The sequence below is a fragment of the Bacillus sp. 16GRE42 genome (genome assembly GCF_019837435.1).
In the GTDB taxonomy this organism is placed as follows: domain Bacteria; phylum Bacillota; class Bacilli; order Bacillales; family Bacillaceae_G; genus Bacillus_A; species Bacillus_A wiedmannii.
In genome coordinates, this window is sequence record NZ_JADAXF010000002.1 from 57,672 (window position 1) to 115,342 (window position 57,671).

The window sequence follows — 57,671 nt, forward strand, 5'->3', positions numbered from 1 at the left end:
AAAAATTAATCATATCGTTATCGGTGGATGTAAAACAGAACATTGCATCGACACCGCAGTTAGAACAGCTACTGTACAAGGATTTGATGTTACATTAATTAAAAACGGTCATTCCACAACTGATTCTAACGTATTATCTGCAGAGCAAATTATTGGTCATCATAATAAAACTCTACATGGACATTATAACGTTGATCATTTTTCAATGGTTAGAGATGTCGAGGAAGACCTTTTTCAACCAACTCACGACCAATATCGTAATTAATAAAAAGAATCCTTCATTCAGAAGGATTCTTTTTCATCCGAAAATTTGCGCTGCAATACTATAGAGCCCATTATTCCGTTTTAATAATTGTTCACTATTTCTCATCATAATTGGTGGTGTATTAACCTTTTGAAAGCCAACAGCCTCTAATTGATTTATAAAATCTTTTTTACCCTCTGGTACATCAATTCTTACTTTACCATGATGTTCTCTTGCTAAATAATGTACAATTCTCATTGCCATCGCATCATTTTCAGCAACGACCGGACCTATTATTTTATTTTCTAGTGTTTGTATACTTAAACCGTAACCTAATACATTTTGTTTGTTGTCCTTTACAACGATGCATTGTTCACTTTGTATAATTCTTTTCTTTAAAAATACTTTTCTATTTGTTCCAAACGCATATTCATCTATTTTTATTATTTCTTCTAAATCAACCTCTTCATAATCCATCATACATTCTTCATTTTCTACACATTTATGATTCACATTGTATGAGTTGCATATGTATTTAGAAACATAGCTCACTGACTTGAACCCTAACTTTTCGTATAAAGGCTTTCCCTCATCCGTAGCAATAAGCATTATTGGAGTTTGAGCTGATACAGTCATAATGCATGAATTCGTTATCGCCTTTCCGATCCCACCTCCCTTATAAATCGGATGTACAATCACCATTCCGATAGACGCTAATTTCTCCCCATATAATATAATTGCCGCGCTAGCAATAAGTTCCTTCCTCCCATTCCACACACCGTATACAATACCTGAGTCAAAAATAGTCTCAATTTCTTCTCTGTTATAATCCCAGCCAATATAAGAAGATAATGCAACAATATCCTCTATATTTTCTTTTCTAAGACGATCCACTCTTATTTTCAATCCAATCATTCCCCATCCCCTTATCTAGACATTTAAATCATTATTATCAAATCAACTTGTACATGTTTCACTTTATCTGTCACACACATATCCTATTTTGACCAAGACTATATTGTAAATGAGGTGACAACATGCCCATTACGAATCGATTTTCTACCACCACTAACGGCGCACTCGCAATTACAGGTAATACACTCGGGTTAAGTAAAATTAGTAATCAAAACCGTGCTGGTACAATCGGGGCAATTGGTGCATTCGTAACTACGAATACTGCTTTACAAGTAACGACTTTTCCTGCTGGTACAACATTAAACTATACACAAAATAGTTCTACCGCTATTTTGAATATCCCTGCTGGTAGTACTATTCTTTACGCAGAACTCGTTTGGGGTGGAAACTATTTATCTCGTGATCAAAACATTACGAGTGTATTAGGAAACCCCGTTTCTTTTACAACACCTGTGTCAACATACTCAATTACCCCTTCGGCTGTTACAGCTTCAAATCAAACATTCGTTTCTGGATCTGTCACATTTGGATTTTACACACGATCAGCGGATGTAACGTCACTCGTTCAAGCTGCTGGATCTGGATCTTATACAACAGGTTCTGTTCCTGGACTTGTAGATCCTTTAGACGCTTCTAATGGAGCCATTAATTCTGCAGGATGGACGCTTATTGTCGCTTATCAAAACGGTTCCTTACCCGCAAGAAATTTAACAATTTACGTAGCTGGTAACCGCGTTTCTGTAGAAACCGGTAGTGCAGATGTATCTGTCTCAGGGTTTTTAACACCTGCCGGGGGACCTGTAAGCGGGAGATTATTTTTAAGTTCTACTGAAGGGGATGCTGATTTAACTGGGGATCAAGCTTTATTTGGACCAAATTTCAGTTCATTAAATGCATTATCTGGGCCAAATAATGCTGTTAATAATTTCTTCGGTTCTCAAATTAATAATGCTGCAGGGAACTTAGATACAACTGGGACATTTGGAACGCGAAACCAGAGTGCCTCTACAAGTACAAATATCTCCGCTGGAAGACAAGGATGGGACATTACTTCCATTGATATTTCTCCTTATTTAACAAATTCCCAAGTATCTGCCTCAATTCGTTTAACTACTAACGGGGATGCATATATGTTAAATACAGTCGGTTTACAAATCAATATAAACTCACCTAATATACAAGCAACTAAAAGCGTGAATAAAAGTGTCGCTACAATTGGAGATATTCTAACCTATACAGTTACTGTTCCTAACACCGGGCTTCTTCCTGCAAATAACGTTACTTTTACAGATGTTCTCCCTAACGGTACTTCCTTTATACCTGGAAGCGTAACGATAGATAACGTACCACAAACAAACGCAAATCCGGTCGCCGGTATATCTCTGGGGACAATTAATAATGGCTCTTCTCGTACAGTAGCTTTCCAAGCGACTGTCGTTTCTCTTCCAAGTCAAAATCCTATCTCTAACACTGCGAATATTACATTTCAATATACACCGATTGCCGGAGGAACGACTTTTAACGGTCTTGCAACAAGCAACTCTGCAGGAACACAAATTAATCTCGCAGATATTAATGGAACAAAATCAGTTAACAAAATCTTTACTGACATTGGTGAAACGTTAACTTACAGTATTGCCTTAGCTAATATAGGAAATATCGCTGCAACGAACGTTATATATACGGATCCAATTCCTAGTGGGACTACTTTCATTCCAGGAAGTGTAACTGTTAACGGAGTTATTCAAGCTGGAGCGAATCCCGCTAATGGTATATCCATTGGAACCATTGCTGCAAATTCTACTACTACTATTTCATTTCAAGTATTCGTTCCTTCTATCCCCCAAACAAATCCAATATTAAATAGTGGTACAACAACATATCAATACATTCCTGTGCCAAATCAGCCTGCAGTAAGCGGGACTGATACGACGAATATCGTATCTACTCAAGTGAATAACGCTACTGTAACTATGGCAAAAGCAGTAGATAAAAATTTTGCAGATATTGGTGATACGCTAACGTACACTGTTTCCTTTACAGGTACAGGTAATACGAATGCGAACAATGTTATTTTTACAGATGTCATTCCTACTGGAACAACTTTTGTTCTCAACAGTTTAACAATAGATGGCACAACACAAGTTGGAGCAAATCCCGCTACTGGTGTGAATATAGGATCTATTCCAACCGGTACAACAAAAAATGTTTCATTTCAAGTAGTAGTAAACACAATACCCGTGTCAAATACCGTATCTAATGGATCCAGCGCTTCTTATCAATATACCGTCAATCCTAGCCAATCACCCACTACAAAAAACATTTCTTCTAATCTCGTTTCCACTCAAATTAACAATGCGAATTTAACATTAACAAAATCAACAAATAAACAATTTGCTACAATTGGCGAAACAATCAGTTATACAATTCTTATTACAAACAGTGGAAATACAGCTGCTACGAACGTGCAACTAACAGATCCACTTCCAAATGGAACGATATTAACTCCTGGTACTGTAACACTAAATGGAGTTTTGCAAAATGTAGATTCTCTCATTGCCTTACCTATCGGCACAATTCCTGGCGGAGCTACTGTTACCCTCTCTTTCCAAGTAACAGTCATCAATATTACCGCCCAAAACCCTATCATTAATAATGCTTTCGCGTCTTATCTATATACTGTAAATCCGAGTCTGCCACCAACTTCAAAAACAGCAAATTCTAATTCTGTTACATCAGCAATTAGACTCGCAAATCTTCATGCTTTAAAATCTGTAGATAAAACATTTGCGGAAGTTGGAGATGTATTAACTTATACCTTTGCTCTTACAAACGATGGAAATGTTGCGGCTAACAATGTAGTACTATCCGATTCAATTGCGAATGGTACTGCCTTTGTACCAAACAGCGTTACGATTAACAATGTTGCTCAACCAGGCGTTACACCAGCTAGCATCAATATTGGTAGCATCAATGCGAATACTACAATTACAGCTTCATTCCAAGTATTAATAACTAGCATCCCAAATCCAAACCCTATTTCAAATAGTGCCTCTATTTCCTATAACTTTATCGTGGATCCAAACGCTTCACCTGTAAGTAAGAACACTACTTCAACCACTACATTTACTCAAGTAAACGATGCAAATGTCATTTCAGTAAAAACAGTGGACCGAGCGTTCGCTACTGTTGGGGATATATTAACTTATACTATTCTTTTAACGAATGCAGGAAGTGTTACTGCTGATAGTCCAACTTTCGTAGATACAAATCCAGATGGAACTACCTTTATTCCAAACACCTTCCTTATTAATGGTGTATTACAAAATAACGCAGATCCGAACATAGGTGTTCCGTTACCTTCCATTTCTGCTAACGGTGAAATTACCGTTTCTTATCAAGTAACTGTCACAGCTTTACCTACACAAAACCCAACAATAAATTCATCTAGTACACAGTATAGTTTTATTCTAAATCCGGGAGATCCACCAACTATAGAAACATCTTTAAGTAATACTGTAAGTACACAAATTAATGTAGCAAATGTAATTATTTTCAAGGATGTAGATTTAACTATCGCCGATGTTGGGCAACCAATCACATATACAATTGCCTTGGCGAACCCTGGGAATACTCCAGCAAATAGTGTAGTTGTTACCGATATACTCCCTCCTGGTACGACTCTCGTACCAAATAGTATTTTTATAGGCGGTGCTTTACAGCTAGGTGCGGATCCAAGTGCTGGCCTTCAAGTTGGGACAATTCCCGCAGGTGGAATTACAACCATTGTTTTTCAAATTAGTGCAAATAGTTTACCTTCACCAAATCCAGTTCAAAACAGCGCTGCACTTCAATATAGCTTTATCGCAGATCCAAATTTACCTGCTGTTGTTAGAAACGCTACTAGCAATATCGTAACGACACAAATTAACACCGCTAATATTGTTGCTACGAAACTAACAAGTACAAACTTTGCTGATGTTGGCGATGTCATTACGTATGCTACGATTTTAACGAATAACGGTAATATCCCTGCTTCTAATGTAACATTTACAGATATCATTCCAGCCGGTACCATCTTCCTTCCTAATACTGTAACGATTAATGGTGTCCCTATAGCCAATGCAAATCCTGCTAACGGCATTCTTATTGGTACGATAGGAGCGAATTCATCACGTACTGTTGCATTCCAGGTTTTTGTACCAACTATCCCTAGTACAAATCCAATTACAAATCAATCAAGCACTACATTCCAATACACGTACGATCCATCCAAACCAACTGTCATGCAGATGGTGGCATCTAACACTGTACAGACAACTATTAATAACGCCTCGATTACCGCTACAAAATCTGCTGATAAACAGTTTGCGAACGTAAATGATATTATTACGTATACGACTACTTTAACGAATAATGGAAACACACTTGCATCAAGTATAATATTTACAGATGCCATTCCAAGCGGGACGTCTTTTATTCCTAATAGTGTAACAGTAAATGGGAATCTACTTCCTAATGTAAATCCAGCGAATGGAATAGCAATTGATCCAATAAATCCGAATGCAAATACGATAATTTCGTTCCAAGTGCAAGTAAATTCCATCCCGAATCCGAACCCAATCCCTAATCAAAGTAATACAGCATACCAATATGTCATAAATCCTAACTTACCTCCAACATCCGCCAATGCGTTAAGTAACGTAATAACAACTCAAATTAATAACGCTACAATCATCGCTACGAAATCAGTGAACACACCGACTGCTGCAATTGGAGATATCGTTACCTATACGATTGCAGTTACGAACACAGGAAATATCCCTGCTAGTGCTACAGTTTTAACAGATGGACTTGGACCAGGCGCATCCTTCATCCCAAATTCCGTTACAATAAATAACGTTTCCCAACCTGGATTAGACCCGTCATTAGGTATTCATTTAGACGATATTTCACCAGGAGGCACTACTTTCATTACATTCCAAGTGAAAATCCTCGCTATTCCACCTAGTGGAACTTTAACGAATAATGCTCTTGTAAACTACGAATATGCAGTGAATCCAACTGAAACACCAGCTGTTGGTAGTACCGTAACAAACACGACAGTTACACCGATTGTTGATGCTACTTTAGTAATAAATAAAAATGCTAGTACAACTTTTGCTACAATTGGAGATACAATTACATTCACTTCAGTTGTTACAAATACCGGAAATACTACTGCTAATAACGTTGTATTTACAGATACAATTCCCAACGGTACCGCTTTTGTCCCAAATAGCTTTAAAATAAATGGTGTAACCATCCCAAATGCAAATCCACAAAACGGTATTACTATTGGTAACTTGAATTCAAATGCATCGGTTACACTTAGTTTTCAAGTAAATATTACAACTCTTCCAAACCCTAATCCAATTCCTAACAAATCATCGCTTCAATATAGCTTTATTGTTGATATTAATGAGCCGCCTGTTTCACGAACAGTTCAATCCAATAAAACTTTTACACAAGTAAATACCGCTTCCGTTATCGCAACAAAAACTGCAAGCAGTGCATTTGCTGCTGTCGGAGATACAATTACGTATACAACTACTCTCACTAATAGCGGAAATACTACCGCAAACACACCTGTTTTTATCGATATATTACCACCTGAACTTTCATTCGTGCCTGATAGCGTACAAATTAATACGATCCCACAACTCGGCTTTAGACCAGATAGCGGGATTTCTTTAGACGCAATTCCAGTTGGAGGAACGACAACAATTAGTTTTCAAGCAATCGTCGGCTCAATACCAGCTACAAATCCAACGTTGAATCAATCCAGCACGACATATTCTATCATTGTGGATCCTACCCAGCCGCCAGTGACAGAAACAGCTACAAGTAATCCAACTTTAGTGCAAATTAACGAAGCAATCATCCAAGCAACGAAAAGTGTAGATCGTCTATTTTCTGACATCGCACCTGGAAATTCATTTTTAACGTATACGGTTTTATTAGAAAATATCGGGAACACGACTGCTACGAATATCATTTTTACAGATCCAATTCCAAACAATACAGTATTTATAGAAGATAGCGTTCGAGTAGGTGGAGTTTTATTACCTGGGGTAAATCCAGCAAACGGAATACCAATTGGGGATATTATTGCAGGAGATTTTACAAACGTCACCTTCCACGTGCAAGTAGTTAGTATTCCAAATCCAATTTTCACAATTGGACCTGGAGGTCCAAACTCACCGGTTGTAAACGGAGCTTCCATTGATTATCAATTTATGACAGGACCTAATTTACCACTTGTTTCACGAAGTACGACATCTAATTCTGTTTCAACACAAATAAATTCTGGAGAAGTTGCACTCATTAAATCTGTAGATAAAATGTTCGCAACAATCGGGGACTCACTTTCTTATACCATTTCTTTAAGCAACCCTGGAAATGTAGCATCACAAAATGTGATATTTACCGATATTTTACCTGAAGGCACAACATTTATTTCTGGAACTCTTATAAACGAATTAGGCACTCAACAAATTGGAAATCCAGCTAGTGGGATTCAGATTGGAAATATAAACCCTGGTAGTACGGTTGCTATTACGATAAACGTACTTGTTACAAACATTCCAAGTATAAATCCATTGTCTAATTTTAGTTCTGTACAATTTGCACATGTGGTCGATCCTAGTCAGCCTGCCGTAACACAAACGAATATATCTAATACAGTTTCAACAACCATTAATAGTGCAATATTAAATACAACAAAAACTGTTGATAAATCTATTATTTCCGTCGGTGATACACTTACGTATACGACTACTATTACGAATACAGGAAATACACCTGCTACAAATATAACTTTTACAAGTACCATTCCTCCTAGCACTACTTTCGTACCAAATTCGGTCACAATAAATGGCATCCAACAGCTTGGTGCACAGCCAGCACTTGGAGTAACTATACCAAATATCGCTCCAGGTGAAACAGTAACTGTTACTTTCCAAGTAAATGTTATTTCTGTTCCACCTTCAAGCTCGATTATGGGTAACGATACGATTTTATACTCTTATACTGTTGATCCAAACGGAACTCCTGCTACTACTTCTACTTCAACGAATATTGTTACAACCCCTGTATTAGATGCTATGATTACGATGATTAAATCAGTCGATCAAACACTTGTAACGCTAGGTGATACCATTACCTATACGACAACCTTAACGAATAGCGGTAATACAAATGCTACGAATATTACGTTCACTGACCTTATACCAGATGGTACAACGTTTATTACTGATAGCGTTACAATTGATGGCATCACACAAATTGGGCTTAATCCTAATACAGGCATAACAATTGGAGCAATTGCTCCTAACAGCTCAATAGCAATAGCATTTCAAGTTACCGCTACTTCTACTCCTGTTCAAAATCCTATTGCCAATTCCGCTAGTTCTTCTTACACATTTATCGCTGATCCTAATGCCCCTATTGTTTCAAGGAATGTTACTTCAAACACAGTGTTCACTACAATTAACACAGCTACCATTCTTTCATTAAAACAAGTTGATAAATCCTTTAGTCGTATTGGAGACACACTCACCTATACCGTCACTCTATCAAACAACGGAAATTCCGCCGCACAAAATGTTATATTCACTGATACAATGCCAAGCGGAACTACATTTATTACAAACTCTTTTTCTATTAATGGTATTCCCCAAAGCGGTGTGGACCCATCGAACGGTGTAAATATTGGGACTATAACAGCTGGGACTACAGTAACAGTTTCATTCCAAGTTACTGTAACGTCATTACCAACCGAAAACCCAATTGTAAATTTCTCATCAACATCGTATCAATTAGTCTCACCGCCTGATGCAGAAACTTCAATTAGCAATCCTGTTTCAACTCAAATTAAAGAAGCTATATTATCCATGACGAAAAATGAAAGTGTATCCTTTATAGACGTCGGGCAAACTGCTTTTTACACTACTTCTATTTCGAATATAGGAAATACAGATGCAGCCAACATTGTATTCACAGATGTATTACCGAGCGGACTCACATTTGTTCCTAACACATTAACTGTTGATGGTGTTTTACAACCTGACGCGAATCCGAATACAGGTGTATTACTTGCAGCACTTCCGCCTAATGAAATATATAGTATCGTCTTTCAAGTTATAGTGAACAGCATCCCACCTAATAATCCTGCACCAAATACAGCATCAACGACGTATGAGTTTACTGTTGACCCTGTTAACCCTCCCGTTTCAAGTACAGCTAATTCTAACACGACACTTCTTCAAATAAACAATGCAACTATTATTAGTACAAAAACAGCAAATCTTACTTTTGCGGATGTTGGTAATACAATAACATTTACACTTAGCCTTCCTAATACCGGGAATGTGGCTGCAACTGATGTTACCGTTATCGATATACTTGATAGTAATTTAAGTTTCGTTCCAAACAGTTTCACAGTTAATGGGCAAACCATTCCAACCGCTGATTTATCTACTGGTGTAAATATCGGTTCAATTAATGGTGGAAACACATCAATCGTCACATTCCAAGCCATCGTTTCAACCCTCCCAATCAACAATCCTATTTCTAATTCGGCTCTTACCACTTACCGTTATATTGTTGATCCAGATCAGCCGTTCATTTCAACTTCTAATCAATCTAATACAACGACAACACAAGTTAATAGCGCTATCCTTACTGCACAAAAAAATTCAAATGTGGAAACAGTAGATATTGGGCAAGATATTGTCTACTCCGTTACGATTACAAATAGCGGAAATGTTAGTGCGACGAATGTTATTTTTACCGACCTAATTCCAGACGGAACTTCCTTTGAACCGAATAGTTTTACACTTAACGGAACTACCATCCCAAATGCAGACCTAATTACAGGCGTTCCAATTGGTGATATTGCGCCAAACGAATCTGTCATTGTAACATTTCATATTAGTGCCGATGAAATTCCGCCTATAAATCCAATTACCAATCAAGCTAGTGTTAGTTTCCAACATATCGTCAATCCAGCTAATCCTCCTATTTCAAAAAACATTACTTCAAATAGTGTTACAACAACAATTGAAAGTGCCATTTTAACTACTACTAAAATCGGAGATAAAGCTTTTGCAACGATTGGTGATACGATTACGTATACAACTACGATTACGAATACAGGAAATATTCCTGCTAATAACGTTATTTTCTCAGACCCGATTCCATCGTGGACACAATTTGTTGCAGGATCAGTTATTGTTGATGGCACACCATTAGCATCTGCTTCTATCATTGACGGTATTGGCATAAATACAATCATTCCAAATCAAACTGTAACAATCATGTTCCAAGTTCAAATCACAAGCAACCCAACAACGTTCACACCTGAACTCCAAAACTTAGGATTTGTGAACTTCCAATATAACGTAGGAAATGCATTACAGGCTCAGCCTGGCAATGTGGAAACGAACGTCTTCGTTACTTCTATTAATTCAGCAATACTTTCAGCTGTAAAAACTGCTAATACTGCCTTTGCAAACATCGGCGACACGATCACTTATACAGTTTTAATTCAAAATAGCGGCAATACAAACGCTACGAATGTAAATTTCTCAGATCCGATTCCAGCAGGAACAACTTTTGTTGAAAATAGTTTTACTGTAAATGGAAGTACCATTCCAGGTGCAAATCCAAATAACGGAGTTACTATCGGAACCGTTAACGCGGGTAGTTCCTTAACTGTTACTTTCCAAGTCATAGTTACATCTACTCCACCTTCGAATCCAATTACAAACGTTGCATCTATTCAATACGAATTTATAGTTAATCCGGCCTCTCCCCCTGTTACAGGCACAATAACTTCTAATAGTGCTTCCACACAAATTAATAACGCGACTGTTACAACTGTTTTAGAAGCAAATCGTACAATCGTATCTATCGGAGATATCATTACGTATACAGCAACATTAACGAATACTGGAAACTTCCCTGCAAATTCTGTATTACTCATTAACGGAGTTCCTGAAGGGGCATTATTTGTTCCAAATAGTGTCACGCTTAACGGGATTTCACTTCCAGATGCAAGTCCAACTCTCGGTATTCCAGTTGGTATTATCGCACCAGGTGATTCTGCTACGATTACGTTCCAATTTCTTGCAAGTTCTATTCCACCGCAAGGAGCAATTATAAATCAAGCACTTACAAGTTACACTTATATTGTCGATCCAAGTCAACCTCCAGTTACAGCAACATCTTCATCTAATACGGTGAATACAGCTGTCGTTGATGCATCGCTATCTGTAATTAAAAATACAGATTCCCTCGTACAGTCTACTGACGGTACAATCACTTACACAGTAGTCGTTCAAAATAACGGGAATACAACTGCAAATACAGTTACTTTAACAGATTTGGTCCCAGAGGGAACTGCATTTATTCCGGATAGTGTGACCATTAATGGCGTTTCAGCTCCAGGTGCTGATCCAAACGTAGGAATCTCCTTAAACGCCATTGCACCTTCAGAAATCGTCACCGTCACATTCCAAGTTATCGTTCAATCCATTCCAAGCGCGAATCCAATTTCTAATATAGCCCGTATTGACTATACTTTTATCGCCGATCCAACTGCTCCTATCATCGCTCGAACCATTACGTCTAATCCAGCTTTCACACAAATTTCGGATGCGAATGTTCTTTCTTTAAAAGCTGTCAATGCACAACAAGCAACAACCGGTGACATTTTGACCTATACGATAACGCTAGAAAATACCGGAAATATTCCAGCTACTAATCTCATATTTTCAGATACGCTTCCAGAAGGGACTACATTCGTAGAAAATAGTTTTACACTTAACGGAACAGCTATACTTGGTGCAAATCCAAATGCAGGTGTTACTTTGCCTAACCTAGTAGCAAACGCTACTCACCTTATTTCGTTCCAAATTCTTATTAACGATTCATTCTCGCAACAATCGATTACAAATCAATCTAATACAACATATACAATTCAACCAGACCCAGGGCAACCGCCTATTACTGAAACATCTACAAGTAATATTGTCATTACAAATTTCGTGCAAGCACAATTGACAGTTACAAAAACGTCCAATCCAATCACTGTAGATATTGGCGGAACTATACTTTATATTTCTGAAGTGAAAAATACCGGAAATGTTGACGCAATAAATATTACTTTTACAGATTCTATTCCAGCTGGGACTACATTCGTTCCAGACAGTGTCACAATTAACGGTGTACTTCAGCCTGATGCAAATCCTGAAAACGGAATACCAATTGGAACGATTCCACCAAATAGTTCCAAAACGATACTATTTCAAGTACAAACAAATAATCCACCTACTGAAACCGAAATTGTAAATCAATCATCTGTAAATTACCAATATGTAAGTATTCCTACAGCTCCACCAGTGAATCGCTCTGCAAATTCTAATATTGTTACAACATCACTTCAAAATGCAAATATTATTTCTGTTAAACAGGCGGATGTTACTTTCGTATCCATCGGGCAACATATTACCTACACAAATACACTACAAAATATAGGAACTGTTCCAGCTAACAATACGGTGTTCATTGACAACATTCCAGAAGGTACTATATTCATTGAAGATAGCTTATCAATAAATAACGTGATTCAGCCTGGTGTGAACCCTGAAAATGGAGTAACCCTCGGCACGATACAACCAAATGAAACAGTCACTATTTCATTCCAAGTACAACTTACAAATATACCCGAGGGCAACACAGTCATTAACATTTCAGACACTTCGTATGAATACCAAATTGACCCTAGTTCTCCGATTATTCAGCGTAGATCATTATCAAATGCAGTAAATACTGAAGTGCGGACGGCAAATGTGAGTGCAATTAAATCCGCTAACAGATCTATTACACGCATAGGTCAAATCATCACATATACAGTCGCAGTTACAAACGCTGGTACAGTACCTATTACAAATACTCTCCTAATTGACGCAATTGCTGCTGGCACCACATTCGTTCCAAATAGCATTCTTGTAGATGGCATACCGAGACCTAACGAAAATCCAATTACCGGAATCACCCTTGATATTATCCTTCCAAACAATACAATTATCGTTACATTCCAAGTAAATGTAGTCTCTGCACCTTCTCAAAATAACATTAATAATATCGCCGTCATCCACTATGAGTATCAGCCAGACCCAAGCTTGCCACCAATTTCAGAAACGACATCTTCCAATACTACAAATATACAATTTATTGATGTGATTCTTATCGCTACAAAATCCGCTAATACAGTATTAGCTAATATTGATGAAACCATTGAATATACAGTACTCATTCAAAATAACGGATCCACTACAACTAACTCCATCTTTTTTACAGATACTATAGAGGATGGAACAGTATTTATTCCGGGAAGTGTAACAGTTAACAACACTGTACTTCCTGCAGCAGATCCAAATATCGGCTTTTCTATTCCTAATATCGCAGCAGATCAATCGACAACAATAACGTTCCAAGTTTCCGTTACGAATTTACCTGCTGTAAACCCAACACCTAATACTGCAAACATCGTCTACGATTTTATTTTCAACCCTGACTTTGCACCTATTCAAAAATCTACTACTTCCAATACTACTTTCGTCCAAATTAATGACGCTGATATCGTTTCACTGAAAACAGTTGATTTGACCTCTGTAGCAATTGGTGACATTTTAACTTATACAACAACTTTAACGAATACAGGAAATACGGATGCTACTTCTGTTGTATTTACAGACAATATCCCTGATGGAACAACCTTTATAAACGGTAGTGTGTTAGTAAATAATATCCCTCAGCTTAACGCGGATCCAAGTACTGGTATACTTGTAGGAACGATTGCTCCTAACACTTCTATCCCAGTCACGTTTTCCGTTACCGTGGTATCTCTTCCAGCTAGCAGTCGTATCCAAAACCAATCAACTTCTCGTTATACAATTAATGGCGAGGAACAAATATCAACTAGTAATATTACCTTCACTGAAGTTATTTCTGCTAATGTACTCGCTATAAAAACAACACCTATCCAATATGCTGACCTACAAACGATTATCCCTTACACCATTTCCATCACAAACAGTGGGAATATACAAGTAGAAAACATTATCGTTACAGATATCATCCCAGCAAATACGAGCTTTATAGAGAATAGTGTTATTGTGAATGGCACCGCTCGTCCAAATGACAATCCACTTAACGGGATACAACTTGATAACATTCCGTCTAATACGACAGCAACTATTCTATTCCAAGTACGGGTTACTTCAATTCCGCAAACAAATCCAATCTCTAACACGAGTACAATTGAATACCAATACACGTTACCAGATCGACCACCTATTACCGAAACTATTATTTCATCAGCTGCCGTAACAACAATTAATCATGCGACTTTGAATAGTAATAAAACTGTTGACCTAGCATTTGCAACAGTCGGTGACACGTTAACGTATACGATTACACTCAATCAAACTGGTAATGTTGCAGCAAATGATGTAGTCATTCAAGATATTATTCCTCAAGGTACTACGTTTATAGAAAATAGCGTCATTGTAAACGGAGAAACTCTTCCGGGAGTTAATCCAGTAAGTGGTATACCAATTGGTACCATAACTGTTGGCGGAAATGCTATCGCTTCATTCCAAGTGTCTGTGACTTCTATCCCAACACCAAATGAACTCAACAACAACGCAATTACTACCTTTAACTATATAGTCAACCCAAATAACGTACCTGTTACGAATGCAACTACAACCAATACCGTCACAACGACTGTCCAAAATGATAATGTCTTTGCTATTAAGTCTGTTGATGTAACGAATGCATTACCTGGTCAAACTTTAACGTATATAATTACGATTACAAATAGCGGTAATGTTACGATTGAAGACCTTCTTGCCATAGACACCGTACCAGTAGATACAGCCTTCGTTACGGGCAGCGTTACGATTAACGGAATCAATCAACCTAATGCAAATCCTGAAAATGGTATTACATTAGGAAATCTTGTTCCTAATGAAGCTGCTATCATTACTTTCCAAGTAACAATATCTTCTTCAACTCTTCAATCTGCAATCAATAACGATGCTTCTATTTCCTATACTGTTACCATTGATCCGAATGAACCGCCTATTACAATTACAAAGCAAACAAATACCGTTACAACAACAGTAGTTGATCCGATGGTTCGCATTGAAAAGACAGCTGATAAATCTATCGTAACAACAGGAGAGACCATAACTTTCACATTGGAAGTAATAAATCATTCACCAATTCCTACAATCAGTACTTCTGTCCTAGATATCATTCCAGCTGGTACAACATTTGTAGAAAACAGCGTAACAATTAACGGTACTCCGGTTCCAAATGTTCGTCCAGACACTGGTATTAATATCGGCGCTTTACCTGCAGATGGAGTATCAACGATAACATTTAAAGTTCTCGTCACTTCTATTCCTTCAAACAATACAATTGTCAATTCCGCAACAGTTACAGCAGCTTTCCAATTGACACCACAAGACCCGATTATTACTTTCATTGTTAATTCAAACATTGTACGCATACTAGTTCAATTTATAACTGCAACAGTAGTAAAAAACGCTTCCGTCAACTCAGCTTATTTAAACCAATATTTTGATTATACGGTGCGTATTACAAATACTTCTGATATTTCACTTTCAAATGTTTCATTACAAGATACCATTCCACTAGGTTTACAATTCATGAACGGCACTGTCTTTATTAACGGCGAACGCTCTCCACTAGCGAATCCGAATATCGGTTTCCTAGTCGCTACTAATTTGGAACCAAACGAAACAATTAGCGTGTTATTCACAGTACAAGTGATAAGTCCACCTGTTAATAATGAATTTAAAAACACGGCGGATATTTCGTTACAACTTCAAGTCTCACCTACCGACCCACCAATTACAGTAACCGTTACAAGCAACGAAAACACCGTCAACTTTATTCCAAAAAATCCTGATGAAACACTTCCAAATTTCAATTGTTTCTTTGACGGCGAACATTTTATACGCATTACCCCTCGAAATATACGAAATTACTTTTGGACTTGGATTTGGTGGCGTTAATTTAAACAAAAAGAGATTGTAGTTTGGTTGAACCCAAATTACAATCTCTTTTTTATTCCCTTTATCGTACTACCTAATAACTCGTCCAAGCATTTACAACCAATCATCATCTCAAGTTATTTTAGTCGTAATAAGCTGGCCAGCCTCATTAATCGTTACTTTCCATTTCGCTCCACTAGCAGTCTTCATAATGATACCTTTACTTGCTTCTATTTCAATATCTCCAAACATTCTTCCGCCAGTTGTCGCTAACCAAGCATTCCCATTTTCCATCGACGATCTTGCAAACATACGATTAATCCGAAAACGCTTTTGGTCTTGAGAATAACCACTCAATGTAATTCTTACTTTATATAGTTGACTCGCCTTCATATTCGATATAATTGTATCGCCTACATTTAATGGAACATCCGATGCAACAACCCAATTTCCAGTTGCACTTAATGCATATTCGATTTTAATTTTCTTCGGACTCTCTCCCCATCCAAAATACATGCCAAAACAATTCAACATTTTGATTGGATTTTTCGTAAAATCTAGCTCAATCACAACTGGATTACTATCTGGAACATCGATATAGTTTACACTTTGTTCATCTATTAAATTAAAGCAATTTGCGAGATTCCCCCCGTAAGGTAATTTCCCACTTACTTGCTTAACAGTATACTTCTGTGGAGCATTTACTAATATATCATCTTGGTTCCCTATTAAATGTGGTTTATTTAACGTAATCGGCAACTGAATCCGAAGAGATTCTTCATAGGTAGACTTACAAACATTGTATTGTCCTTTATCTACAATAGTTGTGGAAAGTAAATTCGAAAAAAGGTAGTTACGATGCGAATTAGAAGAAAATTCAATGACAATCTGTTCACTACTCATCCGGTACGTATCCCAAATCATACAATCAAATGTATTATAGGCACCCGTACAACGAATGACTTTTTTCGTTTGCTGTCTACATTGTACTTGAATATCATGAAACGTATTTCCTGAACTTTCATTTGGTAAATCACTGTTTCCATCAACTTCTATCCCATACTGACATCCATCAATAAATATAGATTGAAATACATTTGCGTTAATCCAGCAAGGTGTATTTATATCATCTATATATTCTGTCTTCAAATGTATTGCAGTTTGAAAGTTTTTAATTTGAATAAAGTTAACTTGAAAGAAACTAATATAATCCCATGCTTTTTGACAATAAAAGTGTATAGCCTTACCTTTATATGACGACGTTGCATTTACTATATTTATATTTGATATAAGAGAGTGATTAGGAACTTCTATTTGTTGTGAACCGGAAACATAAATAACAGTAGATTGAAACACTGGATTTATAACTTGAACTGTACCACCCGTAATAGATGCATTTTGTTGCAGTTCAAACGCATTAAAATCTCCATCAATTTGCAACGTAACAGTAGGATCTAGCTCTAACCTTACATTTGATTTAATAACAATCGGCTTTACAATTTTGTACGTATTTATCCCTGTAATTCTAACCGTCGAAATTCGGTTCGCTACACAATAATTTATAGCTTGCTGAATTGCTAATGAGCTATCATTCCCTGAATTCGGAACTGCTCCAAAACAATTAATATGAACGCTATTTTCTGGTACACAATCTTCTTGGGAAGAAATATATTCTGACAAAATAAATTCACTCCTCATATTACCTTTTTCATATAATATGTGAGTTTTCTCTTAAAAGTTTCTATAATAAAAAAAACAAACGACTTGCACGGTCATTTGTTTAATTCATATATACTTTTCGTTTCTTCTATCATTTTAGTTAATGAGAAATATCTCTCTGCTTTCTCTCGTGCTTTCAGTCTAATACCATTCACCTTTTTCTCATTTCCTTGTAGTTCCTCAAGCGCACTTGCAAATACCGATTCGCAATATTCAGATAACAAAACACCTGATTCCCCATCTATTACCGCTTCATTTATTCCACCAACATCTATTGAAACAATCGGTGTTCCTGTAGCCATTGCTTCAATTACTACCATTGGAAACACTTCACGAAAAGATAATAAAAGTAGGGCATCCATATTTCCTATAAACCTATGCGGCTCTGAAATATTCCCTAACATCTTTACACTTTGCTGCAATCCATACTTTTCTATTTCTTTCATAATAGATTCTTTCTCTGGTCCATCACCAGCAATATAAAACAAAAAGTCATCTCTTTTTTTCAACACATTTGCAATTTTTACAAATAACTGATGGTTTTTCTCCTTGGATAGTCTAGCTAATATCCCTATTTTATAAATAGATTCTTTCTTTTTCTGCTGGAATAAAAACTTTTCAATATCCACACCGTTATAAATTGTCTTTATTTTCTCTTCTGCTACATGCATTGAAATTAAATTATTCTTTTCAAACTCACTTACTGTAATAATATTATTCACATATTTATTTATAAAATAACGAAAAAAAGTTGGCATTTTCTTTTCTAATATCGTTACATTATGTTTCGTATATACGACTTTTATCTTTTTTTTCATGAACTTTTGAATTAAAAAGGAATATAATACCATTCGAAAACTATTTGCATGAATAAGTTCTATCTTTCGTTTACAAATTTCTTTTCGTAAGTAATGAATATTTCTCAAATGATTCCATCGACTAAGTAACATGAAATTTTCTTTTCTAGTAAGAGATTCATATAGTTCTCCATCACCTGCAGCTGTATAAACCGTAAATTTCTCATCACGCAAATTGCTTTCCAATTTACAAAAATAACTCTCGGCTCCTCCAGTTATCAATTTATCTGTCATCAACAGTATATTCATAATTGCGTCTTCCCAACTACATTGATTTTATTTTTTCTATAGGCATGAAAAGCATACTTACTAAAATAGTAAAAGATTTGCACTGCATTCAGTCGTTTTTGTTCCCTTAATAATTTCCAATATCGAAAAGCCGCTTTAATTTTATTTCTCGAAACAGAATTTGCTACAATTCTATACTTCGCTAACACTTGCTGTATTCCTTTGGCTTCATGTCCTTCATCTAATAAGTTCAGCCATAACGCTGTATCTTCTGGCTGTACACTAGGCATTTCAATATGCGGAATTTTTTCACGATCAATCATTACTGTTAAACAACCGATAATTGTATTTCCTGCCAAACGATGATAGTCAACAAATTTTGGTACATTCACTTCTCGATTTAGTTCATTACTGTTTTCATCGATTAAGCTATACGATGCATATGAAAAAGCCGCATTCATTTCTTCCATAAATAACAATTGCGTCTTCAATTTATGTGGCAACCATATATCATCGCTATCTAAAAAGGAAATATACCTTCCTCTCGCCTCTTCAATCGCTATATTCCGAGCTTTAGCAGCACCAACATTTTCTTTTAATGATAATAATCTAATACGCGAGTCCCCTTCTATTATCTCTTTAATTTTTGCAAGAGATTGGTCAGTTGAAGCGTCATCAACGATAATCATTTCCCACTCTTCATATGATTGATTCTGTACAGATAAAATCGTCTCACCTATAAATATACTATTATAAGAAGGTGTTATTACAGAAACATGAGGCGCCTTATTATGTGCTGATAGACATTTTACCATCTACCTTTCCCCTTCCTTCATATATTGAAATGTACTTCACAACCATTGCTAAAAATAAAAAGAACGCTTCGTTAATAATGAGTGACAATGACATCATCTGAAATAAAAATGCAATCATAGTCAATAAAAGATACGGTTTTTCACGAAACAAAGTATACTGCGTTAACTTGAACATTAATATGAATAAAAAAGCGCTATATAACAGAAAACCAATTGTACCCGATTCAGACAAAATTTCTAAAAATGTATTGTGTACATATAACTTTTCATTAAATTGAAACTCATAATAATTCGAAAAATTAAATGCACCGATTCCGATATATGGATTGGATAAATAATATTTAAAAGCAGCTTCCCATAATGTAAATCTACCACTTCCATTATCATGCGAAAAATCAGAAATTCGTTTATTCAATATGTCATCCAATTGGCCACCCATTACACTATTCGATAAACTAAAAATCACTACACCAAACAATAGTAAACTCATTATTATTTTTATTTTTTTTGCAAAACTAGATGTACATACATATACAAAAACGACAAGCACAAGTGCCAATATTCCTCCCCTTGAAAAAGTTAATAAACTTGTCGTAACACATAAAATCAATCCTAAAATGTTCGTCATATTATGTAGGTTTGTCATATAATACATAAAAAATATTGTATTATAAAAAATAAAAATGTTAGGATCATCTAGCAAACCAATTAATCTTGGATACCCTCTATCAACTAATAGTCCAGCAAAAATTTCTCTCTCTTCTCCACCGTACAATCCAAAGTGCTGTAAACCGACTATATACAGTATTAGGCTTACAACATTAAATATGAATCCTACATAAACAATAGATGATTCAAGTGTTGCTATTTCAACATTTCCTAATAAATTTCTCATTATAAAATAACACCCTAAAACAAGTAGCACACCAAGAATCATACGAATACTAGCATGTAAATATATAGAAAGAATTCCACTGTAACAATAGATGAAATAAAATAGCAAAAATACAACTTCATGAAAATATAGCTTTTGAATATGAAAGTTTTTAACTGTTAAACAAAAATATATAACTAAAAAAATCATATATATCTTCAGCGAAAATCCAATATATATGTTGTATTTACTTAACATGACAAATAATATTAAGAGCATAATCCATTTCATCGATATCTTTATATTATTTTCCATAGGCTATATCCCCTGTTTCGTAATATAATCCTTTTTGCGTGTTTTTCTTATAAACGAAAGAAGAAGTTTTTTCAACTCGTAATCATATAGGAATATACCAACTACTACGATTAACGTATTCAAAACGAGCGCAATGAAATGATATGCATGCAATATATATTGCACTCCAATAAAAGTTACGCCAAAATAAATTGTATACGGTATTACAATTTGGAATACAATTTTTTTCTTCACTACACTTACCGCTATATACCCAACTAAAGCCACAATTTCAAATAAAACCATAGCGTAAGCCGCTCCTATCACTCCACCAATACTACTAAAGCTATAAAGCATAATCCCACCTATCACTAATGCTATACATTGCACAACCGTTCTTTTATTTTGACGTCCACTCGTTGTTAAGCCGTCAGCTATAGCAATATTTAAACTTTGCAGCACAATGAGAAATGATAATATTTGGAGTGGCTCTACTGCATTTCTCCATTCCTCATGAAAAAATATAGAAATAAAGTATGGCGCTAAATGATATAAACTTATCGTCATACATATTCCCACAATCGCCATTGATTTTATTTGAAGTAAGTTTAATTTCGTATGCTCTTCTAAATTATTCTGATTATAATGCTTAAAGAGCACTGGATAAAATGCCCCTGCAATCACCCCTGGTACTTGATATAAAGCTGCTGGCATCCGATAAGCCACCGCGAAAACACCTACCATACTTAATGGCAATGTATAGTTAAGTAAGATAGGTGCTAATTGTGGCGTACTCATTATTAAAAAACCACTAATAATAAAAGGCGTCACTTGCCAAAACAACGCTTTATGAATTACGACTTTCATATTCATACTCGTCTTTCTTTTCATTACATATATGCTGAATACACCACCAATCATATAACCAAATCCATATAAACGCGCAGTTATATAAACTGGTAACTCTCCAAAAATACAAAAACATGTAATGATAATGACAACTGCTGCTGATACAACTTTAATAAGCGCTATATACTTCATACGCTCCGTCAGCTGAAAGTAGGCAATCCCTATATTTTGCCAAGTTAATCCTATTAACATGAAAAACATTACGTTTATCATCATGTAAATTAAATTTCTATCCGCATACATATAATGAATAGCAATATAGCCGATTATAGAAATAAAAATAAGTAAAATCATCCTTACTTTTATATACGACGATAAAATCGTCTCTAAGTCTACTCCATCTTTTGCGCCTTCTCGAAGAAACGTATTCGTAAGTCCTAAATCTGTAAAAAATAACATAACAAACGTCACTGCTATAGCAACACTAAACATCCCATAATTTTGTACATTAAAAAAATTTGCTAAAGCAATTAAACTCACAGCCTGAAGAAGATTAGCTAAAATCGTGCTATAAAATAGATGGATAATATTATTTAAAATAGATCTACCCATACCTGCTCTCCTTTGCAAGCAACCTACTTACATATATTTATCTTGCACCATTACCGTTCAATACTATTAAAACGGTTTTACATAAAATCCGAATGTCCATCTTAATCGTTTTCATTTCAATATACTCCATATCCAATTTCAACTTTTCTTTCGGATCAAGATTATATCCTCCATTTATTTGTGCCCATCCTGTTAACCCTGGCTTCACTATTAAACGATCCTTGAATTCTGGGATATACGTATCAAATTGTTTATAAAAATACTCTCTCTCTGGTCTTGGTCCGACAAAAGACATATCACCTTTTAAAATATTTAAAAGTTGCGGTAACTCATCAATTCTCGTTTTCCTTATAAACGACCCAACTTTAGTAATTCTTGGATCATTTTCATTTGCCCATTGTGGTCCATTTATTTCAGCATCTTTTACCATCGACCTTAATTTAAATACATTAAATTTCCTTCCATTAATCCCTAAACGTTCTTGAAAATAAATTGGAGCTCCTGCTGTTTCGAAAGCAATCATAATACAAAAGAACAACATAATTGGTAGCGTTAATAGTAACAATATGAGTGAAAATATAATATCAAACAAGCGTTTCATACTTCGATTCAAAATACTGGTCTTTTCTTGAGCCGGAATCGTATACAACTTGGCTTGATTTGTTTCACGAATCATAGATCGTTACCCCCACATTCAAGAATATAAAACTATACCTATTAATTCACATTCTTTCCTCTTTATATTTACTATCACTTTTTGCACCGTACGTAGGGAATCTTTTCTCTTTTTGACTGCTAAGACCACTCCATCGCATTTCCCTGCAATCATGTGCGTAGCAGGAAGCTCAAATACTTCAGAGGAATACAAGAAAATATAATCAAAATCTTCTTTCCACTTCGCAATTACATGATCAAATTCATCCGTAGCAACTAAAGGCGTTCCGGTGTGTACTGTTTTTTGGGCAGGAATACAATATAAGTATTTAGATAAATTACTAGAAAAAGATTCATAACTACAAGGGGAATCGTTTATTATATCGTTCACTGTTTTCGTATAATTGCTTTGTAATAGTAGATGTAGTTTAGGATCAGAAAAATTCACATCGATAAGTAACACCTTTTTTTTCATCTCTGCAAACACTAGCCCTAGATTTACTATAAGCGACGCGACAACACCTCTATCCTTCGTTGAAGTAACTGTGAACACTTGTTTCCCCGATTTTTTCAACTCGTGATACACCGTATAAAACTGCTCTTTCATTAGAGCATCATGCGGATTAAATGGCAGCTTTTTCTTTGTCTTAAACATCGACATGTTCACCTCGATATATAGATGATTGCGCATCAACTTCTGTAGATTTCTTTTTTCTATTCGGTTTCATATTTATGTGACCAATAACAGATACTGTTGTTATTTTCTCTAAATCTTGTTCCACGTATATACGCTCATCAAAATAATCTCGAAATACAGCTAAACCTATCCCAACAAAAAAGCTAACAATTAAAGAGATAGGAATGATAAGTTGCAATTTCGGAAACAACTTTTCAGCTTTTTCCTGTAACTCAGGGTCAGTTAATATTTTTATCCCCTGTACATTCGTATACTGTTGAAAGCTTTTTTGAGATTGTTCTGCCAATGACTTTACAATTTCTTTGACGATTGTAGGATCTGAATCTTTTACTGTAACAGTAACGATTTGAGAGTTGTCCATATTCACCACTGAAATTTTTTGTGCTAATTCATAAATTGATTGCTCTAATTTTAAATTTTTTTTAACCGTTGAAATAATGAGTGGACTTTTTAATATATCAACATACGACGTTACAAGTTGCTTATTTTCCTGTGTTTTATTCACCGCATTTTCCTTATTAAACCCATCTAAATTCCCAACGAGAATTTGCGTTGAATATTGATACGAAGGCTTTAATACATACATAGAAATAAGAATTAAAGAAACTGTTACACAACACATCGTCAAAATAATTGTTACTACTCTTCTTTTCAAGAGCTGCTGAAAATCCTTCATACTAATTTCTTGCTTCAATTATTTCACCGCCTTTGTTTGAATGACATCCTGTAACTCACTTTCTACAGATAGTCTTTTCTTTTCTAAATTCGATTGCTTTGTTATATACCTTCCGATCCTGAATGCGAATTTTTCTACAAACAAATAAGAAATAATTGCTAGTATAAACGAAAGAATGAGCGATAACATTAAAACAATAGGTAACGGAAATATTTCATGAAGCATATACACTAGGGAAAATAAAGATATGATGTGGTATAAATAAAGACTGTAAGAAATCTTCCCCAAATATAACAAGTATTTATTACGTAGCAAGGATGACAAAGTTGCTACTGACAAGCTTAATATGACAAATAAACATGCACTTATCGCTACTACGTAGTCTCGAAATATAAAATTATTAAGCAAATTAATTTCTCCAACAAGCCCTTCATACATATAAAGTAAAACCGCAAATAAAAACCATGCAATTTTCTCATTTTTAGTACGATTACTATAAAAAACTATTAAATTATTTTTATATTTCGCAACTAGTGCTCCTAGTAAAAACAGCACTGTGTAATGCAGAGTTAATGCATAACTAGTTAATGTTAAACTTGAGTGAAATAAAAATAAAATCACGACAGAACATATACTAAAACTAAACAATGACAATAATGAATACCTCAACGTTTTTCGTAAACAAACCATCAAAACTAACGGGAAAATTATTGATATTCGCATTTCATGAACAAGTGACCAAATTACGCCGTTATATGCATCTGTATTATATTTCCCAATCAATAAAATATGTTGCGCTATTAAGCTTAAAGAACTTTCAATCGTCCATGAGCGATTAAACCATTCACTTAAATTAGAAATACCATATTTACTCATTGTAGTCTGGCATAAAATAGCTATAATTATTGCTACGATATATGGAATATAGATTCTAGATATACGCTTTAAAAGGAATGATCCATAGCTATCGTAGTTTTTTTGAATGGATCTATACAAAACAAATCCACTCAAAACAAAAAAAATAATAACAGATTCGTTACCACTACTAAAAATTAGACGAGCAGGTGTTTCTTTTAATAGATAAATAACAAATGGTTTATTATCTTCATAACTGTAATTTTGAAATACTGAAAAAACCATTAAATGATGGCCAATCATTACTATCAATGAAGAAATTCCTCGTATAGAATCCAGTTCTTCATACCTATCCATCGTTTTACATCAACTCCTACTGAAATGATAATAATCATTTCAAAGCGACACCATTATTCATATTCCTCTCCTTTCTTTTCATTCCAATTTTTCATATTAAAATGATTTTATAGCGTAATTTTGAATGTATTGTAACATTTTTTGTAATATTATGAATAGTAAATCTTAAAAATTGATATATACCAATTACAACCTCGAAAAATGAATAATATTGACAGAAAAACACTATAAAAATATCTTGCATAGTTACAAAATTAAAGAAAGGAATAGAGTTTTTTCAATATAAAAAAAGATAGCCTTTAAAGGCTATCTTTTTTATTTTATTTAATTATTGGCACCACTATATGCTACATGTCGTTTCTCAATTCTTTCTTCAATTTCTTTCATATTTTCTTTATTATTTAATAGTGATTGTTTATTTTCAATTAATAATTGTTTAAAAGATTTTCTCACTTTTTTTCTCATTTTCATTGTCCTCCTTGGGGGATGGTTTATATAAAAGATAAGGAATTATCTGTTTGCCCTTATAATAATTGATTGTTGTGAATTCTATTTGAACTTCATATGAAAATTCCGTTTATTTTCTGACAACTTTGTGAACATGCAAAAATGCGATCATCCTAAAACCATTTTGAAATTGCTTCATTTCATTATAAAAGTTGCTATTGTCATCAACTTCTATCCATATATTTTGTCGAAACATTTATATATTTAAATTTGAGTTCGATATAATTTTATTTACTACGATACTGTTCGTAAAAACAAAAAGAGGGATGTTGTATAAGTCAAAGTTTGACTTATATAACATCCCTCTTTCAAAACTATTTATAGCATATTGATTAATATTTCAGGTCTTCCCCAATTCATTTCTTCACAAACGAATCTAAGTTTTTCTTCATCCATTGTGTGTAATCCTTCTTCTAGTGAACATGAAATTGGAACTTCACAGTGAATTTGTGCCAATTGTAATGAAATATTTAAGTTCTCTAAATCACTTTCAATCTTTGTGCGCTGCGCTTTCGTTAATGTTGCTACATTTTCTAGTACGGTTGCTACTGTTCCATGCTCTTGAATAAGTTTATACGCTGTCTTTTCGCCGATACCTTTTACACCTGGATAGTTATCACTCGTATCTCCCATAAACGCTTTCGCATGCACGATTTGCCACGGCTCTACGCCTTTTTCTTCCATGATTTTCTCTGGTGTGTAATATTCGTAATTTCCAATTCCTTTGCGCAAGAGCATAACTGTAACGTTCTTATCAACAAGCTGAAGTAAATCCGTATCACCTGTTAAAATATAAACTTCCGCTTCATTACAGTATTGTTTTGCAAGCGTACCAATACAATCATCCGCTTCATACCCTTTCATACCGATAACTGGAATAGACAATTTCGCAGTCATTTCTTGAACTAAATCAAATTGCGGAATTAATTCTTCAGGTGGTGCTACACGATTCGCTTTATAATTCGAGAACGATTCTGTTCTAAATGTCGTACTACCCATATCCCAGCATGTTACGATATGTGTCGGTTCAATTGCTTGCATAGCTGTTAATAAATGTTTCATATAACCATGAATCCCGTTTGTAGGGGTACCATCTTGTCTTTTCATAAATTGTCCGTAGACACTTGTTGCGTAAAAAGCACGAAATAATAGTGCCATACCATCAACTAATAATACTTTTTTCATAATCCCTCTCCTACCAAAAAAAATAATAACCCCACGTCATCACGTAAGGTTATATAAATAGATTACCATTCTACGTTTTTTCAACTTTGTCTATTATACATTGTTTTTGTATATTTAGCATCATTTACACATTAAGACGTTCTATTACAACAAGTATGAAGAATTCCTGTATACGTATTTTTCCCAGTCGAAACAACTACAGCCTTTGCATTTCCGCCAACAATATGAGTCCCTTTGAAACATACGTTTTCAAGTTCAAGTGGATTATAGTCTTTCATTCGTTTTAAAGGAATAAATCGTTTACGCTCAAGGTGATAGCAACTTTCAAATTTCTCAATACTTGCATCTTTTCCTGTTAGCACGGATTCATTTACTAATAAATCATTCGCGTAAATGATACGTACATCTGCCGGTACTGTATCACCTTCTGAAAGAAAAATCATATCCCCAGGAACAAGCTCTTGTACTGGCACATTCATCATTTTTAATTCACCGTTTAAACCAGTTACACTAGAACATTCTACTCGAGACACAGTAATTTTCTCACATTGTAATCCATCACGCACATGTTGTTTTGAAAAACCTGGAATCATTCCACTTAGCTTCATCATTACTTCCGCAATACGCGCTCTTTTTGAAATTAATTCGTTTCGGCCGTATACTTGAATGCGTTTTTGTGCCTCTTTCATAGATAATCCGTCTCTTGTTGTTTTAAAATACGCAAATACAGATTTTACATCTCTCGTTGCGATTTCAATTAATAAATCTTTATTTTTTTGAAGCATTGTTTGTTCTTTCATTGATTTTTTACTTAATTTATATGACGTGTTACCCACAGTTTTGTTTGCATATAACATATTATCGTCTCCTCCTGTACAACATAGGAAGAAACGCTTTGTTTCTCAATTTATCCACTTTACCGTAACAGTGTCTAGCGCTTAAACATGCATATAAACGCTACATTATGATAAATATAGAGGGAGGAACAAGTCGTTTCCTGCCTACATCATATATTTTTGATTTGAAGTATATGGGTAACGGAACCGAGTCAGAATTTGACATGCTCCTCACCTCCTCGTTTAATTTTATAGTTTATACTATGAATTTACTCATAGCTTTGTAACAAAAAGACCCTTACTCCGAAAAGAGTAAAGGTCATGACATACACAAATAAACGATTCCTAAACAATTAGAAATCTACGGACCTCTCCCTCGCCGAGTTTTAGCACTGTATAGCATAGGTACATTACCAGCTACGTTAAGAAAAACCTTAATTCGATCATTCCTGTTGACCCATTGGCGTCTCTCGACATTTTTGGGCAGTAGCATTTCTCTATACAGGAGCCTCACCTAACAGAGACTTATTTTTATTACATAGAAAATGTTACTCTTATTTAAAATAGATGTCAACAGTAGCCTACAATTTTTTCGAAATGTATGGCGAACTAACGTATATAAAATAAAAAACTTCACGTTTAAACGTAAAGTTTTTAATAAGTTATACAACCAGCAATTACAATCCCAATGGAAAGTGATAAAAACATAAGAAAAAGACCGACTGCTTGGTTATCTTCTTCAAGACTTTTGTTTATATTAAAGCGTGGTGTAAGCCACTCAGCTAAATAAAAGACGATAATTTGAGCCAAAATCCCAACAGCTCCCCATGAAACCATATCAAGAAGTGAAATGGAATTAGCTGCTGTCGAATATAAAACAATAGCTAACCCAAGTAATCGTCCTCCAAGTACATAGCTTACCGCCTTATTTCCTTGGGCCATTAACTTAAATTCTTTTACTTTCGTTGTCACTTCCATGAGGAACAGACCAATACATAAAAGGCCCAGTGTTACTGCTAAATATAATAAAAAATTAATCATATACTTTCCTCCTTTTTTATACCTACCGGTAAATAGTACGATTCATTCCCCGTAATTTTTTCCCCAGCGCGAATACCGATACTACTCGCTTTTCCAGCAATTAAAAACGAACCAAACACATACGACAGTTTCTCCATCCCTTTCTCAGTTTCCAAAGATACGACTGGAAGTTCTGTATACTTTTGAAATATCGGCAGTGACGCTTTATACGTTTGGTGTGCATTTTGAATCATAATATTTTCGTCCTTATCGCGAACGGTAATTGTGTCTCCTTCTCTACCAAATGAAGGTTTTTGAACGAAAGAGCCTTTTCCTAAAAATAAATCTGGTTCTAAATATGTAGGTAACATATATTCTTTAATCCACTGTTGTTCCTCATTTGTATAAAAGGCCTTTTCTTCTGCTAACCCCCAAATAAGACACTGAATTGATTTTGGCTGAAGCAAAAATGCTGACAAAGGATTTATTATAAAAAGCTTTCCGGCTTTTACAAGTTGCAACAGTTCCACACCTACGAAGTCTCCTGTTTCAGGATCTTGATCCTCAATTAAATCTTCTATCGGATATGTTTGGCGATATAAAATATCAATCTGTACTCCATCCCTATCCACTAAAGCATCTTTTGTAATTCTAAGTTCTGACATTGGCACTACTTTATTTTCAACATGGCATAACTGACTCAAATACATAGTCGTATTCCAATCCTCAATATGTTCATGATGTGCTGTAAAAACAACATTTGGGTTATCTATTCCCTTTGTCGCTTCCATTACAGCCTTTGTAACACCAGAAGATAGTAATCGTTCTTGACCCAAGTTTGGATCATCATAGCCTAGTTTTCCACAAACTTTTCCATTCATTTGAAAGCATTCCATAATAAAAGTTGGTGTATCACTATTAAACTCAAGCATTTTAATTTGGTTATCATTTGTTAAAACGAAATCAAATCGTGAAATAACAGATTCAGGATATAATCCTTTCATTCTAATAAACGATAAGCTTGCAGGAGGATACCCAAGTTCAAGAAGCTGTTCGTCACTTAAATTCCGCAAAAGTTTAGCAGTCTTAAAAAATATTTTCCCCATTCGTTCAGTTGCTAATTGCAATTGTTTCATAGTCTGATTTGTTATAAAAAAAACATGAAACAAACTATACTCACATTCATATAAATCCGACCAAAAATTCGGATATTTCGAGTAAAATTCTTTTCGATCCCTTATGTATTGCGACATATGTTAGCCCCCAAATCCTCCCTTTGAACCGCTTCCAATTCCACCTTTAAATTCCGCAGACGATTGATAAGATTTAAACGCCGATGAATTTTTAAAAGTGGATTTATTTTGATAGTAACTCCCACCATAAAAATAATGCCCACGATAACCTGACCTACTATCATCACACTGCCATACCCCAAGTTCATCATCCCAATCCCAATCTGAACAACTATTATCATTCGGTTTTGGGGGAAGATCTTGCTCGCAGCCAAATAAGGTGCCAGTCATTAAAGACGTTACGACACCACCTACTAGCCATTTCGTTTTCGTCACCTTCGCACTCCCCTTTTTAAATTCTATTCCTATTATATAAGATAGCATGATAAAGTAGAAGAAAAAGGAAGAAGAGGGATAAAATGCGCTTAGAATATCGACTTAATGATGAAACGAAAAGGTATCCTGCTTTATGGAACTACGCAAATATTTCTAATTCTGAAATCATCGCACGCATGACGTGTGAATATTTTATAAAAGATAACAAGACATATGTTGTTACTGCAACTTCAGTAGATCCAGACGGAACAGCAGTTATATATATTCAAAAAGAAGAGTTTGCAAATGACCCTTCAGATCCTACATACTCTCACATCGGTTTTGAGGTTAGAGAACTAAGTGAAACGAGTTCTAGCATAATAGATCGGAAAGATGTATGGAACTATGAAGAAATTTTGCCATCTCTTCATTCAGACCTTATATATATTCAGCGCGACGGCATGCATATGGAGTTCGCTTTAGATTCAAGAGAGATTGATGAAGATAGAAAGTGCTATATATATTATGGAAACTTCACAGGTGAATCCAGATAAAACAAATATATTTATGCAACAAAAAAACCTTACGTATAAAACGTAAGGTTTTTATATAGCCCCACATATGCCGTTCTCTCTAGATGTCCATAAACCTGCTCTCACAGGTGGATGCTCTCACAAATGTTTGTAACTTCCTTCTTAAAAAGACGGCTTGTTAGCTACATTTAAATATTGAACTTCCATATTAAACTTATTGGTTTAAGACATGCATAAGCTACGTACACCGTAGGAATTTTATATAATGTTAGTTGAAATAAGACCCCCGCACGTGCCGCTCCTCGTAAATGTCCAAAAACCCGCTACTCGCAGGTGGATGCCCTCACAGTTACCGTACATCTTCCTCCACAAGGAAGGCTTGATGATGGTCGCTAAATATTGAGCTTCCGTATAACTAACATCGGTTTTAGACATAAATAAGTTACGTACACCGCAGGATGTATTATTTACTTGTCGTTATATTATCACATTGTTTCCAATGTGTAAAATACAAAGTTTTTCGAGCAATTTCTTGCTTGTGACCTTATTTTAATACAAATTATTTTTGCATGCAAGTGATTAATCTTCTTCTTTTGCAATTTGATTTTCTGGATAAGAAATCCAATCACTCCAGCTACCTGCATACAATTTAACATTTTGGAATCCAGCTAATTTCAATGCAAGGATATTTGGACATGCTGTAACACCAGAACCACAATATACAATTGTTTCCTTATCTTTCAAAAGATTTCGGAATCGTTCTTGTTGCCCAGCTTCATTCTTAAATTGTCCTGATTGTACAATTCCATCCTTCCAAAAATAGTTTACTGCTGTCGGAATATGTCCTGCTTTTGGATCAACTAGTTCCTCTACACCAGCATAACGTTTTGGCTCTCTAGAATCAATTAACGTAACATCTGCACCTGCATGAATATTCTCTCTCACCGTTTCCATCGTTACAAGCATATGATCTTGTACATTTGCTTTGAATGTTTTTCGTATAGCAACAGGAATTTCCTTTGTTATCGGTAGTCCATTCTCTTTCCAAGCTGGAAATCCACCATCTAATATATATACTTTCTCATGTCCTACATAGTTTAATAACCACCAGAGACGAGAAGCATTTGCACCCGCTTGACTGTCATATGCAATTACTGTCGTATGTTCACCAATACCAGCTTGTGAAAGCTTGTCTGCAAACTCCTCAATATTCGGCAATGGATGGCGACCACCATGTTCTGTTACAGGACTTGATAAATCTAAATTTAAATCAAAATATAACGCATGAAGAATATGTTCTTCCTCATACTTTTCTCTACCCCAATTAGGATTCGCTAAATCAAAACGACAATCGATTATACGGACATTCTCATCCTCTATATGCTCACGTAACCATTCGACTGTAACTATCATCTTTAACGACCTTCTTTCTCTTGCAAACGACTTACATACTCCATAACCATTTCTTCCGTAACAAATTTACGTTGCAGTGTAACACCATTTTTTGCAAGATCATTAATTTGCTTTGTTACAACATTAATGATATCAACCGAAAATTCTTTCCCCTTTGACGCAAGAGATACGGCTGCTTCAATAGCTGCTTCACGCTGCGCATCTAATTGTAAACATGCTTTTACACTTTCATTTTGTTTACGAGAATGTGCTGTAATTGCTTTATGTACTTCCATCTTCTCTTCCCCCTAAATAAGTTATACGTTCTTATTCAATTCCATTGCAAGCCGAATCATATCACGACATACAATCCCATTTTCAACAATCTCTTCTTCATAATGCTTTGAAAAGTAATCAAAATCAATAGAAAAAATACGAAATCCACATTTTTGATATAAAGCAAGTTGTGAAACACTAGAATTGCCTGTACCAACTTCAAGTTTTGACATACCATATCCTTTAGCAGTTTCTACGGCATGACTTAATAGCTGCTTTCCAATCCCTTTTCCTTGCAAATGCTCTACAACTGCAATATTCATAATTTCCATCGTCTTCGGCCTTGTTTCCAAAAGAACATATACACCGACAACTCTCTCCTCTTGCTTAGCTACATATGTTAACCCTCTTTGTACATATGCATCAATTTGCTGCTCACTTGGATCAGCAAGCAATAGTAAAGGTTTCGGTATAGCTTCTTTCGAAATATACTCTATTACTACACACATAAAAAACTCCCCTTTCTCTATTGTTCTAAACCCTCCTTGTCTACCATAAATAATAGAAAGGAGGGATTCACCATGGACAACAATGAGAAAAAATGCAACGTCATCTCTATTGATGGAAAGAAGAAGAAAAGCGACACGTATTCCTACCCAAAATTAGTAGTAGAAAACAAAACATATGAATTTTCTTCATTCGTCTTATGCGGTGAAACACCAGACGGCCGACGCCTCGTTCTTACTCATATGATTTCTACAGATGAATTTGCTGGGTTTGTCAAATCTTTAGATACAGTATTGCAAAAGAAAATCGAACGAATCTTTTTCTCATAACGACTATATCACATAAATTTCTTTTTCAATCTCTACTAACTGCTTTTGCAACTGTTCTTTACTTTGTTCATATAGTGATACATCAATTGTTTCAGCCAATGCAAATAATACACTTTCATAATAATTCATCACATCTTGCTGCATCACTTTTTGGAATAAGTTCCATTTCAAATCCCACTCTTGCTTATAATGATGAACAAATAAATCTTTTTCATCAGCTACATAGTTTGATACGAAGGGCTCTAATACAACTTTAGCCTCTTCTTGCATGAAAGCTTTATCATTCTTTTCAAAAAAGCTTTTTTCATTTTTAAAATGCGCTAGTGCTTTTTTGAAATCTTTTATTTCAACTGAAGGGAAAGGTTCTTTATGTGCAATATCTTTATATTTATAATCCACTGTTCCACTCATAGAAATTGATTCATTTTCTACTTTACAGTTCACCACAATTTCATTCTTTGCACGCTTCATCGCTTCATCTATCCATTTTTCAAGGCGTAATGATGTCGCACGCATTTCTTGTAATAAATCATGCTGAATAAATGCTACTAATTCCATAACGCACTGTTGCAACTGCACTTTCACATTCCCATCCGTTCGCAGCGATGCTGGATTAATAAATTCAGTAAACACATCGTTATAGCGTAGGAATAGACGCTGTTGCACGTAATAAAGCAATTCTTTCACTTCATTTTGCATCGCCTGCTCTTCAGCGAGCACACTATATGATGAAATAATATGAAGTAGCTGATCACGCTCTGCTTCATATTTTTTCGTTTGCTTCTCTTTCTCTTCATTCCCCTGCTTTGCACCGTTTATCATATTTACTAAAAGCTGATCTGCTCCTTGCAATGTACCATATAAAGCATGAACAGATACGAGCATTAAATCTCTCATCATAAAGGATGTAAATGATTCCTCGAACTTAACAATCCCAGAGTTTTGTAAAATACCGTACTTCTCTTTTTCAATATTCTTTCCTTGCTTCTCTTCAAGTGCACATAAACTTGAAATTGCAAATAAACGCGGATTTCTAATACCGTATTGCAGTAGCTGGTCTGCGATATAACCTTTTACCATTTCAAGTTCTTCTTCAGACTCTGCTAAATCGGCCGCATTTATTAAAAAGAACATTTTATCAAGTGCAAAAGTATCCTTTACACGACCAAGCTGGATTAAGAATTCACGGTCAGCACGAGAGAACACATGATTATAATACGTTACAAATAAAATAGCATCTGCGTTTTTAATATACTGGAACGCAACGTCCGTATGGCGGGCGTTAATAGAATCCGCTCCAGGTGTGTCTACAAGCGCTACTCCTTGCCTTGTTAAAGCACAATCATAATAAAGCTCCATGTACTCAACAAAACATGATTTTTCTTCATTCGCTACATAATCAGAAAACTCTTCTAATGTAACTTGTACCTGCTCGCCTAAATGAGCAGAAACCGTATCATACCCTTTTTGTACCGCTCGTAAAAAGCTAAATGTTGTTTTTTGCTTCCCAGTTGGTGAAGGATATTTCATAACTTTATCAATTTGTGCTAACGCTTCATCTAACGTAGTAATCTCATAATGAAACAACTTATAAACAGCTTTCATATCTTCTAATAGAGCTTGCTTTGATTTGAATTGAACCATTACTGTTCCGTGTGATTTTTCCTCTGTAACCGGCAAAATTTGATTAATCGTTGCCGTCGTCGGATTTGGTGATACAGGAAGTACATTCCCACCAAGCAGTGCATTAGCAAATGATGATTTCCCAGCACTAAAAGCTCCGAATAACGCTACTGTAAATTGTTTCGTTTCCACACGACGCCTTTTTTCTATTACCTCTTGCTGTACATGTTTCAGCGCTGGCAATGGCTCTAATATCGTTTCAGCTTTCTTCACTTTCTCTAATATACGCTGAATATTTAAAGCTGCCGTTCCTTTTATCTCTTCCTCACGAGCCATTACGTGATCGTTTGCGCTTTCCTGCTCTTGTAGTGTGAATTTCTCACTAACAATTTGTGTTTTACTTTGCAATATCTCCTCTATTTGCAAGCCTTCTGGTGTAGCAACACGCTCGTGCCAAACATTTTGCAAATAACTTTCATATGTCTCTAAATTGTTACTGTATTGCAATTGCGTTTCTTTTGCCGTTTGCAACATCGTATATTTTTCAATCTCTTCTTCAATGCGTGCAACTGCTTCCTTCACCTTTTGCTTTAAAACGACTGCACTTTTATCAAAAATTTGCTGCGCTTTTGTAAAATAACGTTTCTTCAGTTCATTCGCTACATCCGCTGTATAAAGAAGTAAGTAATCCCCTGTGAAACCTGCACCTTGTTTAATGACTTCAGCTAACATTTCTGGTCCAAAAGCAATTTCTAAAGCATATATGTCTTTCCCAATTTCCTCTGTGAACAATCCTTCTTCTTTTAAGAAGGCAACAATAAATTCTTTCACATGAAAATCAAGTTGCGTTTCAACAGTCTTTTGCAAAGCAGAATAAAAAGCATCTAAACGTCTCTGTTTTTCTTGCTCCGTCTTTCCTTTCGCAAACAGCAAACCGACCTTAAATTTTGTTAATTTCGTTTCTAAATACACATTTGCCAATTCTCTCATTTCAAATGGCATTAAATACGCGTTATCTAATATAGCTTGTAAGCCTTTTATAAATTCGTTTCTCACATGAGATTCTTTACTAGCCTCGCATTGTTTAGTTTCCGTTAGCTCTTCTTTCTTTTCAACTATCTCTAAAATAGAAAGCGGCGATGCTAGCTCTTCCTCATATTTCAAAAGAGCTTTTTCATTTTCTGAAAGAATAAACGAGAAATGTTCCCCCATTAAATATTCTGTTTCTCGCTCCATTCCATCTCTTACATACTGCACTTTTTCTTTCATAATAGAAGTAATTAATGTTTCTAAGCTCCCAATTTCATTATGTGTATGGTTCATCATTCGCAATGAAGTATAATACACTCCATCTACTTCAATATCCCAGTTAGAGAACGATTGTTTTACACTATCTTTATAATCCTCAAACGATAATTCATTTTCTTTATGTTTATCTATTTGATTTACAACTAGATAAACCGTTTTATTACGTTGTTTCAATTCTTTAACAAATTGCAAATTCACTTCCGATTGGACGTGATTATAATCCATCATATAAAAAATTACGTCTGCTAGATGCAGCGTTGATTCTGTCGCTAATTGATGGGCATCATCTGTTGAATCAATCCCTGGTGTATCAACTAACATAACACCCTCAGGAATTGGCGCATCATTCCGATAAATATGAACACCAATTACCTCATCACCGTCTTTACAAATTTGTTTTAATTCTTCCGCTGAATATGCACCATCATATTCGTACTGTTCTCCAGATTTAACTGTTACAACAACACGATCCATTCCTTTTTCAATTTTGACAACGTTAGCGCTTGTCGGAATTGGACTTGTTGGTAACAACTGCGCTTTATATAGATGATTCATCATCGTTGATTTCCCTGCAGAGAAGTGACCGCAGAACGCTATCATAAGCTGTTCTTGTTTATATTTTTGAATCACCTCAAACAACTTTACACTATTCTCTGCATCGCCGTGTTTTTGCCACTCTTCATAAAAACAAACAAGTTTTTTCATACCGTTTGTCTGTACTATGTTTGTCATCCCCTTGTTCCCCTTTATCCAAGATGTATATACTTTTTCCCGCTATTTGCGAGCTCATAATCATCAGGAGATACATCCCCTCATCGATTACAGTTTCACTTTACTATCATACTAAATTTTCAGCATATTCTCATTAAAAATAAAAAATCCCTTTCATTCTTTTTACAGATGAAAGGGATTTTATGTCATATCACTCATTTTGCTGTTCCTACTCCATTTAAAACATACTTTGCAATAACTGCATATACAGCGACTGTACCTGCTACTAATGCGTATACCATACTCATGCACCAACCTTTTTGATAATGATTATCACTTTTGAATACATTTTATCATTAAAGAGAATCATTATCAACACTTTTCATAAAGAAAGCCCCTTATAAGAAGGAGCTTTACTGCCTGTTTTGAAGAAGGTTAAAACTTGTTGTGCACTCTTATTATATCTCATAATACACATCTTAACAGTTTTAAAAATTGGAAATTACCTATATACCCTCCTCTTTACATTTTGTATAATAAAAGGGAATTACTTAACAAGGAGGAAAATAATGACACAAAATATTTCACAAAGCGAGAGGATACACTCCATCGATATTATTAGAGGAATAGCTGTACTAGGTATTTTTCTTGTTAACTGGCCTGTTATCGCTGGGATTGACTCACGTGATCTTTCAGGAATTTATGAGGGGCTAGATAGCTATATCCGTCTGTTTTACGATATGTTTATTCAAACAAAGTTTTATACCATCTTTTCGTTTTTATTCGGCCTAGGCTTTTACATTTTTATGACTCGTGCTGAAGCGAAAACAGATCGACCAAAAACTTTATTTGTTCGTCGCTTACTTATTTTATTATTATTTGGTTTCTTACACTACGTTCTTTTATGGGACGGAGACATTTTACATACTTATGCAATCGCTGGATTTTTCTTATTTTTATTTTATAAGAGAGAACCTCGTGCCATTTTAATATGGGCAATCGCTTTATTAAGTATTTTTCAATTTCTTATGCTAATTGCTAGTATTGGTATTGCCTTCATGCCAAAAGATGAACTTGGGTTATCCTTACCAATCATGCCACTTGAAGACTGGGTGTCACAAATACAAAATCGTTTCCATGCATTTTATGCTGATGGAATTGGACTAAACGCATTCATGCTCCCAGAAACAGTTGGGCTATTTTTACTTGGTTTATATGCCGGTAAAAAGGATATTTTCCGCCGTACGAAAGAGTTAGATCCAAAGCTTAAAAAATGGCAAATTATTATGTTCATTTTAACGTTGCCAATGTGGTTCCTCATGGTCCGCTATTTCTTATCAAAACCATCTTATGAACCAATTTATATGCAAGGCTTTACAATGTTTAGCGGAAAAACATTATTCATCTTCTACATTTTCACGCTTATGCGTTTATTACAGAAAGAAAAATGGCAAACATTATTACGACCATTCCAATATGTTGGTCGAATGGCGTTAACAAATTACATCTCGCATACAATTGTTACGTTACTTGTATTCGGACTATTGTTCAAAAATGATTATCTTGCTCCATTATGGGTAGGTCCTCTATTTTGCATTAGTTTCTATACGTTACAAATCTTTATTAGCCGCTGGTGGCTATCACGTTATCAATACGGGCCACTTGAGTACATTTGGCGTCTTGGTACGTACGGGAAAATGATGCCACTTAAAAAGAAAAGAAAGGTCTCATAACTAGACCTTTCTTTTTTTATGCTTCTCTTACTGCACTTTGCATCGGTTGTTCTAGTTGCAACATTTGAAGTAGCACTAAATAAACCATTTTAATTGATGTAAGGGGGCACAATGTAACTGGAGAAATATTAAAAGGGACTAGAGAAAAAATAACATGAGAGAACGTCACTTTATATTCCTATAAGAAATCACAATGTGCGATCCAATCATTTGTTTTACTATTTTTAGCAAAATAAATTCCACCGCCATGAATAATCTTTAAATGGGCTTTGGGATCGTCTGTTATTTGAAAAATAAATTCATAATCCGCAGGCCATTGGATACCTGATTGTGCAAAGCAAGCATAGCCTCCTAATTTGTGTATGTAATGATTTTCTTCAAAAATGTCCTCGTAGTAGTCAATCTCAATTGTGTTTTCAAGTTCAATAATTCTATCTTGCACGTTGTTAGGGAAATCTTCCGTATCCCATTGTGGAAACTCATCAGCTACTAATCTTGGTATTAAGGGAAAAGGTTTTAGATTTGGAAACGTAAGTGACATTTCATTCGGTACTAGTTCCTCTAAAGAATCATATTCTCTAACACAAAAATTTCCTGATAAATTGGACAAATCTTTAGCAAAGTTTGGAGAAAGAAATACTGCAATGACTTTCATATCTTTTACTGCTTCTGGAACAAAAGGTATTTGTGTTAAATTAAGCATCATAATCGCATACATTTTGTCTTGATAACGGTCGATTGGGCAAGTTTCATTTGGGAATGAATAGGGAATCTTTCCAATCCAACTTTCATTTATAGATGAATCAGGTCTTTTTCCGCCTGTTTGAAAGATAGTTGCTCTTTTTCTTAAGATATTCTTTATTTGATCTATTTCCAAAATATTTCTCCTCCTAAATATATATTTTGGTTTCTCCTTATTTTAACGGATAATTATATTCTAACAATAATGTACATTTTTTGTTATAACGCCCCTTTTGAAAGCTGTTGTTAAGCAGCAATTTCAAGGGTCTTTTTCTAGTTTTACTGTCGATTTAAAACAAATTTGTACTGTTTATAAAAAACATACCTTTTTGAATAAAGTTGCACCGTTTTGCATCATCAGGTAAAACTCCTGTAGTAATGAAGCTTTAGAATTAAAAGTAGATCTGGAAATTGAGACATTATAAACTTATTAAACTAGCTCAGTAATAAAAACGATGGGTTCAATTTGATTGGTATTTTAAACATCACTACAAATTAAAAACCTATCTCAAATGAGATAGGCTTAATTACATACAATTCGTATTGTGTCTACTTACTTTTTACGCTTCCCTTACTGCACTTTGCATAGACACTGCCTCTTCTTTTACTTTCACTTTACGCTGCGGCACCATATTAAATACGATATTTAAAAGTACTGCTGACGCACTTCCAAGTACAATTCCGTTATCTGTTAAAATACGAATGTTTTCAGGAAGTTGTGAGAATAATGTAGGAACAACTGTAACCCCAAGCCCAATTCCTACAGAACATGCAACGATTAATAAGTTTTCTTGTTTACCAAAATCAACGCTACTTAACATTTTAATACCATATGCCATTACCATACCGAACATCGCTAACATTGCACCGCCAAGTACTGATTTCGGGATAATAGTTGTAATAGCTGCGATTTTAGGAATGAATCCAAGAACAATTAACATACCACCACAAGTATAAATAATAACGCGATTTCTTACTCCAGTTAATTGAACAAGTCCTACGTTTTGAGAGTATGTTGTATATGGGAACGCGTTGAAAATACCGCCTAACACCATCGCTAATCCTTCTGCACGATACCCTTTTGTTAATTCTTTTTCACCGATCTTTTTATTGCAAATATCAGATAATGCAAAGTAAACACCTGTTGCTTCTACAATTCCTACGCAAGCAACTAAGATCATCGTAATGATTGGCGTCAATTCAAACGTTGGTGTACCGAAGTAAAACGGCTGAATACCATGGAACCAATCCGCTTCTCCAACCGCTTGCAAACTTACTTTCCCCATAAATGCTGCAACAATTGTACCGAACAATAGACCAAGTAAAATAGAGATTGAACGAATAAATCCGTCAAAGAAACGATACATAATGATGATAAATAGTAATACACCAAATGCTAACGCTAAATTTTCAAGACTACCAAAATCCTTACTTCCTACTCCTCCAGCCATATCATTAATTGCTGCTGGAACAAGTGTAACTCCAATTATAGTAACGACAGATCCTGTTACGACAGGTGGAAACAGTTTTACAAGCTTTCCAAATAATTTCGCAAAAATAACAACGAATAACCCGGCAGCAATAATTGCTCCATAAATAGAAGACACGCCGTATTGTTTCCCGATTGCAATCATTGGCCCAACCGCTGTAAATGTACAACCAAGTACAACTGGAAGTCCAATACCGAAAAAGCGATTTGATAATGCTTGTAAAATTGTCGCAACGCCACACATTAATAAATCAATTGAGACTAAGTATGTTAACTCTTTTTGATTTAAACCAAGTCCGCCGCCCACAATAAGCGGAACAATAATTGCTCCAGCATACATAGCAAGCATATGCTGCATACCAAGCGATGCGATTTTAAATGGATGTTGCTTCATCGTTTATTTCACCTCCGCAGTTTCTTGCTGTACAAATGTAACTGTGCCGTTATCAAGTGATGCAATTTCTGCTAGTGACTCAACACGAACTCCTTGTTCACGAAGCTTCTTTCCTCCATCTTGAAATGCTTTTTCAATAACAATACCAATTCCTGCAATACTTGCTCCAGCTTGCTCTACTAAACTCATTAAACCTAAAGCAGCCTGACCGTTTGCTAAAAAGTCATCAATAATTAAAACACGATCATTTTCATCGATATGATTTCGAGATAATGAAATTTCATTCGTTTCTTGTTTCGTAAATGAATGTACGTTTGCAACGTACATATTATCTTGTAACGTTAACGATTTACGTTTTCTTGCAAAGATTACTTTTACACCAAGCTCTAATGCAGCCATAACCGCTGGTGCAATGCCTGAAGATTCAATCGTCACGATTTTTGTAATGTTCTCTTCTTTAAAACGTTTAGCAAATTCTTTTCCGATCTCTTGCATAAGTACTGGGTCAATTTGATGATTTAAAAAGGCATCTACCTTTAATACGTCACCAGATAAAACCTTTCCTTCGTTCAAAATCTTTTCTTGTAATACTTTCATGTTTGTTCCCCCTCTTATGCAATAAAAAACTCCAAAAGCCGCCACCACTCGTTACAAGTGAGAGACGCGCTTTTGGAGTTTCGCAAAAAAGAATGCTAAACAAGCAAATATATTCGTCCTCACTCATAGTCAAAGTATTTACGGTACTTCGGTAGAAACTTGCAGGCCATATCCCCGCGATTATATGAGTGTAGCTAACTATTTATTTTATAGATGGATTATAACGCACTTTTTATACTTTGAAAAGCATTTCTTAATAAAACACGTACAAATTTTATAAAAACATCATTTTCGTTCGAGTTTTGTAAACTCTTACATATTATTTCAAAGTGTCGTTAAAATGATTGGCCCATCTTTTGTAATCGCAATTGTATGCTCATATTGCGCTGATAATTTCCCGTCCATCGTTCTTGCAGCCCATCCATTTAAATCTACTTTCGAATATCGCATACCTACATTGACAATAGGCTCAATTGTAATTACCATTCCTTCTTGTAGTTCAGGCCCTTGTCCTTGTTTCCCAAAATGAAAAATTGCTGGTTCTTCATGAATCTCTTTACCTATTCCATGTCCCGTAAAGTCTCTTGCGACAGAAAAACCTTTATTTGCTACATAACTTTCAATCGCATAGCCAATATCTCCTACATGATTACCGATTATCGCCTGATCAATTCCTTTATACAATGCATTCTCAGCTACTACCAATAACATTTCTGCTTCTTCAGAAACATTTCCAACTCTATACGTCCAAGCAGAATCTGAAAGACCACCATTTAAGTTTACTACCATGTCAATTGTTACAATATCACCCTCAGTTAAAGGAACATCCGCCGGAAACCCATGACACATTTCATCGTTTACAGATGCGCATATCGCATATGGATACCCGTTGTAACCTTTCTGTTCAGATGTTGCACCATGCTTTTCTAAATATGCTTCAACAAACGTATCAATTTCTTTTGTCGTAATACCTGGTTTCATCATTTGGGCAATTTCCCTATGACATGAAGCAAGTAATTTCCCAGATTCATGCATCAAATCTATTTCATTTTTCGTTTTAATTGTAATCATTCTATCTCTCCTTGCTAAACCTGCTATTTGCTACTAAAGTTCAATCATACACATCCTCTTCCAAAACTTCCAATTATAAAAGCAAACATCATTTCTTCTATTTTCCGAATATAAATTTTTATTTAATTCGTTTTTTAAAATATTACATCTAGTATTTTTTATTGATGTTTATTTATAAACAAAGTATATTGTTACTATACTATTAAAAGGAGGATTGTTAAAGATGATGCATGCAGGAAGACTACGTCAGCAACCTTTGAACACTAAGTAATTTAATATGTTCAAAGGCTCTGTTTTCATAAAGCAGAGTAAACGGGATTAGTCTGCACATTTTTAATAATCTTCATCGGAAGAGTACACTTTCCACATGAAGAAAGGCAGATATACATCTGTCTTTTTTTCGTATATTTTTTCATACAAAGAGAGACGTTTATTCATTATATCCTCGTTTACTCTTAACCACAGACAGAAGCCCGTCTGTGGTTTTTTTATGATTACATTTTCTTATATCTCGCTACTTTAAGCATATTGATGTAGTTAGAGACAAAAAGTAACAGAAAACGCATGAAAACATTGAAATTAGAATAAACATTTGGAGGAAATAAAAATGAATACACTTAAAGTGAAACAATTAGCAAATACGAAAGGCCTAAATATATTAGAAGATTCAATAGAAATCAATGAATCTGGCGTTGACTTTCAAGTAGCACACGTTAAAGAACAAAACGGGGATAAATGGATACTAAGAATTCCTCGTAGACCAGAATCTATGAGACATGCTCTACGTGAAAAAGAAGCATTAGAAATCATGAAAAAACATGCAGAATTCCAAATTCCTGATTGGTCTATATTTTCTGAGGAACTAATTGCTTATAAACAACTAAGCGGCGTTCCTGCCGCTACTATTGATATAGAACAACAAGGTTATATATGGACCTTTAACGAAAAGAATGTACCAACTGAATACCATACTTCATTAGGAAAAGTTCTAGCGAATTTACACTCATTACCTCAACAAAAATTTAATAATACAGGTGTTGAAATTCTTACTGCTAATGAATTAAGAACTTCTATGAAACAAAGGATGAATCGAGTGAAGGAACAATACCATATTAATCAAGACTTATGGGATCGTTGGCAAGCATGGCTAGCTGAAGATTCTTTTTGGCCATCTCACGTAGGAGTAAAGCACGGGGATATCCATCCAGGTCATATCCTGATTAATAATAAAAATAAAGTAACTGGCTTAATCGATTGGACAGAAGTAGGAATAGGTGATGTATCTATAGATTTCACATCGCATTATCTACTCTTTGGGAAGGATGGACTAACAAAGTTAATTCACTCTTATGACAACGCTGGCGGTAAAACTTGGTCAAAAATGGATGAACATATTATCGAACTTCTAACAACGAGTAGTATTACTGTTGCTGAATACGCTCAAGTTTCAGGTTTGAAAGACATGCATGAAATAGCTGTGCACATGCTAGCAACTGAAAGATAATGAAATTGCAAAAAAACAGAAGAACCCTCTTCTGTTTTTTTGTTATTTTTTACATATATAATTCATTTTCAAAAACTCAAAACAACTACCATTTGTTTTCTGTATAAACGTTCCAACAACTTCAAATCCTGCTCTTTTATACACTTTAATCGCTCTCTCATTACATGTCGCTACTGATAGTGTTATATACTTGCAACCATATTTTTCTTTACTAAAAGCTAGTCCAGCGTTTACGAACTGTAAACCAAATCCATTTCCAGTTATATCAGGTCTCATTCCAAGCCCTATATCAAACGTTCCATCATTTATTTTACAAACAGTAAAAAAACCAATGAGAGTGCCGTTTTCCTTCACAGAAAATGTATGATCTCCTCTACTCTCATCATGTAAAAACTCAGCTAAATCTTCTTCATCTGCACCTATATCGTAAAAGGAATACCTCCCTTCATAATGCCAGTTATATGCAATTTCTTCTGCTTCTTCTTGCGTCATTACTGTATATGTATAAGCCATTCTTCTATCCCCCTTGAAAAAAAGAGCTGCAATTAAGCAGCTCTTTTTTATAACTCATAGATTTCTTTATACTTCGCTTCTAAATAATCTGCTAAGTAGTTTGCATTTAATCCTTCACCTGTCACATCTTCTAAAATTTCAAGTGGCTTTTTCGTTTTACCGTATTGGTGAATATTTTCTGTTAGCCATTCACGAATTGGTGTTACGTTTCCTTCTTCTAATAATGCATCAAAGTTCGGAATGTCTTTTAACATTCTTTGCTTAAATTGCGCTGCATACATATAACCAAGCGCATAAGATGGGAAGTATCCAAATGAACCACCAGCCCAGTGAACATCTTGCAATACACCTTGTGCATTGTTTTCCGGACGAATTCCTAAATATGCTTCCATCTTATCATTCCAAGCCTCCGGCAAATCCTTCACTTGTAATGTGCCATCAAATAATTCTTTCTCAAGTTCATAACGAACCATGACGTGAAGCGGATATGTAAGCTCATCTGCTTCTATACGAATGAACGATGGCTTCGATTCGTTAATCGCATCATAAAACTCATCTACTGATATATCATTGAATTGACCATCGCTATACTCTTTTAATAAATCATAATTTTTCTTCCAGAATGATTTATTACGACCGATAAAGTTCTCAAAGAATAATGATTGCGACTCATGAATACCCATAGAAGTTCCACTACATAGCGGTGTACCTTCGAATTTCTCTGCAATATTTTGTTCATATACAGCATGGCCACATTCATGAATTGTTCCAAACACTGCCATACGGAAATCTTTTTCATCATAGCGTGTTGTAATACGAACGTCCCCTCTATTTAATGTAATCTCAAATGGATGTACCGTTTCATCAAGACGACCTGCTTCAAAGTCATAATTCAATTGCTTTAATAACTCTAATGTAAAGTTCTTTTGTTTTTCTTTTGAAAAATATTCTGATAAAGCACTTGTCTTTAATCTCTTTTGTGACTCCGATATTTCTTTTACGAGCGGAACGATACGCTCACGAAGTTGACCAAATACGTGATCTAACACTTCTACTGTAATACCTGGCTCATACATATCTAATAATGTATTATATTTATATGTTTCGTAACCCCAATATGTAATGAATTTCTTTTTAAATTCAACTATTTGTTCTAAATAAGGACGGAACATTTCGAAATCAGATTTTTCCCGAGCTTCTTCCCACACACTTTCCGCTTTCGCTTCTAATTTCACATACGCCTCGTATTCCGCTTGTGGAATTTTCTTATTTCTATCATATTCTTTACGACACTCTTCAACCATTTTCTTCGTCGTTTCAGAAAGTTTATCTTCACTTATTAAAGCTTCAAGCTCTGTTAAATAATTTCCCATCTCATCTGAAGTCGACATGACAAACACTTCTGATGAAAGCATACCAATTACTTCTGAACGCTGGTCTACACCTTTTTTAGGCGCACCTGTTCTTAAGTCCCAAAACATTAAGCTTAATGCTTCCTCATAATTCTGTATCTTCTTCACATATGTTAAAAATTGTTTTTCTACTTCATATGTAGCTACTGTCATCGTATAAAACCTCCCTTTTCTACCTCAAACTTAATTCGACATGGAACTCTAAATCCCTTTTATAATAGAAAAAAAGCTTGGCAAGTGCCAAGCTTTCTCCTTATAATTCTTTACCTTCTACTGGTAGTACGTTTTTCACCGCTTCTATCACTTTCTCATCTTCTGTATCAGATAAGAAGATTGATATAGCACCTTTATCGTCGCTCGTACGAATTAAACGTCCAATCCCTTGACGAAGACGTAAAATCATATACGGTACATCTACATCCCAGAATGGATCATTTACATGTTTACGCTTCGCTTCAAACACAGGATCGTTTGGAGGGAATGGTAATGACCAAATAATAACATGCGATAATGATGAACCAGGAATATCTAAACCTTCCCATAAATGAACAGCACAAAGTACAGTCTCTTCTTCATTTTGGAAACGAGAAACGAGCTGACTAATTTCTTGATCCCCTTCATATAGGAACGGAACGGACATTTGTTCTTTACTTACATATTCTTTAAACGCTGCAAGTTCTTGTGTTGTACGGAATAATACAAGTGTACGTCCATTTGTTTTCTGTATATTTTCAAGTGTATATTGACACTTTCTTTCCCATTCATTTTCTTTCGTATGCGATAGTAAGTTTACTGCCATTTGCTCCTCATAATCAAACGGTGAGGCAACTGAGAATGATAAGTAATCTTTTACCCCTAGGCTATTTGCTGTAAATGCGAATGAATCGTTGTTAGATAATGTAGCAGAAGAGAAAATATACGGGATTTTCTTCGAGAATACTTTCTCTTGTAATACTTCTTCAACTGCACGTGGCATAATCACTAACGTGAAGGCTCCATCACCTTCTTCACCCCATGTAATTACATTTTTCTCGTGCATGAACAGACGAAGTGAATGTTCTAATACATCTAAATGTTCATCAACGATATTTAAATCATACGTGTTTACTGTATGCATTTCACTTTCAAATACTAATGCATCACCGACTTCACCAATTTTCGCATAAAGTCTATTCGCTTCAGCTGTTACTTTTTCTGTCACAGTAATTTCTAAACGATCAGAACCGGCGATTTCCTTTTTATTTTCTTGTAACACATCAAAGAATCGCTCTGTTTGCCAAATTGTTTCTTCTACTAAATGCGCAAACTCTTCACGAATATCGTTTTGCAACAATCTTGTTAAAAGTTGCTCCATCATCGTTTGCTTTAAACGATATGTTAAAGCTTTTTGAGCTGCATATTCTACAAGATGTCCTTCATCGAATACAACGCAGCTACTTTCAGGTAATAACGGAATTTGCCCTTCACGCTTACGAGCATCGTACGTCCAAATATGATCCATGTAGAAATCTTGAGAACAAATAATTAAATCTGCCGCTTTACGATAATGTTCACGAGAAAGAGTTTGACCACAACGATGACGAGAATCACAAGTGAAGCAATCTTGGAAGTAATCCCAATTTACTTTTGACCATTCCTCATCATTTAAAAGTGGAAATTCTTTTCTGTCACCGTAGTGGGTAAAGTTTTGCATCGTACCATGATCGAATACAAACTGTGGTAATTCGTAGTATACATCTTCAATTACTTCTGGAGCTCGTCCACTCATAACATCTTCAAGTTTACGTAAACATAAATAATTATCCATTGATTTCGCAAGTCTAACATCAACAGATAGTCCTAATGCTTCAGATAACTTAGCAATGTCCCCTTCTTCTTTCACAAGCTGCTCAATTAAAGTTTCATCAGCACAAGCGATAATAGCTGGTTTTCCAGTATAACGCGCATAGCAAATTGCATATAGAAGATATACAATTGTTTTCCCTGTTCCTACACCCGCTTCTGCGAACATTACTTTCTTTTCTTGGAAAGCACGCTCTAATTGAAACGCCATAAAAATTTGTTCATCACGCTCTTCAAAGCCTTTTTCCGGAAGGATATCGTAAAACACATCTCCAATCCATTCATTCAACTTATCATAAAAATTATCTTGTTTCCCTACTTCAAATGGTAATCTCTTCTCAGTAAACATCCTTAGCCTCCAACCAAAAAGTTTTTCTATAAAAAGATATAGCAACTGCTACTCATATGTGTGCAGCCACTTTCCCCTGTTGCCATACATAGAAATACACGAAAAAAAATTTTCCTTTCGAAAAAGGAAAATTTTTTTCTATATTAATGACTTTAAATATCGTTTATCAATCGCTGTTTCGTGTGAAAGAGCTGACAAATATTCTTCTTGTGCTTTTTGTATTTCATCTACAATCGCACCTTGGCTATCCACTTCTTTCCCGATCTCATCATACGTACGATGAATAGCTTTTTGAATCATTGATAATTGGAAACTATCCATATCACGTCCTCCTTTACGCATTACATAATAGCCAGTATATGCGCGCTGGAGGAGTTTTATACTATGAATTACGCGGTGGACGTTTTCCGAAGTATTGGTAGTAATCTGTACGGATAAATCCATTAAATAGTTTACGTTTCTTCGATGCATCTTTTCCATAACACTTTTCAAATGCTTCGTAGCTTGTTAATACATACGCTGACCATGTGTCTAATGGGCGGAATACTTGTCCCATTTCTTTGTACAATTGTTCAACGAGTGCTTTTTCACTTAAACGTTCTCCGTATGGAGGATTCGTTACAACATATCCATAATCCTCTTTTGTCGTGAAATCTTTTACTTGCATTTGTTTAAATGTAATTAAATCACCTAAACCTACTTCTTCAGCGTTGTCTTGAGCAACTCGGATCATACGATGATCGATATCTGATCCAATGATTTGTAGTGGTTGATTATAATTCGCTAAATCTTCAGCTTCTTGACGAGCTTCACGCCAGTTTTGTTTACCAACCCAGCCCCACGCATCTGATGCGAAGCCACGGTTAAATCCTGGTGCAATATTTTGTCCAATTAATGCTGCTTCAATCGGAATTGTACCTGATCCACAGAAAGGATCCACGAAAGGACGATCCGGCTTCCAGTTTGTTAACTTAATTAAAGACGCAGCCAATGTTTCTTTTAATGGAGCTTCCCCTTGATCCATACGGTATCCACGTTTATGAAGTCCAACACCACTTGCATCAATTGTTAATGTTGCAATATCCTTGAGCATTGCGATCTCAATACGGAATAACGGACCATCTTCTTCAAACCAAGTTGTACGTTTATATGTTGTTTTTAATTTTTCAACGACAGCTTTTTTAACGATACGTTGGCAATCTGAAACACTGAACAACTCAGATTTTAACGATTTACCAATTACAGGGAACTCTCCGTTCTCTGGAATATAATCTCCCCAGTTTAATGCTTTCGTTTTTTCAAACAGCTCATCAAATGTTGTCGCTTTGAATTCGCCAACTTTAATTTTCACACGGTCCGCAGTACGTAACCATAAGTTCGTGCGACAAATCGCCTTTTCATCTGCTTCAAATGTTACTTTGCTGTTTTCCACTTGGCATTCATAACCAAGATCACGAACTTCTCGGGCAACTAACGATTCAATACCCATTGCCGCTGTTGCAATTAAAGTAACTTTTCCCATTTGCATTCACCTCTTATGTATAGTTAAACAATAATTAATAGCAATTTGTCCTATTAATCATTACATTTTACGAAGAATTTTCTCATTAACCATTTTAACTCATAATTTATAACTTCATACAAATAAAAAGCCCTCCTCTAACAAAGGAGAGCTGAGTTATTTCATAGTTGGTTCATAACGTTCTGTAAGCCATGTTCTGTTCCTTTGTACTGCAAACGGCCCACGCCTCGTACTCCGGTGGCAATCATCTATCTACAGATTATACAACCTGTCCTTTCCCATCGTTCATTTCCTTGGAAAAGATTCCCCTACCATTATTTGGGTTTCTCGCTCGTGGGGTTTACCTCGTTCCACTCCTATCATTTCTTCAAGGACTTCGTCACTGTGGCACTTTAAAGGTAGTCAAACCATATCCGAAAGGACTTAGGTTTTTTCCCTGCCGTTAAACCAGCCTTACAGCCAGAATACCCTAGCTTATGAATTGGCTAGGCACGAACACTACAGCCATCTCAGGCCGTGCGAGCATGGACTTTCCTCTACAACGTTGGCGTTGCAGCGATTACCCAAACGTTATGACATCCATTAGTATAGTGGAAACAAAAAGATTTTGCAATGTTTTTTTCTATGTAAAATGCTTTAACCTTTTTACCACTAAAAATTATTCGTATAACTTACTTCCAAATACAGCTTTTTCTAAATTAGATAGACGTTTTAAAATGTCCGTATTCGTGTTGTTATATACAGGTTGTGCAACTGGTGTTTGTACAACTGGTTGTTGTGGCACTTGCGTTGCTACTAATTTTTGTTCCTCTAATTCACGCTTTAAACGAGCATTTTGTTGCTTTAATTGATCAAACTCCTTGTGGAAAGCTTCATAGTCTTTAATGATCATGTCAAGAAACTTGTCTACTTCTTCTTGTTGATAGCCTCTCATGCCTGTTTTAAATTCTTTTTCTAAAATATCTTTCGCCGTTAATTTAATTTTATCCGAAATCATTTTCTTCACCTCAAATTTTTGCCAAAACTTTCATTACCTAAATTTTTTCAGAAACAACGCCTTTTGTCAATCATATATACGAGTACTATATTACATATTACTCAGCATTATTCCACTGTTCCTCTTCTATTATATCTTGTAAATCAGAAAAAAGAATGAAATAACTGTGATAATTTTCTATTTCTCCTTTTTTCTTTGCTGCTTCTACAATATATTTGGGACTCCCTGGTTTTTCTTCATCATATACAGCTAAAAGTGCATCACTTTTTTCAATAAAAAATTGATTTTTTAATTTAAATTGTTCCGGGCTTTCGTACTTCCGTTTCGTAATACTATCAATATGGTCTGCTTGAGAGAGAATACATTCGTAATATTCACGGTTATCTTCCTTCCAGCTTTCTTCTTGTTCTAAAAACGGAGTAAATACCGCTAATTTTAGATTTGGATATTCTACTTGAATTTCAAAAACAACTTCAGCAGCCCATAATTCGACTCCTAACTGCCCACTTATTATCACCCATTCCAAACCTTCTTCTACAAAAGTAGTTAATTTTCGGTGCAATGCTTTTTTTATACATTCCACCCCTGGATGATCATTTTTAAATATACCAAGTTCAAATGGCTTATATCCCGTTACAGCAATAACTTTCATATCAACACTCCAATTACAAAAAAAGAACTAGCATTTCGCTAGTTCTAACATATCATTTACTTTTTAAATATTCCACCAACGTTTGGTCCAATATTCGGACCTACTGGTGATACATTGTTTGGTAAAAATGGTGATACATTTGGTCCGAATGGTGATACGTTTGGTCCAAACGGAGATACATTTGGTCCTGGACCAAATGGTGATACGTGATGTCCGTGATGTCCATGATGTCCATGACCACATGGTCCACATCCACCGCCGAATCCTGGATCGATTGGGTCTACAACATTTACATTCGAGTTTGTTTGTGGGAAGAAGTTTTGGTTTTTAATTTGTTGATGATGAACATGTGTTGTATGCGTTGGGAAAATGTGTGGCACCACCGTTGTTGAAAAAGAATGTGTTACACACTGTTTCGTCGGATGAATGACAGGAGCAGTTGTACAGATAGGTCCTACAGGCTTATGCCCTCCAAAACAAGGATGACAATGATGCATAGTTTTTTCTCTCCTCTCTCGTTAAAAAAATCTGACTACACTTTACAATATGAGAAAAGAGGGAAAGCCGTTTGTTATATATACCCATTTATTACAAGGAAATTTGTCTAGCCTTCTGCTTTATACGTAATGCTTTTTATAGACAATCCCCCAAGATTACTTACCAAAAAAACCTCCAACTTGCTTTACAATACCCGTCACTTGGTTCATCGCATTCATCATTTGTCCAGCTGTATTCATCATTTTATTTACATCATAGTTACCATCTGAGTTTTTAAATTGGGAAACAAAACTAGAAAATTGACTCGGTTGCTGTTGTTGTTTTTGTTTATTCTGCGTCGGGTACGGTTGTTTTGGTGGATAAAACATCGCTTGTTGATTTCCATAGGGAGATGGTGGTGGCATATAGTATTGTGAATTCATATAAGATTGCTGTTGTTGATCCATATAGGGCTGCTGCTGTTGTTGCGGTTGCGGTTGATTCATATAAGGTTGCTGTTGCTGATCCATATAGGGCTGCTGCTGTTGTTGCGGTTGATTCATAAACGACACTTCAAATGGCTGGTAATAATTTTGATTTCCATAATGAGGCTCGAAAGGATACATATTATACCGTAAATATGTATCCGTATTATATTGGTACATATTTTGCTGTGTATATGGATTAGATTGCTGATATACGTTTGGTTGTTGAAACATGCATTCTCTCCTCCTTCACATAAGTTTCTACATATATAATATGTACCAGTAAAATAATATGTGTGACGGAGTATCTGTCTATTTTTGTCGGAAGTTTAAATTTTTAAAAAATTAAAAAAGAAAACCCTTCCATGCTATGATAATAAAGAAGAAGATTCTCATGGGGGAGGAATCAACATGGTATTAGGGGATTTAAAACAAGCGTTTTCTCAAAAAAAGGGGTATTACACAGAGAATGTAAATGAATTGTTAGACTTTGCGAGACATTGGTATCTCGAAGGAAAAATATGCATTTCAGATTACCGAACATTAATAAAAGAATTAGAAATAAACGGTGCAACAAAACCTACAACAATGACAGAAGCATAAAAAACAAGAGGGTTTCCCCTCTTGTTACTTACATTGCTCAATTATATTTTGCAAAGTATACGAAATGGCTTGATGTGTTTCAAAGAATCGCTTACCTTTACCTTTATTTACAAAACATTGCAACACATTTGTCTGTAAATTATCGTACACTTGATCAATTTGCTGTACATGTATATACTTCGGTTTTTCTTCCTTAATCCATTTATAAGCTAATTCTTTCCACACTTTTAATTCCTCATCTACCATATCTACAAATGGTTTCATATCCTTATAAAAATCGTACTCAATCATTTCTCTTTTTTTCACATTCGCTTCATTATTATACTGCATGAGTTTTTCTGAAGATTGTATTAATGCTTCATACTTCATTTTATTCCCACCTTATTATGCACTCACTACGACGTTTTGAAATGCCTTCACCCAATTCCCTTTTTCTTCGTGATGCACTAATTTATTTTCCATATGCTCAATATGCATTTCTGTTATTTCTATTTTATTGCATATTTTTTCACTCGTATCCTTCAATGCATGATTCATTCTAATCCCTATATTCATTTCCAGCAAATCGAGAGAACTTAACATTTGATCCATTGTTTTCATTACATCTTCCTTCTGAACCATCGCCATATACAAAACGCCCCCTTCTTTGCTTTTCCTTTGTCATGTAATTTCGCCGAATGACTCTTCACTCCTGCTCACATGACAAAACTAGTTGTTATTCGTCAAAGAAATCATTTTGTATGTCATTTATAGAAATGGTAACAATACAAAAAGGAGGTGTATGAAAATGGCAAAGAACAAAAACGAAAAAAAGAAAAAACAAAACAAACAAAATAAACCCGAGACTGGCAACCCTAAGTTAGATGGTCCAAACTTCCCTGCTACATAAAGTGAAACTTTAGCACTTTTACAAAAAGCTAATTTCTAAAGCATCCTTAATCTCTTAATTAAATTTTTAGCATACAGGGCAGGATTACTTCACATTAAGAAGTCCCGTCTTCATTTATGAAGACGGGACTTCTTTTTTATTATATCACGAACTCATCCATCCTTTTAACAAAACGATTTACGATAGAAGCAACATATATTTGCTCCCTCTTTCTTTTATACCATTCTGTTATATCAACTTCCCCCTTATACTCTTCCAGTAGAAACAACTCATTTATTTCCGTATCTCTACAAAACCAATCTCTCATACTTATTTCCTTATGTGCAACGACAGGATAAACCTCTCTAAGGGCTGGCGTACAAGATTTTCTAGCTTCTCTTACATAATATTCATAATCTGCTCTTGATCCTGTGTGTATAGTTTGCAATGCAAACCTATGGAATGAACTTTTATAATTCGGATGAAACAGTAACTCCGCTAGTTTCTGCCCTAGTTCTATACGCTTTTGTAACGTTTCAAATTGATAAACTGAAAAACCATACATCCTCCCTTCCACAGTCGGAAAAATAACAGCACTAATATGAAGCATTTCTTGCAATTTAAAAAGTGCAGTATGGAATACATGTTTTTTAAAATATGTATTCTCAATAACTGGTTTTTGAATTTTATTTTGCTCATTTATAATAAGCGCTGTCATGAGCCTATTTATATCTTTTTTTTCCCAAAAATAAATCCATTCTTTTTCCATAAAAATTGATACGTTAAAATATTGTAACAAATAGAATAGTGGTACCTGCCTCCTCTTACTTTCTTCGTATAACAATAGCTGAGGAAATGCATCTAAAAAAATAATCCAATTCGCTTCTTCATAAGTCAGAAACAAATGTTTTTTTACTGTTTGAGGTAAAACAGTAGCATAATATATCCCTTTTAAATCAGTCATATTCCATCCCGCATTTCTCGAGACCATACTTGCTAAAAAGGCCCACCTAATTTCACTGTTCCTTACATAATATTCTTGATAAGAGTGTGTTCGAGAAATGTTGTCCATATTAGCCATTTCTATTTTCCCCTTAATGTTATAAACGATTGTTTTTTCTTCGTCTGTACAAACCATATTTTTACGATATTGTTTAATTTTTGCATAATCATTCCATGTAAACATAAATAAGTCATCATACCTTTCTTCAAAAAGGTCACATCTTTTTTCATTTTTTGTTATAATCACCTTTGTAAGTAATTCTTAGCAAGTTGGGAGTGGACACACTATGACCATTCGTTACCCAAACGGAAAACGGTACAATCAAGCTTCACAACCTCATAAAACACCAATTAAAAAACATACTTATAGTAATAGAGGTATGTCCCTTGAAGAGGAATTGAATGAAACAAATGAATATTACTTAACCCATAATATTGCATGTGTACATAAAAAGCCTACACCTCTTCAAATTGTAAAAGTAGATTACCCCGCTCGAAGTGCTGCAGTGGTAAAAGAAGCGTATTTTAAACAACCTTCTACAACAGATTACAACGGTGTATACAAAGGGAAATACATCGATTTTGAAGCGAAAGAAACAAAAAATAAAACCAGCTTTCCACTTCAAAACTTCCACCTTCATCAAATTGAACATATGAAGCAAGTACTCGCTCATGATGGAATTGCATTTGTTATTATTAAATTTACACTTTTTGATGAACTTTATTTACTAGATGCAAAACATATTATTGCATTTTGGAATCGTCAAAATACTGGTGGACGGAAATCGATTACGAAAGAAGAAATAGAAGAGCATGGATCTTTATTATCATGCGGTTATCACCCTCGGATTGATTATATCCGTGTACTAGACACGGTTTATTTTTCGTGATAGAGTCATCACTAAGGCTCTTTTTTCGACTTTTGGGGAGAGAATGAAAGGTAGGAGAAAGTATAATGTCAGATAATTATCGTTCTCGTACAGAACGAAATCATGTAAAAAATCAAAAGCAAGAAACAAATAAAGAGAACAAACCAAAGAAAAAAGGCTCCTTTTTAAAAAAATTCCTTATAGGTTGTCTACTTCTTGGTATCGTTGGTCTTGTAGCTGGCGTTTCCGCTTTCTTTGTTATGGTGAAGGACGCTCCAAAATTAGACAAATCAAAACTTGTCAATCCTTTATCAACAAAGTTTCTTGATAAGAATGGGAACTTTTTCTATGAATACGGTGCTGAAAAACGAACCCACGTTACGTATGATCAAATTCCAAAGGTAGTTGAAAGTGCATTCCTTGCAACTGAGGATTCACGTTTCTATGATCATAATGGAATTGATTTTAAACGAACTACAAAAGCAGTTATGGAAAATGTCACTGGAGGCTTCGGATCTCAAGGTGGTAGTACGATTACACAACAAGTAGTCAAAAACTATTTTCTAACGATGGACAAAACTGCGAAGAGAAAAGTACAAGAATGGTACCTATCTTACAAATTAGAGCAACAATACTCTAAACATGAGATCTTAGAAATGTACTTAAATAAGATTAACTTAGGTAACCGTTCGTACGGTATTGCAACAGCAGCCAAAAAATATTATAACAAAGACTTAAAAGACTTACAGTTACATGAAGCTGCAATGCTTGCAGGTTTACCCCAAGGTCCTAATATTTATGACCCAACAAAACAAGACAACGTTGAACGAGCTACACAACGTCGTAACGTCGTATTATCATTAATGAATCGACATGGTTATATAACAAAAGATGAAATGAATAACGCAATGAAAATCTCTGTAACTGAGGGTCTTCAACCGTCTTCAGAAGTAACTGAGATGAAGTATCAAGCATTTTTAGATGCTGTTGTAAAAGA

46 protein-coding genes, 3 other RNA genes and 2 riboswitches (2 of these 51 cut by a window edge) are annotated in these 57,671 nt (G+C 35.1%); of the genes, 10 read left to right on the forward strand and 39 right to left on the reverse strand.

Annotated features, from left to right (window positions below; genetic code table 11):
* Nucleotides 1-265, forward strand: partial view of a cysteine hydrolase family protein gene (locus ILS93_RS12575; RefSeq protein ID WP_088048420.1) — the final stretch only. It extends 296 nt beyond the left edge of the window; 265 of the gene's 561 nt are visible here — the last part of the coding sequence; the start codon falls outside the window, past its left edge; the stop codon is at nucleotides 263-265.
* A 33-nt stretch (nucleotides 266-298) separates the two neighbouring features.
* Here the strand turns inward: ILS93_RS12575 and ILS93_RS12580 are convergent, their stop codons facing one another.
* On the reverse strand, nucleotides 299-1,159 hold the full coding sequence (locus tag ILS93_RS12580; protein ID WP_064476575.1) for a GNAT family N-acetyltransferase: 861 nt from the start codon (nucleotides 1,157-1,159) through the stop codon (nucleotides 299-301).
* A gap of 122 nt (nucleotides 1,160-1,281) precedes the next feature.
* Here ILS93_RS12580 and ILS93_RS12585 point away from each other — a divergent pair, with 122 nt between their 5' ends.
* A complete protein-coding gene (locus ILS93_RS12585; protein WP_222660634.1) occupies nucleotides 1,282-16,314 on the forward strand; it encodes a DUF7507 domain-containing protein in 15,033 nt (5,010 codons plus the stop codon).
* A gap of 111 nt (nucleotides 16,315-16,425) precedes the next feature.
* Here the strand turns inward: ILS93_RS12585 and ILS93_RS12590 are convergent, their stop codons facing one another.
* The 15 genes from ILS93_RS12590 to ILS93_RS12660 all read right to left on the reverse strand — a co-directional run bounded on the left by ILS93_RS12590 (nucleotide 16,426) and on the right by ILS93_RS12660 (nucleotide 30,896).
* Entirely contained in the window at nucleotides 16,426-17,973 is a 1,548-nt protein-coding gene (locus ILS93_RS12590; protein WP_222655013.1) for a glycoside hydrolase family protein, read from the reverse strand.
* A gap of 92 nt (nucleotides 17,974-18,065) precedes the next feature.
* Nucleotides 18,066-19,118, reverse strand: a complete 1,053-nt coding sequence (locus ILS93_RS12595) for a glycosyltransferase family 4 protein (protein ID WP_064476578.1) — start codon at nucleotides 19,116-19,118, stop codon at nucleotides 18,066-18,068.
* The gene (locus tag ILS93_RS12600; RefSeq protein WP_064476579.1) at nucleotides 19,115-19,912 is read right to left on the reverse strand and encodes a glycosyltransferase family 2 protein; all 798 of its coding nucleotides are present in this window, start codon (nucleotides 19,910-19,912) and stop codon (nucleotides 19,115-19,117) included. The genes ILS93_RS12595 and ILS93_RS12600 overlap by 4 nt, the downstream gene beginning before the upstream one ends.
* Nucleotides 19,887-21,101, reverse strand: coding sequence for an O-antigen ligase family protein (locus tag ILS93_RS12605; RefSeq protein ID WP_064476580.1), 1,215 nt, complete (start codon nucleotides 21,099-21,101; stop codon nucleotides 19,887-19,889). The genes ILS93_RS12600 and ILS93_RS12605 overlap by 26 nt, the downstream gene beginning before the upstream one ends.
* A gap of 3 nt (nucleotides 21,102-21,104) precedes the next feature.
* Complete coding sequence (locus tag ILS93_RS12610) at nucleotides 21,105-22,541, reverse strand: oligosaccharide flippase family protein (RefSeq protein WP_142289431.1); 1,437 nt, start codon at nucleotides 22,539-22,541, stop codon at nucleotides 21,105-21,107.
* A gap of 37 nt (nucleotides 22,542-22,578) precedes the next feature.
* Nucleotides 22,579-23,217: a sugar transferase gene (locus ILS93_RS12615; RefSeq protein WP_064476582.1), complete on the reverse strand. Its 639-nt coding sequence runs from the start codon at nucleotides 23,215-23,217 to the stop codon at nucleotides 22,579-22,581.
* Nucleotides 23,218-23,235: 18 nt separating this feature from the next.
* A complete protein-coding gene (locus tag ILS93_RS12620) occupies nucleotides 23,236-23,856 on the reverse strand; it encodes a CpsD/CapB family tyrosine-protein kinase (protein WP_064476583.1) in 621 nt (206 codons plus the stop codon).
* Nucleotides 23,843-24,586, reverse strand: coding sequence for a YveK family protein (locus ILS93_RS12625; protein WP_064476584.1), 744 nt, complete (start codon nucleotides 24,584-24,586; stop codon nucleotides 23,843-23,845). The genes ILS93_RS12620 and ILS93_RS12625 overlap by 14 nt, the downstream gene beginning before the upstream one ends.
* A complete protein-coding gene (locus ILS93_RS12630; RefSeq protein WP_064476585.1) occupies nucleotides 24,587-25,780 on the reverse strand; it encodes an acyltransferase family protein in 1,194 nt (397 codons plus the stop codon). It lies immediately after the preceding gene.
* A 324-nt stretch (nucleotides 25,781-26,104) separates the two neighbouring features.
* Nucleotides 26,105-26,245, reverse strand: a complete 141-nt coding sequence (locus ILS93_RS12635; RefSeq protein ID WP_046955196.1) for an FbpB family small basic protein — start codon at nucleotides 26,243-26,245, stop codon at nucleotides 26,105-26,107.
* A gap of 360 nt (nucleotides 26,246-26,605) precedes the next feature.
* The gene (locus tag ILS93_RS12640) at nucleotides 26,606-27,472 is read right to left on the reverse strand and encodes a 5'-3' exonuclease (RefSeq protein WP_064476586.1); all 867 of its coding nucleotides are present in this window, start codon (nucleotides 27,470-27,472) and stop codon (nucleotides 26,606-26,608) included.
* Between the two features lie 131 nt (nucleotides 27,473-27,603).
* Nucleotides 27,604-28,329, reverse strand: coding sequence for a P-type ATPase actuator domain-containing protein (locus tag ILS93_RS12645; protein WP_222660636.1), 726 nt, complete (start codon nucleotides 28,327-28,329; stop codon nucleotides 27,604-27,606).
* A 342-nt stretch (nucleotides 28,330-28,671) separates the two neighbouring features.
* Nucleotides 28,672-28,837, reverse strand: a riboswitch (M-box (ykoK) riboswitch).
* Between the two features lie 125 nt (nucleotides 28,838-28,962).
* Nucleotides 28,963-29,349 (reverse strand): DUF350 domain-containing protein, encoded by a 387-nt coding sequence (locus ILS93_RS12650; protein WP_000606860.1) that lies wholly within the window; start codon nucleotides 29,347-29,349, stop codon nucleotides 28,963-28,965.
* Nucleotides 29,346-30,581 (reverse strand): glutathionylspermidine synthase family protein, encoded by a 1,236-nt coding sequence (locus ILS93_RS12655; RefSeq protein WP_064476588.1) that lies wholly within the window; start codon nucleotides 30,579-30,581, stop codon nucleotides 29,346-29,348. The genes ILS93_RS12650 and ILS93_RS12655 overlap by 4 nt, the downstream gene beginning before the upstream one ends.
* A 3-nt stretch (nucleotides 30,582-30,584) precedes the next feature.
* On the reverse strand, nucleotides 30,585-30,896 hold the full coding sequence (locus ILS93_RS12660; protein WP_064476589.1) for a hypothetical protein: 312 nt from the start codon (nucleotides 30,894-30,896) through the stop codon (nucleotides 30,585-30,587).
* A gap of 83 nt (nucleotides 30,897-30,979) precedes the next feature.
* Here ILS93_RS12660 and ILS93_RS12665 point away from each other — a divergent pair, with 83 nt between their 5' ends.
* A complete protein-coding gene (locus ILS93_RS12665) occupies nucleotides 30,980-31,429 on the forward strand; it encodes a hypothetical protein (protein WP_001235541.1) in 450 nt (149 codons plus the stop codon).
* 54 nt (nucleotides 31,430-31,483) lie between these two features.
* Here the strand turns inward: ILS93_RS12665 and ssrS (ILS93_RS12670) are convergent.
* From ssrS (ILS93_RS12670) to ILS93_RS12690, 5 genes are all read right to left on the reverse strand, one after another.
* Nucleotides 31,484-31,667, reverse strand: a non-coding RNA gene (gene ssrS / locus ILS93_RS12670) — 6S RNA.
* Nucleotides 31,668-31,688: 21 nt separating this feature from the next.
* A non-coding RNA gene (gene ssrS / locus ILS93_RS12675) (6S RNA) lies at nucleotides 31,689-31,871 on the reverse strand.
* A gap of 116 nt (nucleotides 31,872-31,987) precedes the next feature.
* Entirely contained in the window at nucleotides 31,988-32,821 is an 834-nt protein-coding gene (locus tag ILS93_RS12680; protein WP_064476590.1) for a sulfurtransferase, read from the reverse strand.
* A gap of 2 nt (nucleotides 32,822-32,823) precedes the next feature.
* Nucleotides 32,824-33,096: a YpbS family protein gene (locus ILS93_RS12685; protein ID WP_000451806.1), complete on the reverse strand. Its 273-nt coding sequence runs from the start codon at nucleotides 33,094-33,096 to the stop codon at nucleotides 32,824-32,826.
* 21 nt (nucleotides 33,097-33,117) lie between these two features.
* Nucleotides 33,118-33,585 (reverse strand): GNAT family N-acetyltransferase, encoded by a 468-nt coding sequence (locus ILS93_RS12690; RefSeq protein ID WP_222660638.1) that lies wholly within the window; start codon nucleotides 33,583-33,585, stop codon nucleotides 33,118-33,120.
* Between the two features lie 72 nt (nucleotides 33,586-33,657).
* On the opposite strand from ILS93_RS12690, the gene ILS93_RS12695 reads away from it, so the two are divergent.
* Nucleotides 33,658-33,912, forward strand: coding sequence for a DUF3931 domain-containing protein (locus tag ILS93_RS12695; RefSeq protein ID WP_000369740.1), 255 nt, complete (start codon nucleotides 33,658-33,660; stop codon nucleotides 33,910-33,912).
* Nucleotides 33,913-33,915: 3 nt separating this feature from the next.
* Here ILS93_RS12695 and ILS93_RS12700 read toward each other — a convergent pair whose 3' ends face one another.
* Nucleotides 33,916-37,575: a dynamin family protein gene (locus ILS93_RS12700; protein WP_222660646.1), complete on the reverse strand. Its 3,660-nt coding sequence runs from the start codon at nucleotides 37,573-37,575 to the stop codon at nucleotides 33,916-33,918.
* Between the two features lie 548 nt (nucleotides 37,576-38,123).
* Between ILS93_RS12700 and ILS93_RS12705 the strand changes: the two genes are divergently transcribed.
* Entirely contained in the window at nucleotides 38,124-39,287 is a 1,164-nt protein-coding gene (locus tag ILS93_RS12705) for a DUF418 domain-containing protein (RefSeq protein ID WP_222660648.1), read from the forward strand.
* Between the two features lie 178 nt (nucleotides 39,288-39,465).
* Here the strand turns inward: ILS93_RS12705 and ILS93_RS12710 are convergent, their stop codons facing one another.
* The 4 genes from ILS93_RS12710 to ILS93_RS12725 form a co-directional block, all read right to left on the reverse strand.
* Nucleotides 39,466-40,164, reverse strand: a complete 699-nt coding sequence (locus ILS93_RS12710; protein WP_064476593.1) for a YwqG family protein — start codon at nucleotides 40,162-40,164, stop codon at nucleotides 39,466-39,468.
* A 424-nt stretch (nucleotides 40,165-40,588) separates the two neighbouring features.
* Nucleotides 40,589-41,911, reverse strand: coding sequence for a xanthine permease PbuX (gene pbuX, locus ILS93_RS12715; RefSeq protein WP_222660650.1), 1,323 nt, complete (start codon nucleotides 41,909-41,911; stop codon nucleotides 40,589-40,591).
* Between the two features lie 3 nt (nucleotides 41,912-41,914).
* Entirely contained in the window at nucleotides 41,915-42,508 is a 594-nt protein-coding gene (locus ILS93_RS12720; protein ID WP_064476595.1) for a xanthine phosphoribosyltransferase, read from the reverse strand.
* A gap of 106 nt (nucleotides 42,509-42,614) precedes the next feature.
* Nucleotides 42,615-42,716, reverse strand: a riboswitch (purine riboswitch).
* 116 nt (nucleotides 42,717-42,832) lie between these two features.
* Complete coding sequence (locus ILS93_RS12725; protein WP_088048412.1) at nucleotides 42,833-43,579, reverse strand: type I methionyl aminopeptidase; 747 nt, start codon at nucleotides 43,577-43,579, stop codon at nucleotides 42,833-42,835.
* 607 nt (nucleotides 43,580-44,186) lie between these two features.
* Here ILS93_RS12725 and mphL point away from each other — a divergent pair.
* Nucleotides 44,187-45,083: a macrolide 2'-phosphotransferase MphL gene (mphL, locus tag ILS93_RS12730; protein ID WP_088048411.1), complete on the forward strand. Its 897-nt coding sequence runs from the start codon at nucleotides 44,187-44,189 to the stop codon at nucleotides 45,081-45,083.
* A gap of 42 nt (nucleotides 45,084-45,125) precedes the next feature.
* Here the strand turns inward: mphL and ILS93_RS12735 are convergent, their stop codons facing one another.
* The 10 genes from ILS93_RS12735 to ILS93_RS12780 form a co-directional block, all read right to left on the reverse strand.
* On the reverse strand, nucleotides 45,126-45,596 hold the full coding sequence (locus tag ILS93_RS12735) for a GNAT family N-acetyltransferase (RefSeq protein ID WP_064476598.1): 471 nt from the start codon (nucleotides 45,594-45,596) through the stop codon (nucleotides 45,126-45,128).
* A gap of 47 nt (nucleotides 45,597-45,643) precedes the next feature.
* Complete coding sequence (gene ypwA / locus ILS93_RS12740; protein ID WP_064476599.1) at nucleotides 45,644-47,161, reverse strand: carboxypeptidase; 1,518 nt, start codon at nucleotides 47,159-47,161, stop codon at nucleotides 45,644-45,646.
* Nucleotides 47,162-47,261: 100 nt separating this feature from the next.
* The gene (locus ILS93_RS12745; RefSeq protein WP_000493718.1) at nucleotides 47,262-49,199 is read right to left on the reverse strand and encodes an ATP-dependent DNA helicase; all 1,938 of its coding nucleotides are present in this window, start codon (nucleotides 49,197-49,199) and stop codon (nucleotides 47,262-47,264) included.
* A 138-nt stretch (nucleotides 49,200-49,337) separates the two neighbouring features.
* A complete protein-coding gene (locus tag ILS93_RS12750; RefSeq protein ID WP_000376887.1) occupies nucleotides 49,338-49,520 on the reverse strand; it encodes a DUF3921 domain-containing protein in 183 nt (60 codons plus the stop codon).
* A gap of 61 nt (nucleotides 49,521-49,581) precedes the next feature.
* Entirely contained in the window at nucleotides 49,582-50,721 is a 1,140-nt protein-coding gene (locus ILS93_RS12755) for a THUMP domain-containing class I SAM-dependent RNA methyltransferase (protein WP_064476600.1), read from the reverse strand.
* A gap of 180 nt (nucleotides 50,722-50,901) precedes the next feature.
* Nucleotides 50,902-51,292, reverse strand: an RNA gene (gene rnpB / locus ILS93_RS12760) — RNase P RNA component class B.
* An 87-nt stretch (nucleotides 51,293-51,379) separates the two neighbouring features.
* Nucleotides 51,380-51,718 (reverse strand): cell division regulator GpsB, encoded by a 339-nt coding sequence (gpsB, locus tag ILS93_RS12765; protein ID WP_000622425.1) that lies wholly within the window; start codon nucleotides 51,716-51,718, stop codon nucleotides 51,380-51,382.
* A gap of 97 nt (nucleotides 51,719-51,815) precedes the next feature.
* The gene (locus ILS93_RS12770; RefSeq protein ID WP_048543489.1) at nucleotides 51,816-52,370 is read right to left on the reverse strand and encodes an SLOG family protein; all 555 of its coding nucleotides are present in this window, start codon (nucleotides 52,368-52,370) and stop codon (nucleotides 51,816-51,818) included.
* Between the two features lie 56 nt (nucleotides 52,371-52,426).
* Nucleotides 52,427-52,867: a CotD family spore coat protein gene (locus ILS93_RS12775; protein WP_000546280.1), complete on the reverse strand. Its 441-nt coding sequence runs from the start codon at nucleotides 52,865-52,867 to the stop codon at nucleotides 52,427-52,429.
* Between the two features lie 156 nt (nucleotides 52,868-53,023).
* The gene (locus ILS93_RS12780) at nucleotides 53,024-53,566 is read right to left on the reverse strand and encodes a YppG family protein (protein WP_222660653.1); all 543 of its coding nucleotides are present in this window, start codon (nucleotides 53,564-53,566) and stop codon (nucleotides 53,024-53,026) included.
* 177 nt (nucleotides 53,567-53,743) lie between these two features.
* On the opposite strand from ILS93_RS12780, the gene ILS93_RS12785 reads away from it, so the two are divergent.
* Nucleotides 53,744-53,935 (forward strand): YppF family protein, encoded by a 192-nt coding sequence (locus ILS93_RS12785; RefSeq protein WP_000242661.1) that lies wholly within the window; start codon nucleotides 53,744-53,746, stop codon nucleotides 53,933-53,935.
* Nucleotides 53,936-53,959: 24 nt separating this feature from the next.
* On the opposite strand, the gene ILS93_RS12790 is transcribed toward ILS93_RS12785, so the two are convergent.
* A complete protein-coding gene (locus tag ILS93_RS12790) occupies nucleotides 53,960-54,304 on the reverse strand; it encodes a YppE family protein (RefSeq protein WP_000872967.1) in 345 nt (114 codons plus the stop codon).
* A gap of 15 nt (nucleotides 54,305-54,319) precedes the next feature.
* On the reverse strand, nucleotides 54,320-54,562 hold the full coding sequence (locus tag ILS93_RS12795) for a hypothetical protein (RefSeq protein ID WP_001252042.1): 243 nt from the start codon (nucleotides 54,560-54,562) through the stop codon (nucleotides 54,320-54,322).
* An 85-nt stretch (nucleotides 54,563-54,647) separates the two neighbouring features.
* Between ILS93_RS12795 and ILS93_RS12800 the strand changes: the two genes are divergently transcribed.
* Nucleotides 54,648-54,824 carry a hypothetical protein gene (locus tag ILS93_RS12800; protein ID WP_001982922.1) on the forward strand — a complete coding sequence of 59 codons (177 nt, stop codon included), beginning with the start codon at nucleotides 54,648-54,650 and terminating at the stop codon, nucleotides 54,822-54,824.
* A 139-nt stretch (nucleotides 54,825-54,963) separates the two neighbouring features.
* On the opposite strand, the gene ILS93_RS12805 is transcribed toward ILS93_RS12800, so the two are convergent.
* Nucleotides 54,964-55,989, reverse strand: a complete 1,026-nt coding sequence (locus tag ILS93_RS12805) for a DUF2515 domain-containing protein (RefSeq protein ID WP_064476689.1) — start codon at nucleotides 55,987-55,989, stop codon at nucleotides 54,964-54,966.
* Nucleotides 55,990-56,092: 103 nt separating this feature from the next.
* Here ILS93_RS12805 and recU point away from each other — a divergent pair, with 103 nt between their 5' ends.
* Together recU and ILS93_RS12815 are read left to right on the forward strand one after the other, a co-directional pair.
* Complete coding sequence (gene recU, locus ILS93_RS12810) at nucleotides 56,093-56,695, forward strand: Holliday junction resolvase RecU (RefSeq protein ID WP_064476602.1); 603 nt, start codon at nucleotides 56,093-56,095, stop codon at nucleotides 56,693-56,695.
* Nucleotides 56,696-56,760: 65 nt separating this feature from the next.
* Nucleotides 56,761-57,671, forward strand: partial view of a PBP1A family penicillin-binding protein gene (locus tag ILS93_RS12815; protein ID WP_088048409.1) — the beginning only. Its footprint extends 1,777 nt past the window's final position; the window shows 911 of its 2,688 coding nt (coding positions 1-911); the start codon lies at nucleotides 56,761-56,763; its stop codon lies off the right edge, out of view.

Excerpts from the sequence above, each read along its gene's own strand:
- ILS93_RS12735 (WP_064476598.1), bottom strand. The coding sequence starts at position 45,596 with ATGGCTTATACATATACAGTAATGACGCAAGAAGAAGCAGAAGAAATT.
- ILS93_RS12645 (WP_222660636.1), bottom strand. The coding sequence starts at position 28,329 with ATGTTATATGCAAACAAAACTGTGGGTAACACGTCATATAAATTAAGT.
- ILS93_RS12775 (WP_000546280.1), bottom strand. The coding sequence starts at position 52,867 with ATGCATCATTGTCATCCTTGTTTTGGAGGGCATAAGCCTGTAGGACCT.
- ILS93_RS12620 (WP_064476583.1), bottom strand. The coding sequence starts at position 23,856 with ATGTCGATGTTTAAGACAAAGAAAAAGCTGCCATTTAATCCGCATGAT.
- ILS93_RS12635 (WP_046955196.1), bottom strand. The coding sequence starts at position 26,245 with ATGAGAAAAAAAGTGAGAAAATCTTTTAAACAATTATTAATTGAAAAT.
- ILS93_RS12695 (WP_000369740.1), top strand. The coding sequence starts at position 33,658 with ATGGACAACAATGAGAAAAAATGCAACGTCATCTCTATTGATGGAAAG.
- mphL (WP_088048411.1), top strand. The coding sequence starts at position 44,187 with ATGAATACACTTAAAGTGAAACAATTAGCAAATACGAAAGGCCTAAAT.
- ILS93_RS12745 (WP_000493718.1), bottom strand. The coding sequence starts at position 49,199 with ATGTTTACTGAGAAGAGATTACCATTTGAAGTAGGGAAACAAGATAAT.
- ILS93_RS12585 (WP_222660634.1), top strand. The coding sequence starts at position 1,282 with ATGCCCATTACGAATCGATTTTCTACCACCACTAACGGCGCACTCGCA.
- ILS93_RS12780 (WP_222660653.1), bottom strand. The coding sequence starts at position 53,566 with ATGTTTCAACAACCAAACGTATATCAGCAATCTAATCCATATACACAG.
- ILS93_RS12615 (WP_064476582.1), bottom strand. The coding sequence starts at position 23,217 with ATGATTCGTGAAACAAATCAAGCCAAGTTGTATACGATTCCGGCTCAA.
- ILS93_RS12725 (WP_088048412.1), bottom strand. The coding sequence starts at position 43,579 with ATGATTACAATTAAAACGAAAAATGAAATAGATTTGATGCATGAATCT.
- ILS93_RS12630 (WP_064476585.1), bottom strand. The coding sequence starts at position 25,780 with ATGGATAGGTATGAAGAACTGGATTCTATACGAGGAATTTCTTCATTG.
- ILS93_RS12595 (WP_064476578.1), bottom strand. The coding sequence starts at position 19,118 with ATGAATATACTGTTGATGACAGATAAATTGATAACTGGAGGAGCCGAG.
- recU (WP_064476602.1), top strand. The coding sequence starts at position 56,093 with ATGACCATTCGTTACCCAAACGGAAAACGGTACAATCAAGCTTCACAA.
- ILS93_RS12700 (WP_222660646.1), bottom strand. The coding sequence starts at position 37,575 with ATGACAAACATAGTACAGACAAACGGTATGAAAAAACTTGTTTGTTTT.
- ILS93_RS12610 (WP_142289431.1), bottom strand. The coding sequence starts at position 22,541 with ATGGGTAGATCTATTTTAAATAATATTATCCATCTATTTTATAGCACG.
- ILS93_RS12680 (WP_064476590.1), bottom strand. The coding sequence starts at position 32,821 with ATGATAGTTACAGTCGAATGGTTACGTGAGCATATAGAGGATGAGAAT.
- ILS93_RS12805 (WP_064476689.1), bottom strand. The coding sequence starts at position 55,989 with ATGTTTACATGGAATGATTATGCAAAAATTAAACAATATCGTAAAAAT.
- ILS93_RS12755 (WP_064476600.1), bottom strand. The coding sequence starts at position 50,721 with ATGGGAAAAGTTACTTTAATTGCAACAGCGGCAATGGGTATTGAATCG.
- ILS93_RS12750 (WP_000376887.1), bottom strand. The coding sequence starts at position 49,520 with ATGGATAGTTTCCAATTATCAATGATTCAAAAAGCTATTCATCGTACG.
- ILS93_RS12650 (WP_000606860.1), bottom strand. The coding sequence starts at position 29,349 with ATGATTAATTTTTTATTATATTTAGCAGTAACACTGGGCCTTTTATGT.
- ypwA (WP_064476599.1), bottom strand. The coding sequence starts at position 47,161 with ATGACAGTAGCTACATATGAAGTAGAAAAACAATTTTTAACATATGTG.
- ILS93_RS12790 (WP_000872967.1), bottom strand. The coding sequence starts at position 54,304 with ATGAAGTATGAAGCATTAATACAATCTTCAGAAAAACTCATGCAGTAT.
- ILS93_RS12690 (WP_222660638.1), bottom strand. The coding sequence starts at position 33,585 with ATGTGTGTAGTAATAGAGTATATTTCGAAAGAAGCTATACCGAAACCT.
- ILS93_RS12770 (WP_048543489.1), bottom strand. The coding sequence starts at position 52,370 with ATGAAAGTTATTGCTGTAACGGGATATAAGCCATTTGAACTTGGTATA.
- ILS93_RS12705 (WP_222660648.1), top strand. The coding sequence starts at position 38,124 with ATGACACAAAATATTTCACAAAGCGAGAGGATACACTCCATCGATATT.
- ILS93_RS12665 (WP_001235541.1), top strand. The coding sequence starts at position 30,980 with ATGCGCTTAGAATATCGACTTAATGATGAAACGAAAAGGTATCCTGCT.
- ILS93_RS12655 (WP_064476588.1), bottom strand. The coding sequence starts at position 30,581 with ATGTCGCAATACATAAGGGATCGAAAAGAATTTTACTCGAAATATCCG.
- ILS93_RS12720 (WP_064476595.1), bottom strand. The coding sequence starts at position 42,508 with ATGAAAGTATTACAAGAAAAGATTTTGAACGAAGGAAAGGTTTTATCT.
- ILS93_RS12685 (WP_000451806.1), bottom strand. The coding sequence starts at position 33,096 with ATGGAAGTACATAAAGCAATTACAGCACATTCTCGTAAACAAAATGAA.
- ILS93_RS12785 (WP_000242661.1), top strand. The coding sequence starts at position 53,744 with ATGGTATTAGGGGATTTAAAACAAGCGTTTTCTCAAAAAAAGGGGTAT.
- ILS93_RS12600 (WP_064476579.1), bottom strand. The coding sequence starts at position 19,912 with ATGGTAAAATGTCTATCAGCACATAATAAGGCGCCTCATGTTTCTGTA.
- pbuX (WP_222660650.1), bottom strand. The coding sequence starts at position 41,911 with ATGAAGCAACATCCATTTAAAATCGCATCGCTTGGTATGCAGCATATG.
- ILS93_RS12640 (WP_064476586.1), bottom strand. The coding sequence starts at position 27,472 with ATGAAAAAAGTATTATTAGTTGATGGTATGGCACTATTATTTCGTGCT.
- ILS93_RS12795 (WP_001252042.1), bottom strand. The coding sequence starts at position 54,562 with ATGGCGATGGTTCAGAAGGAAGATGTAATGAAAACAATGGATCAAATG.
- ILS93_RS12605 (WP_064476580.1), bottom strand. The coding sequence starts at position 21,101 with ATGGAAAATAATATAAAGATATCGATGAAATGGATTATGCTCTTAATA.
- ILS93_RS12580 (WP_064476575.1), bottom strand. The coding sequence starts at position 1,159 with ATGATTGGATTGAAAATAAGAGTGGATCGTCTTAGAAAAGAAAATATA.
- gpsB (WP_000622425.1), bottom strand. The coding sequence starts at position 51,718 with ATGATTTCGGATAAAATTAAATTAACGGCGAAAGATATTTTAGAAAAA.